The organism is Tepidiforma thermophila (assembly GCF_002563855.1).
Classification (GTDB): domain Bacteria; phylum Chloroflexota; class Dehalococcoidia; order Tepidiformales; family Tepidiformaceae; genus Tepidiforma; species Tepidiforma thermophila.
Genome location: NZ_PDJQ01000001.1, coordinates 2692518 through 2743337, shown reverse-complemented (window position 1 = coordinate 2743337; position 50820 = coordinate 2692518). Strand labels below are relative to the sequence as shown.

At 70.5% G+C, this 50820-nt stretch carries 59 protein-coding genes and 3 pseudogenes (1 of these 62 cut by a window edge); 42 read left to right on the top strand and 20 right to left on the bottom strand.

Annotated features, from left to right (window positions below; genetic code table 11):
- A pseudogene (locus A9A59_RS14500) lies at positions 1-468 on the bottom strand (hypothetical protein); the annotation flags it as partial.
- On the opposite strand from A9A59_RS14500, the pseudogene A9A59_RS14495 reads away from it, so the two are divergent.
- The 3 genes and pseudogenes from A9A59_RS14495 to A9A59_RS14490 form a co-directional block, all read left to right on the top strand.
- Positions 433-774, top strand: a pseudogene (locus tag A9A59_RS14495) (tetratricopeptide repeat protein); the annotation flags it as partial. The pseudogenes A9A59_RS14500 and A9A59_RS14495 overlap by 36 nt on opposite strands.
- A 313-nt stretch (positions 775-1087) precedes the next feature.
- Positions 1088-1300, top strand: a complete 213-nt coding sequence (locus A9A59_RS13825) for a hypothetical protein (protein WP_133117635.1) — start codon at positions 1088-1090, stop codon at positions 1298-1300.
- Between the two features lie 353 nt (positions 1301-1653).
- Positions 1654-2521, top strand: a pseudogene (locus tag A9A59_RS14490) (cytochrome c oxidase assembly protein).
- 10 nt (positions 2522-2531) lie between these two features.
- On the opposite strand, the gene A9A59_RS13395 reads toward A9A59_RS14490, so the two are convergent.
- On the bottom strand, positions 2532-3032 hold the full coding sequence (locus A9A59_RS13395; protein WP_098502319.1) for a YajQ family cyclic di-GMP-binding protein: 501 nt from the start codon (positions 3030-3032) through the stop codon (positions 2532-2534).
- 130 nt (positions 3033-3162) lie between these two features.
- Between A9A59_RS13395 and A9A59_RS13390 the strand changes: the two genes are divergently transcribed.
- Positions 3163-4827: an acyl-CoA mutase large subunit family protein gene (locus tag A9A59_RS13390; RefSeq protein ID WP_098504748.1), complete on the top strand. Its 1665-nt coding sequence runs from the start codon at positions 3163-3165 to the stop codon at positions 4825-4827.
- Between the two features lie 12 nt (positions 4828-4839).
- Entirely contained in the window at positions 4840-6003 is a 1164-nt protein-coding gene (locus tag A9A59_RS13385; RefSeq protein WP_098504747.1) for a pyridoxal phosphate-dependent aminotransferase, read from the top strand.
- Positions 6004-6005: 2 nt separating this feature from the next.
- Here A9A59_RS13385 and A9A59_RS13380 read toward each other — a convergent pair whose 3' ends face one another.
- The 4 genes from A9A59_RS13380 to A9A59_RS13365 all read right to left on the bottom strand — a co-directional run bounded on the left by A9A59_RS13380 (position 6006) and on the right by A9A59_RS13365 (position 9225).
- A complete protein-coding gene (locus tag A9A59_RS13380) occupies positions 6006-6545 on the bottom strand; it encodes a Gmad2 immunoglobulin-like domain-containing protein (RefSeq protein WP_106427082.1) in 540 nt (179 codons plus the stop codon).
- A gap of 119 nt (positions 6546-6664) precedes the next feature.
- Complete coding sequence (locus A9A59_RS13375) at positions 6665-7186, bottom strand: DinB family protein (protein ID WP_098504745.1); 522 nt, start codon at positions 7184-7186, stop codon at positions 6665-6667.
- Positions 7187-7251: 65 nt separating this feature from the next.
- Entirely contained in the window at positions 7252-8241 is a 990-nt protein-coding gene (locus A9A59_RS13370) for a 2-dehydropantoate 2-reductase (protein ID WP_165772743.1), read from the bottom strand.
- A gap of 51 nt (positions 8242-8292) precedes the next feature.
- Positions 8293-9225 (bottom strand): LLM class flavin-dependent oxidoreductase, encoded by a 933-nt coding sequence (locus A9A59_RS13365; RefSeq protein ID WP_098504743.1) that lies wholly within the window; start codon positions 9223-9225, stop codon positions 8293-8295.
- A 90-nt stretch (positions 9226-9315) separates the two neighbouring features.
- Here A9A59_RS13365 and A9A59_RS13360 point away from each other — a divergent pair, with 90 nt between their 5' ends.
- The 5 genes from A9A59_RS13360 (at position 9316) to A9A59_RS13340 (ending at position 13955) form a co-directional block, all read left to right on the top strand.
- Positions 9316-10026 carry a histidine phosphatase family protein gene (locus tag A9A59_RS13360; protein ID WP_098504742.1) on the top strand — a complete coding sequence of 237 codons (711 nt, stop codon included), beginning with the start codon at positions 9316-9318 and terminating at the stop codon, positions 10024-10026.
- A gap of 64 nt (positions 10027-10090) precedes the next feature.
- A complete protein-coding gene (locus A9A59_RS13355; RefSeq protein WP_098504741.1) occupies positions 10091-10858 on the top strand; it encodes an SDR family NAD(P)-dependent oxidoreductase in 768 nt (255 codons plus the stop codon).
- A gap of 6 nt (positions 10859-10864) precedes the next feature.
- Positions 10865-11344 carry a GNAT family N-acetyltransferase gene (locus A9A59_RS13350; RefSeq protein ID WP_098504740.1) on the top strand — a complete coding sequence of 160 codons (480 nt, stop codon included), beginning with the start codon at positions 10865-10867 and terminating at the stop codon, positions 11342-11344.
- Positions 11345-11469: 125 nt separating this feature from the next.
- Positions 11470-13248 carry a bifunctional diguanylate cyclase/phosphodiesterase gene (locus tag A9A59_RS13345; RefSeq protein ID WP_098504739.1) on the top strand — a complete coding sequence of 593 codons (1779 nt, stop codon included), beginning with the start codon at positions 11470-11472 and terminating at the stop codon, positions 13246-13248.
- A gap of 107 nt (positions 13249-13355) precedes the next feature.
- Positions 13356-13955, top strand: coding sequence for a TetR/AcrR family transcriptional regulator (locus tag A9A59_RS13340; protein ID WP_098504738.1), 600 nt, complete (start codon positions 13356-13358; stop codon positions 13953-13955).
- A gap of 140 nt (positions 13956-14095) precedes the next feature.
- Here the strand turns inward: A9A59_RS13340 and A9A59_RS13335 are convergent, their stop codons facing one another.
- Positions 14096-14491, bottom strand: a complete 396-nt coding sequence (locus A9A59_RS13335) for a YkvA family protein (RefSeq protein ID WP_278286919.1) — start codon at positions 14489-14491, stop codon at positions 14096-14098.
- 125 nt (positions 14492-14616) lie between these two features.
- Between A9A59_RS13335 and folE the strand changes: the two genes are divergently transcribed.
- Together folE and A9A59_RS13325 are read left to right on the top strand one after the other, a co-directional pair.
- The gene (gene folE, locus A9A59_RS13330) at positions 14617-15162 is read left to right on the top strand and encodes a GTP cyclohydrolase I FolE (RefSeq protein WP_423242402.1); all 546 of its coding nucleotides are present in this window, start codon (positions 14617-14619) and stop codon (positions 15160-15162) included.
- A 40-nt stretch (positions 15163-15202) separates the two neighbouring features.
- The gene (locus tag A9A59_RS13325; RefSeq protein WP_098504736.1) at positions 15203-16291 is read left to right on the top strand and encodes an EAL domain-containing protein; all 1089 of its coding nucleotides are present in this window, start codon (positions 15203-15205) and stop codon (positions 16289-16291) included.
- On the opposite strand, the gene A9A59_RS13320 is transcribed toward A9A59_RS13325, so the two are convergent.
- The gene (locus tag A9A59_RS13320) at positions 16288-17055 is read right to left on the bottom strand and encodes a fumarylacetoacetate hydrolase family protein (protein ID WP_098504735.1); all 768 of its coding nucleotides are present in this window, start codon (positions 17053-17055) and stop codon (positions 16288-16290) included. The genes A9A59_RS13325 and A9A59_RS13320 overlap by 4 nt on opposite strands.
- Positions 17056-17157: 102 nt before the next feature.
- Here A9A59_RS13320 and A9A59_RS13315 point away from each other — a divergent pair, with 102 nt between their 5' ends.
- Together A9A59_RS13315 and A9A59_RS13310 are read left to right on the top strand one after the other, a co-directional pair.
- Positions 17158-17586 carry a pyridoxamine 5'-phosphate oxidase family protein gene (locus A9A59_RS13315; protein WP_098504734.1) on the top strand — a complete coding sequence of 143 codons (429 nt, stop codon included), beginning with the start codon at positions 17158-17160 and terminating at the stop codon, positions 17584-17586.
- An 80-nt stretch (positions 17587-17666) separates the two neighbouring features.
- The gene (locus A9A59_RS13310) at positions 17667-18047 is read left to right on the top strand and encodes a DUF805 domain-containing protein (RefSeq protein WP_278286916.1); all 381 of its coding nucleotides are present in this window, start codon (positions 17667-17669) and stop codon (positions 18045-18047) included.
- Positions 18048-18090: 43 nt separating this feature from the next.
- Here the strand turns inward: A9A59_RS13310 and A9A59_RS13305 are convergent, their stop codons facing one another.
- Complete coding sequence (locus tag A9A59_RS13305) at positions 18091-19830, bottom strand: acyl-CoA dehydrogenase family protein (RefSeq protein ID WP_098504733.1); 1740 nt, start codon at positions 19828-19830, stop codon at positions 18091-18093.
- A gap of 17 nt (positions 19831-19847) precedes the next feature.
- Between A9A59_RS13305 and A9A59_RS13815 the strand changes: the two genes are divergently transcribed.
- From A9A59_RS13815 to A9A59_RS13285, 3 genes are read left to right on the top strand one after another with little or no spacing between them, the layout of a single operon-like run.
- On the top strand, positions 19848-21095 hold the full coding sequence (locus tag A9A59_RS13815) for a galactokinase (RefSeq protein ID WP_165772742.1): 1248 nt from the start codon (positions 19848-19850) through the stop codon (positions 21093-21095).
- Entirely contained in the window at positions 21092-21838 is a 747-nt protein-coding gene (locus A9A59_RS13290; RefSeq protein WP_165772741.1) for a nucleotidyltransferase family protein, read from the top strand. Before A9A59_RS13815 ends, A9A59_RS13290 begins: the two co-directional genes overlap by 4 nt.
- On the top strand, positions 21835-23775 hold the full coding sequence (locus A9A59_RS13285; protein WP_098504732.1) for a glycoside hydrolase family 36 protein: 1941 nt from the start codon (positions 21835-21837) through the stop codon (positions 23773-23775). Before A9A59_RS13290 ends, A9A59_RS13285 begins: the two co-directional genes overlap by 4 nt.
- Here the strand turns inward: A9A59_RS13285 and A9A59_RS13280 are convergent.
- Positions 23772-24257, bottom strand: a complete 486-nt coding sequence (locus A9A59_RS13280; RefSeq protein ID WP_098504731.1) for a flavin reductase family protein — start codon at positions 24255-24257, stop codon at positions 23772-23774. The two genes, A9A59_RS13285 and A9A59_RS13280, sit on opposite strands and share 4 nt — an antisense overlap.
- Positions 24258-24331: 74 nt before the next feature.
- Between A9A59_RS13280 and A9A59_RS13275 the strand changes: the two genes are divergently transcribed.
- Positions 24332-24871: a pyridoxamine 5'-phosphate oxidase family protein gene (locus A9A59_RS13275; protein WP_098504730.1), complete on the top strand. Its 540-nt coding sequence runs from the start codon at positions 24332-24334 to the stop codon at positions 24869-24871.
- Here A9A59_RS13275 and A9A59_RS13270 read toward each other — a convergent pair.
- The gene (locus A9A59_RS13270) at positions 24841-25182 is read right to left on the bottom strand and encodes an MGMT family protein (protein ID WP_098504729.1); all 342 of its coding nucleotides are present in this window, start codon (positions 25180-25182) and stop codon (positions 24841-24843) included. The two genes, A9A59_RS13275 and A9A59_RS13270, sit on opposite strands and share 31 nt — an antisense overlap.
- Positions 25183-25210: 28 nt before the next feature.
- Here A9A59_RS13270 and A9A59_RS13265 point away from each other — a divergent pair, with 28 nt between their 5' ends.
- On the top strand, positions 25211-26386 hold the full coding sequence (locus A9A59_RS13265) for a CaiB/BaiF CoA transferase family protein (protein WP_098504728.1): 1176 nt from the start codon (positions 25211-25213) through the stop codon (positions 26384-26386).
- 112 nt (positions 26387-26498) lie between these two features.
- Here the strand turns inward: A9A59_RS13265 and A9A59_RS13260 are convergent, their stop codons facing one another.
- A complete protein-coding gene (locus A9A59_RS13260) occupies positions 26499-26696 on the bottom strand; it encodes a hypothetical protein (RefSeq protein ID WP_098504727.1) in 198 nt (65 codons plus the stop codon).
- A 202-nt stretch (positions 26697-26898) separates the two neighbouring features.
- Here A9A59_RS13260 and A9A59_RS13255 point away from each other — a divergent pair, with 202 nt between their 5' ends.
- Positions 26899-27576 (top strand): winged helix-turn-helix transcriptional regulator, encoded by a 678-nt coding sequence (locus tag A9A59_RS13255; protein ID WP_098504726.1) that lies wholly within the window; start codon positions 26899-26901, stop codon positions 27574-27576.
- 30 nt (positions 27577-27606) lie between these two features.
- Positions 27607-28095, top strand: coding sequence for a peroxiredoxin (locus A9A59_RS13250; protein ID WP_098504725.1), 489 nt, complete (start codon positions 27607-27609; stop codon positions 28093-28095).
- Here the strand turns inward: A9A59_RS13250 and A9A59_RS13245 are convergent.
- Both A9A59_RS13245 and A9A59_RS13240 read right to left on the bottom strand, forming a co-directional pair.
- Entirely contained in the window at positions 28079-29032 is a 954-nt protein-coding gene (locus tag A9A59_RS13245; protein ID WP_098504724.1) for a transketolase family protein, read from the bottom strand. The two genes, A9A59_RS13250 and A9A59_RS13245, sit on opposite strands and share 17 nt — an antisense overlap.
- A complete protein-coding gene (locus tag A9A59_RS13240; RefSeq protein WP_098504723.1) occupies positions 29029-29871 on the bottom strand; it encodes a transketolase in 843 nt (280 codons plus the stop codon). Before A9A59_RS13240 ends, A9A59_RS13245 begins: the two co-directional genes overlap by 4 nt.
- Positions 29872-29928: 57 nt before the next feature.
- Here A9A59_RS13240 and A9A59_RS13235 point away from each other — a divergent pair, with 57 nt between their 5' ends.
- Both A9A59_RS13235 and A9A59_RS13230 read left to right on the top strand, forming a co-directional pair.
- Entirely contained in the window at positions 29929-30336 is a 408-nt protein-coding gene (locus A9A59_RS13235; RefSeq protein WP_098504722.1) for a VOC family protein, read from the top strand.
- 44 nt (positions 30337-30380) lie between these two features.
- Positions 30381-32282, top strand: a complete 1902-nt coding sequence (locus A9A59_RS13230; protein WP_098504721.1) for a S9 family peptidase — start codon at positions 30381-30383, stop codon at positions 32280-32282.
- Positions 32283-32294: 12 nt separating this feature from the next.
- Here the strand turns inward: A9A59_RS13230 and A9A59_RS13225 are convergent, their stop codons facing one another.
- Entirely contained in the window at positions 32295-32855 is a 561-nt protein-coding gene (locus A9A59_RS13225) for a flavin reductase family protein (RefSeq protein WP_165772740.1), read from the bottom strand.
- An 85-nt stretch (positions 32856-32940) separates the two neighbouring features.
- On the opposite strand from A9A59_RS13225, the gene A9A59_RS13220 reads away from it, so the two are divergent.
- The 17 genes from A9A59_RS13220 to A9A59_RS13140 all read left to right on the top strand — a co-directional run bounded on the left by A9A59_RS13220 (position 32941) and on the right by A9A59_RS13140 (position 46272).
- The gene (locus A9A59_RS13220) at positions 32941-33282 is read left to right on the top strand and encodes an HIT domain-containing protein (RefSeq protein WP_165772739.1); all 342 of its coding nucleotides are present in this window, start codon (positions 32941-32943) and stop codon (positions 33280-33282) included.
- Between the two features lie 23 nt (positions 33283-33305).
- The gene (gene yqeK / locus A9A59_RS13215) at positions 33306-33953 is read left to right on the top strand and encodes a bis(5'-nucleosyl)-tetraphosphatase (symmetrical) YqeK (RefSeq protein WP_098504719.1); all 648 of its coding nucleotides are present in this window, start codon (positions 33306-33308) and stop codon (positions 33951-33953) included.
- Positions 33954-34086: 133 nt separating this feature from the next.
- On the top strand, positions 34087-35664 hold the full coding sequence (fliF, locus tag A9A59_RS13210; protein WP_098504718.1) for a flagellar basal-body MS-ring/collar protein FliF: 1578 nt from the start codon (positions 34087-34089) through the stop codon (positions 35662-35664).
- Between the two features lie 6 nt (positions 35665-35670).
- Positions 35671-36690 carry a flagellar motor switch protein FliG gene (fliG, locus tag A9A59_RS13205; RefSeq protein ID WP_098504717.1) on the top strand — a complete coding sequence of 340 codons (1020 nt, stop codon included), beginning with the start codon at positions 35671-35673 and terminating at the stop codon, positions 36688-36690.
- Positions 36674-37372 carry a FliH/SctL family protein gene (locus tag A9A59_RS13200; RefSeq protein ID WP_098504716.1) on the top strand — a complete coding sequence of 233 codons (699 nt, stop codon included), beginning with the start codon at positions 36674-36676 and terminating at the stop codon, positions 37370-37372. Before fliG ends, A9A59_RS13200 begins: the two co-directional genes overlap by 17 nt.
- On the top strand, positions 37369-38772 hold the full coding sequence (locus A9A59_RS13195; RefSeq protein ID WP_098504715.1) for a FliI/YscN family ATPase: 1404 nt from the start codon (positions 37369-37371) through the stop codon (positions 38770-38772). The genes A9A59_RS13200 and A9A59_RS13195 overlap by 4 nt, the downstream gene beginning before the upstream one ends.
- Positions 38747-39205, top strand: a complete 459-nt coding sequence (gene fliJ / locus A9A59_RS13190) for a flagellar export protein FliJ (RefSeq protein ID WP_098504714.1) — start codon at positions 38747-38749, stop codon at positions 39203-39205. Before A9A59_RS13195 ends, fliJ begins: the two co-directional genes overlap by 26 nt.
- Positions 39202-39600, top strand: coding sequence for a flagellar basal body rod protein FlgB (flgB, locus tag A9A59_RS13185; protein WP_098504713.1), 399 nt, complete (start codon positions 39202-39204; stop codon positions 39598-39600). Before fliJ ends, flgB begins: the two co-directional genes overlap by 4 nt.
- 11 nt (positions 39601-39611) lie before the next feature.
- Positions 39612-40058, top strand: coding sequence for a flagellar basal body rod protein FlgC (gene flgC / locus A9A59_RS13180; RefSeq protein WP_098504712.1), 447 nt, complete (start codon positions 39612-39614; stop codon positions 40056-40058).
- 49 nt (positions 40059-40107) lie between these two features.
- Complete coding sequence (gene fliE / locus A9A59_RS13175; protein WP_278286915.1) at positions 40108-40395, top strand: flagellar hook-basal body complex protein FliE; 288 nt, start codon at positions 40108-40110, stop codon at positions 40393-40395.
- Positions 40395-41642 (top strand): flagellar hook-length control protein FliK, encoded by a 1248-nt coding sequence (locus tag A9A59_RS13170; protein WP_098504710.1) that lies wholly within the window; start codon positions 40395-40397, stop codon positions 41640-41642. Before fliE ends, A9A59_RS13170 begins: the two co-directional genes overlap by 1 nt.
- A gap of 14 nt (positions 41643-41656) precedes the next feature.
- Complete coding sequence (locus A9A59_RS13165) at positions 41657-42214, top strand: flagellar hook capping FlgD N-terminal domain-containing protein (RefSeq protein WP_098504709.1); 558 nt, start codon at positions 41657-41659, stop codon at positions 42212-42214.
- Positions 42215-42472: 258 nt separating this feature from the next.
- Positions 42473-42592, top strand: a complete 120-nt coding sequence (locus A9A59_RS13160; RefSeq protein WP_098504708.1) for a hypothetical protein — start codon at positions 42473-42475, stop codon at positions 42590-42592.
- 85 nt (positions 42593-42677) lie between these two features.
- Positions 42678-43961, top strand: coding sequence for a flagellar hook protein FlgE (locus A9A59_RS13155; protein ID WP_098504707.1), 1284 nt, complete (start codon positions 42678-42680; stop codon positions 43959-43961).
- 54 nt (positions 43962-44015) lie between these two features.
- On the top strand, positions 44016-44993 hold the full coding sequence (locus A9A59_RS13150) for a YncE family protein (RefSeq protein WP_133117631.1): 978 nt from the start codon (positions 44016-44018) through the stop codon (positions 44991-44993).
- A complete protein-coding gene (locus tag A9A59_RS13145) occupies positions 44968-45459 on the top strand; it encodes a hypothetical protein (RefSeq protein WP_133117630.1) in 492 nt (163 codons plus the stop codon). Before A9A59_RS13150 ends, A9A59_RS13145 begins: the two co-directional genes overlap by 26 nt.
- Before the next feature lie 39 nt (positions 45460-45498).
- Entirely contained in the window at positions 45499-46272 is a 774-nt protein-coding gene (locus A9A59_RS13140; RefSeq protein WP_098504704.1) for a hypothetical protein, read from the top strand.
- 6 nt (positions 46273-46278) lie between these two features.
- Here the strand turns inward: A9A59_RS13140 and A9A59_RS13135 are convergent, their stop codons facing one another.
- From A9A59_RS13135 to A9A59_RS13125, 3 genes are all read right to left on the bottom strand, one after another.
- The gene (locus A9A59_RS13135; RefSeq protein ID WP_278286914.1) at positions 46279-47070 is read right to left on the bottom strand and encodes an enoyl-CoA hydratase-related protein; all 792 of its coding nucleotides are present in this window, start codon (positions 47068-47070) and stop codon (positions 46279-46281) included.
- Between the two features lie 68 nt (positions 47071-47138).
- Positions 47139-48047 carry a hypothetical protein gene (locus A9A59_RS13130; protein WP_098504702.1) on the bottom strand — a complete coding sequence of 303 codons (909 nt, stop codon included), beginning with the start codon at positions 48045-48047 and terminating at the stop codon, positions 47139-47141.
- Complete coding sequence (locus A9A59_RS13125) at positions 48044-48628, bottom strand: RDD family protein (protein WP_165772738.1); 585 nt, start codon at positions 48626-48628, stop codon at positions 48044-48046. Before A9A59_RS13125 ends, A9A59_RS13130 begins: the two co-directional genes overlap by 4 nt.
- 86 nt (positions 48629-48714) lie before the next feature.
- On the opposite strand from A9A59_RS13125, the gene A9A59_RS13120 reads away from it, so the two are divergent.
- Both A9A59_RS13120 and A9A59_RS13115 read left to right on the top strand, forming a co-directional pair.
- Positions 48715-49959: a hypothetical protein gene (locus A9A59_RS13120; RefSeq protein ID WP_133117629.1), complete on the top strand. Its 1245-nt coding sequence runs from the start codon at positions 48715-48717 to the stop codon at positions 49957-49959.
- A complete protein-coding gene (locus A9A59_RS13115) occupies positions 49956-50384 on the top strand; it encodes a VanZ family protein (RefSeq protein WP_098504699.1) in 429 nt (142 codons plus the stop codon). Before A9A59_RS13120 ends, A9A59_RS13115 begins: the two co-directional genes overlap by 4 nt.
- Here A9A59_RS13115 and A9A59_RS13110 read toward each other — a convergent pair.
- Together A9A59_RS13110 and A9A59_RS13105 are read right to left on the bottom strand one after the other, a co-directional pair.
- Entirely contained in the window at positions 50332-50553 is a 222-nt protein-coding gene (locus tag A9A59_RS13110) for a hypothetical protein (protein ID WP_098504698.1), read from the bottom strand. The two genes, A9A59_RS13115 and A9A59_RS13110, sit on opposite strands and share 53 nt — an antisense overlap.
- 30 nt (positions 50554-50583) lie before the next feature.
- Positions 50584-50820 carry the final stretch of an MFS transporter gene (locus tag A9A59_RS13105; protein WP_098504697.1) on the bottom strand. The gene runs 1023 nt beyond the window's last position, so only the last 237 of its 1260 coding nucleotides appear in the window; the start codon falls outside the window, past its right edge — the gene reads right to left on this strand; its stop codon occupies positions 50584-50586.

The window sequence follows — 50820 nt, the reverse complement described above, 5'->3', positions numbered from 1 at the left end:
CCTCCTCGCCGACGACTCCTCCGCAGGCCGGCTCATCCTCCTCCTGACCGATGGCGACAACCTCGGCGGCGACGTCGCCGCAGTCGCCGAGAGCATCCGCGCCTCCGGCGTCGAGCTCCTCGTTGCCGGCGTCGGCACCCCGGATGGCGGCATCGTCCCCGCCGTTGACCCGCTGACCGGCCGCGTCAGCCCCCGCCTCGATGCCGCCGGCAGCCGATCGTCTCCCGCCTCGATGAGCCGTTCCTCCGCGCCCTCGCTGCCGCCGCGGGCGGCCGCTACCTGGGCACCAACCTCGTCGTCGTTCCCGGCGTCGTCGAAGGCCGCATCCGCGCACTCGAGCGCACCCGCCTCGACGAGCGCACCACTACCCTCCCCGTCGAGCGGTTCCAGCTCTTCGCCGGCGCTGCCCTCGCCGCCGTCCTCCTGGGCACCTTGGTCGAACGCTTCCGCCCCCGCCGTCCCGCCCATCTCCTCCCTGCCGCTGCCGCGCTGGCCCTGCTCCTCGCAGGCTGCGCTTCCCCGGCCTACCAGGCGAACGAACGCGGCCGCGCGGCCCTCGAGGCCGGCGACCCCGAAACCGCCATCGAGGCCTTCCTTGAAGCACAGGTCGAGCGCCCGAGTGACCCCGATATCGCCCTCAACCTCGCCGCCGCCTACCACGCCGCCGGCCGCTACGAAGACGCCATCCGCAACGCCCGGCGCGCCCTCGAATCCAACGACCCGGAAATCCGCCGGCGCGCCTTCGCCAGTATCGGCCACCACCAGTTCGAAGCCGGCCGTCTGCCCGAGGCCCTCTCCGCTTTCCGCGACGCCCTCATCATCGACCCCTCCGACGACGCCTCCCGCCATGACTTCGAGGTCGTACTCGCCTCCTCTACCCGCCCGAGCCGGCGCCGACGCCGACACCCCGGCGACCCCTCACCCGCCCCCGGGCAGTCACCCACACCCAATGGGCCGCCGGGACACCCTCCCCGGGTGCCGGGGGCACACCCGGTCCCGGCCAGGGCACCCCCCTGCCCGGCCAGGGCGGCCAAACCCCGCAGCCGGCGCCACGCCCCAGCCCACCCCGGGCCAGGACGGGACTCCAGTGCCCGGCTCCGGCGGCACGCCCGGCCCGACCATCGCCCAGCTCAACCGCCAGATCGAGGCCATCGACCGCGAAGTGCAGCGGCTCCTGCTCCAGGCCGGCGAGCAGCCAACCCCCGCCCAGGCGCTCCGCATCCTCGAACTCCTCGCCGAGCGCAGCCGCCTTGCCCAGCTCCGCGATGCCCTCGCCGGCCGGCCCGGCACCGACTATTGACGTTCGGTCCCAGGCTCTCCCGCCCTTCGACCCCTCCCCGCAACGCCGCCCGCGGTGACCATGGCCACCGCAGGGCCCTGGCGGCCATGCCGTACACTCCATCCATGCGCGCAGTCTTCGTGATGATCAAGACCGACCCGGGCACACCACGGCCGTCGCCAACCGTGTCGCCGAAGTGCCCTCCTTCTCCGAGTGCTACAGCATCACCGGCCAGTACGACCTCCTGGCCAAAGCTCTACGTCGACGACATCGACAGCATCGGCCGCGTCATCGAACGCGACATCCACGCCATCCCCCACGTCCGCGAAACCTACACCATCCTCACCTTCGAAGCCTTCGGAGTGCGCTGACCTGTGACCTTCGCCGGCTGGACGCTCGACCCCCTCTGGCTCCCGGCCGCCATCCTCGTCCTCGCGGCCTACGCCCGCGCATGGCGGGCCGCCGCCGGCGCCCACTCCCCATGGCGCGCTGCCGCCTTTGCCGCCGGTGTCGCGGTCGTCCTGGCCGTCGCCGTGACCCCCATCGAGCACCTCGGCAACCGGGTCCTCTGGATCAACTTCCTCGGGTTCCTCCTGCTCACCATGGTCGCGCCGCCCTCCTGCTCCTCGGCGCGCCCCTCACCCTCGCCTTCCGCGTCGCCTCCCCCGCCGGCCGTCGCCGCCTCCGCGCCCTCTACCGGAGCCGCCTCGCCGCCGTCCTCACCTTCCCCGTCTTCACCTGGCTCCTCTTCGCCGTCCTCACCTACCTCTGGCAGTTCACGCGCCTCACCGACCTCGCTGCCGAGCACGGGCTCCTCCGCGATTTCCAGCTCGCCTCGCTCCTCCTCACCGGCCTCCTCTTTTGGATGCCCGCACTCGCCATCGACCCGCTCGCTGGCGCCTCCCCTACCCCCTCCGCGCCCTCTACGTCTTCGTCGAAATGACCCATAAGGCCCTCTTCGGCGGCATGTTCCTCAGCATGAACACCGCCATGCACAGCGGCTTCGCCGCCCGCGCCCCCGGTTGGGCCCCCGACCCGATCACCGACCAGCGCATCGCCATCATGATCCTCTGGCTCGCCGGCAACATCATCTTCGTGGCTGCCCTGGCCGCCATCGTCGTCGGCTGGATCCGCTACGAAGCGCGCAACCAGCGCCGCATCGACCGCCGCCTCGCGCTCCAGCGTGAAGTCGAACGCCGCCGCCGCGCCGCCCTCGAACAGGTTTTCCACCGCCCCATCTGACCGGGCCGCGCTACCGGAAGTTCCCGAACTTCAGCTCAATCCCCCAGTCCTGCGCCTTCACGTCCCGGATCACCTGCTGCAGTTCGTCCCGGCTCGGCGAACTCACCCGCACCGCATCCCCCTGGATCTGCGCCTGCGCCTTCTTGTACTTCTGCTCCTTGATGAACTTCACAATCTTCCGCGCAATCTCCTGCTCAATCCCCTGCACGATCGTCACCTCCTGCCGCAGCGTCCCGCCCGAGGCCTTCTGCGGCGTCCCCCGCACCAGGTTCTTCAGCGGTACGTTCCGCGCCACCATCCGCTGCGCCACCACCTGCCACATCGCCTCCAGCTTGTAGTCGTCCTGCGCGTGCAGCACGAACCGGTTCGTCCCGTGCTCGTAGTCGATCTCGGCGACCACCCCCTTGAAGTCGAACCGCGTCCCAATCTCCTTCCGCGCCTGGTTGATCGCGTTCGCTACTTCCTGGAGGTCCGCGCCCGTCGTGATGTCGAAACTCTCGTCCTTCGCCATGCCCACGAGCGTACCCCCGCCCCCCGCCAACGCGCACCCCACCCCCTCCCTCCCTCCCGCCGGATTCGTGTAGAGTACGTCCAATACCGTTTGGCCAGCCGGCCAAAACTCGCCCTTACCGGAGCCCGCCATGCACGTCGACCCCGACCGCGCCCGCCAGCTTCGCGCCGAGTACGACGAGGCCGTCCTGCGCGAAGGCAAAGAGCTCGCCGGCCCCTTCATGACCGTCTCCGGCCGCCCTATCAACCGCGTCTACGACCCGACCGACACCGCGGATCTCGACTACGAACGCGACATCAACCTCCCCGGCAACTACCCCTTCACCCGCGGCATCCACCGCACCGGCTACCGCGGCAAGCCCTGGACCATCCGCATGTTCAGCGGCTTCGGCTCCGTCGAAGAGACCAACCAGCGGTACAAGGACCTCCTCGCTGCCGGCAACAACGGCCTCTCCATCGCCTTCGATATGCCCACCCTCATGGGCTACGACCACGATGACCCCTGGGCCGAAGGCGAATTCGGCGCCTGCGGCGTCGCCGTCGACCACCTCGGCGACATGGAGATCCTCCTCGAGGGCATCCCCCTCGACAAAATCACCACCTCCATGACCATCAACAGCCCGGCGCCCGTCGTCTGGGCCCTCTTCATCGCTGCCGCCGAAAAGCGCGGCATCCCCCGCGCGAAGCTCGCCGGCACCCTCCAGAACGACATCCTCAAGGAGTACATCGCCCAGAACGAGTTCATCTACCCGCCGGCCGAATCGATGCGTCTCGTTACCGACACCATCGAGTTCGCATCGAAGGAGATGCCCCTCTGGAACCCCATCTCCGTCTCCGGCTACCACATCCGCGAAGCCGGCGCCACGGCAGCCCAGGAGCTCGCCTTCACCCTCGCCGACGGTATCGAGTACGTGAAGTGGGCCCTCGCCCGCGGCCTCGATATCGATAGCTTCGCACCCCGGATCTCCTTCTTCTTCAACGCCCACAACGACTTCTTCGAAGAAATCGCCAAGTACCGCGCCGCACGCCGCATCTGGGCCCGCCAGATGCGCGAACGCTTCGGCGCGAAGAACCCGCGCTCCTGGGTCCTCCGCTTCCATACCCAGACCGCCGGAGTCTCCCTCACTGAACAGCAGCCCGAGGTCAACCTCATCCGCGTCGCCATCCAGGCGCTCGCAGCCGTCCTCGGCGGCACCCAGTCGCTCCACACCGACGCCATGGACGAAGCGATCGCCCTCCCCTCCGACAAAGCCGCCCGCCTCGCCGTCCGCACCCAGCAGGTCATCCTCCACGAGACCGGCGTCATCAACACCGTCGACCCGCTCGGCGGCTCCTGGTTCGTCGAACGGCTCACCGCCGATATCGAACGCGACGCCCTCGACTACATCGAAAAGATCGAAGCGCTCGGCGGCGTCATCCCTGCCATCGAATCCGGCTACCTCCAGAAGGAAATCGCTGACGCCTCCGCCCGCTTCCAGCGCGAAGTCGACACCCGCGACCGCATCATCGTCGGGGTCAACGAGTACGTCCTCGACGAACCGAAAGAGATCCCCATCCTCCGCATGGACCCCGAGGGCGAGAAGCGCCACCTCGCCCGCCTCAAGAAGCACCGCGCCGAGCGAGACCCCGACCGCTGGGCCGCCGCCATGCAGGCCCTCGAAAACGCCAGCCGCGACCCCAGGGCGAACACCATGCCCTACATCCTCGATGCCGTGAACGCCGGGGCAACCGTCGGCGAGGTCTGCAACATGTGGCGCCGCGTCTTCGGCGAATACCGGGAGCACGTGGTGGTGTAATCTTTCCGGTCGATGCCCCGCGCCCACATCGCGCGCCGCACGAGCGTCTTCAGCGAATCGGTCATCCGCGAGATGACCCGCCTCGCCATGCTCCACGGCGCCATGAACCTCGCCCAGGGCTACCCCGATTTCCCGGCACCCGCGTTCATCAAACAGGCCGCCGTCGACGCCATCAACGCCGACATCAACCAGTACGCCATCACCTGGGGCTCACCCCGCCTCCGCCGCGCCATCGCCGAAAAAACCCGCCGATTCTACGGCCTCGACATCGACCCCGACCGCGAGGTCACCGTCACCTGCGGCGCCACCGAGGCGATGATGTGCGCCATGCTCGCCGTCGTCGAGGACGGCGACGAGGTCATCGTCTTCGAGCCCTTCTACGAGAACTACGTGCCCGATGCCGCCATGTCCGGCGCGCGCCTCGTCTTCGTCACCCTCCGCGGCGAAAACTTCTCCTTCGACCCCGGCGAGCTCCGCCGGGCCTTCTCGCCGCGCACCCGCGCCATCATCGTCAACACGCCGAACAACCCCAGCGGCAAGGTCTTCTCCCGCGCCGAACTCGAGCAGATCGCCGCCCTCTGCCAGGAATTCGACACCCTCTGCATCACCGACGAAATCTACGAGCACATCCTCTACGACGGCCGCGAGCACATCCCCATCGCCACGCTGCCGGGCATGTACCAGCGGACCATCACCATTAGCGGCCTCTCCAAGACCTTCTCTGTCACCGGCTGGCGGCTCGGCTACCTCATAGCCCCGCCGCACCTCACCGACGCGCTCCGCAAGGTGCACGACTTCCTCACTGTCGGCGCCCCCGCTCCGCTCCAGGAAGCTGCCGCCGTCGCCATCGAACAGGCCGATGCGTACTACCCCGAACTCCGCGAGATGTACGCCGCCAAGCGCGCCATCCTCCTCGACGCGCTCCGCGCAGCCGGCTTCGCCTGCCACCAGCCCGAGGGCGCCTACTACATCATGGCCGACTTCTCTGCCCTCGGGTTCGACGGCGACGACACCGCCTTCGCCCACCACCTCATCCGCGATATCGGCGTCGCCCCCGTCCCCGGCTCCAGCTTCTACCGCCCCGGCAGCGACGCCGGCAGCCGGATGGTCCGCTTCACCTTCTCCAAGTCCGACGAGACGCTCCGCGAGGCAGCCCGCCGGCTCGCCAGCCGCTAGCCCTACGGCATCAGCACCACCGGCACGTGCACAATCTTCGTGTCAGAACCGTCTTTCGCGCTCTGCTGGTAGATGCGCAGGCACCCCGGCGTCGGCGCCGACACCGTGAACGTCAGCTGCACACTGAACGGCGAGAGCACCTGCCCCTGCTGGGCCATCCCCACCACGTGCGCCAGCTGGTTCTGCTGCGCGTCCAGCAGCTGCGCCTGGAAGGTCGCCTCGAACGCCTCGACCATACCCGTCACCGTGAGCGGGCTCGTCACGCTCGCGTTCGGGGCCGGCTGCGTCACGACGGCGACGGTCGCCGGGGCCGGGTCCGGGTTCGGCGGGCACATCCCGGTTAGCGCGGGCGTCGGGCTGGGTGCCGGCGCCGTCGGCGTAGGCTGGGCCGGGCCGGTCGGCGCGGCCGTCGCCGGTGCGGCGGTGGCCGTTCCCGCCGCCGGCGGAGCCGGCTCGTCCTTGTCGCTGCAGGCACCCAGCAGCGCGACGCCGCCGAGCGCCAGCGCCACAAGCGAAACCCGTGCAACCCGGTACCAGGGCATCGTTCCTCCTCCATAGAGGCGCACTGGAGCGCCGTTTCTGCAGGTACGACCGGCAGACCGCCACGAATCTTACGCCCGCTGATCCGGCGTGCGCTGCGTCGCCGACGCTGCTTCAGGGGTTAGATGCCGAACGCCATCCCCTGCGCGCCCTTGATGGCGTTCACCTCTCCGAGGTGCATGAAGCTGTGCGTCATCACCACCTGCCGCAGCACCTTCCACTTCGGCATCTCGCCCAGCGGGCGAATCGGCTGGATCGCCTCAAGGTCCTCCAGCGGCACGTTCTTGATGAACTCCAGCGTCACCTCTTTCACGCGCTGGTTGTACTCCCGGAGCGGCGCCACCTGCACCTGCAGCTTCCGCGCTTCCTCCAGCGACATCCCCGTCCCCTGCCCAACAGGCGGCAGCCCAAGCCGCTCGGCAAACCCTTCCGACATCCACACCGTCGGCTTCCGCCCCTGCAGCACGAAGTTGACGATATCGTCCTGCGTGCGGAGCGCGTGCCACGCATTGAACCCAATGCTTACCGTGTTGCCCGGCAGCAGCCAGTTCGCCTGCTCGTCGGTCAGGTTCTTCAGCGCGTCCTCCCACCAGCTGTTCACCTGCTCGATGCCATCGATCAGCAGTTCACGAATCCCGGTCATGCAATCCTCCCTTGGCCACAGTCGTTGCGCGTGCCCCGGGAGTCTATACCCGTCGGTAAGTTTCTTCAAACAACGGATTCGGGCAGCCGCAGGTCCTCCGGCGTCAGCAGCCGTCGCTCGCCCCGCCGCGCCAGGTCCGCGTGCCGCACCAGTGCGTATAGCGCCTCCATCCGCGGCACCTGAACGGCCAGCTCCCGCGCCCGGCGCACCGGGTTCCCCAGGATCGCCTCCGCCTCCAGCGGCCGCCCGAGCACCAAGTCGATCACCATGCTCGTCCGGTAGTCCGCCATCGCTTCCGTCTGGGCGAACATCCGCCGCACCACATCCTCCTCGTCCAGCCGCGCCTCGCTCCCGGCTGCCGCGAGGTCGGCATTCCCGGCCCGGACCACCTCCCGCATCGCACCCTCGGCGAACGCGCGCAGCTCCCGGTCCTCGAGAATCGTCCGCGTGCCGATCCCGCCGCCCGCCACGCTCAGCCCGTTGAACGGCACATTCCAGCAGAGCTTTTCCCACCGTGCGTATCGCAGGTTCGGCGCGATGACCGTCTCGATGCCCGCGCCCCGGAATAGCTCGGCCAGCAGCGCGGTCTCCGCCGGGTCATCTTCGAGGTGCCCCACCGACACGCGCCCGTATTCGAGGTGATGGATGACGCCCGGCTCGCCCCGGTTGATGCAGACAAACGCCATCGCCCCGAAGATCCGCCGCGCCGGGAACCGCTCCGCCAGCCGCTGCTCGTTCCCCAGCCCGTTCATCAGCGCCGCAATCCGCGTCTCCGGCCCGGCGCAGGGCGCAATCAGGTCTGCCGCCTCGTCGATCGCCGTTGCCTTCAGCGCACAGATCACCCAGTCCGCCGTCCCGAGTTCGGCCGGGTCGCGGAACGCCTGCACGTCCGGCAGGGTGAAATCCCCGTCCTTGCTGAAGACGCGCAGCCCCCGCGCCTTCCACGCCGCGTAGTCGCTCCGCACGAGGAACCGCACGTCGTGCCCCGCCAGCGCCAGCCGTCCGCCGTAGTAGCCGCCGACCGCGCCCGCACCGATAACAGCAATCCGCGCCACGCCCGAAGGATACCCGAGCCCGCGCCCGCGCGGCAGCTCTGGCTCCCCGACTCAGTCCGCCAGCTCGTGGAGCGCTGCCCGCACCTCCGCCGCCCGCTCGATCGCCTCCTCTGGCGTCGCCTGTGTCGTAATCAGGTTCACGTGCCGTGCGCCCCGCTCCACGAACGCCCAGATAAACTCCGCGACCTCACGCGCTGTCCCGAACGGCGTGTACCGCTCGAACCGCTCGAACGGCAGCCGGTAGGTCGCCTCCATTCCCCGCGCCACGAGCTCCCGCGCCGCAGCCCGGTCCGCCGCCACGCTCGTCCAGAACTGCATCCCGCCCTCCACCGCGCCCGGGTCCCGCCCGGCCTCCTCCGCGAAGGCCCCCACCCGCTCCATCGCCTCCCCGAACCGCTCCGGCGTCAGCCAGATGCCGGTGTACCCATCGCCCAGCCGGCCCGCCCGCCGCAGCGCCGCCTCGCTCCTCCCGCCCACGAAGATCGGCACCGGCCGGAATGGCTTCGGGTAGACCGTCACCTCCTCGAGCGTGAAGTGCCGCCCCCGGAACGTCACGCCGTCCTCCGTCCACAGCCGCCGCAGGATCGCGATCGCCTCGTTCGCCCGCGCGCCGCGCGTCCGCGGGTCTACCCCGCAGCTCCAGAACTCGTGCGGGTCCTCCCCGCCCACGCCGATTCCCAGCGTGAACCGCCCCATGCTCAGCTGGTCCAGCTGCGCCACCTGCAGCGCCACCGGCACCGGGTGCCGAAGCGGCAGCAGGTACACCGCCGTCTTCAGGTCGATCCGCTCCGTCACTGCCGCCGCCGCCGTCAGCGTCACCAGCCCGTCATTCCCAAAGCCGTAGAACGTCACATGGTCGCCCGCCACCAGTCCGTCGATGCCGAGCGCCTCCGCCCGCCGGGCCGCTTCGAGCACCATCTCGCCCGTCGTTCCCGTGCGGATATCCCATCCCCGCAGCATCACCGAAACGTGCGGCGCCTCCATGGCCCCACATCATAGGCCGCCCGGCGCTTTCCGCGTTCACCCGCATCTGGGATAGTCCCTCCAGAAATCCACAAACTGCCCGGAGCACCCATGTCCCACGGCCCCGCTCGCTCACCCATGATCTTCGACCGCGCCTTCCTCACCGATGTCGAAGGCGTCACCGAGCTCATCTTCGTCCGCCACGGCGAACAGTTCGTCCCCGACCCGCGCAACGGCCCCGTCGGCGATACCTTCGACCCGCCCCTCAGCGAGCGCGGCCGCCAGCAGGCCGACGCCGTCGCCGCCCGCCTCTCCGTCGACCGGGTCGACGCCGTCTACACCAGCCCCCTGCAGCGCGCCCTCGAAACCGGCCGCGCCATCGCCCGCCACCACCGCCTCGAGCCCATCGTCGTCCACGACCTCCGCGAAGTCGAAATCTTCCGCGATATCCCGCCCGAGAAGTCCGCCCTCGAATTCCTCGGGCGCGACCTCCTCCTCGGCATCCGCGAGCGGATGCTCCGCGAGCGCAAGTGGGACGTCTACCCCTACTCCGAGTCCTCGTTCGAATTCCGCAAGCGCACCGTCAACGCCGTCGAAGCCATCATCGCCGGCAACCAGGGTAAGCGCGTCGTCATCGCCTGCCACGGCGGCGTCATCAACGCCTACATCGGGCACATCATCGCCAGCCCCTACGACATGTTCTTCCGCCCCGCCCACGCCTCCATCTCCGTCGTCTTCGCCGGCGAAGGCGTCCGCGCACTCCAGTCGCTGAACGACGTCCACCATCTCCGCACGGGCGAGTGGAACCTCGTCAGCCACTGACCCCGGCGCACAGCGCTGGCCCGGGATAGAATCCGCCCACCCGCATCCTGTTCCGGAGGTTCCTGTGCCCATCGCCGATTTCTCCCTCGCCGGCAAGGTCGCCATCGTCACCGGCGGCAGCCGCGGCATCGGCCGCTCCATCGCTATCGCCCTCGCCGAGGCCGGTGCCGACGTCTGCGTCGCCGCCCGCAAGCCCGAATCGCTCGAGGAGACCGTCGCCGCCATCCGCGCCACCGGCCGCCGCGGCATCGCCGTCCCCACCAACGTCCGCGACATGGCCGCCCTCGAAAACCTCGTGGCCGAGACCAAGCGCCAGCTCGGCCGCATCGACATCCTCGTCAACAACGCCGCCACCAACCCCGTCTTCGGCCCCGTCGCGAACCTCGACGAGCGCGCCTGGGACACCGTCATGAACACCAACGTCAAATCCGTGTTCTTCCTCAGCAAGCTCGTCCGCCAGGCGATTCTCGAGCACGGCCAGGGCGGCTCCATCATCAACGTCAGCTCAACCGGCGGCTTCCGCGCCTCCACCGGCCTCGGCGCCTACTCCGTCTCCAAGGCCGCCATCATCATGCTCACCCAGGTCTGCGCCAAGGAGTGGGGCGCCGATGGCATCCGCGTGAACTGCATCGCCCCCGGCCTCATCCGCACCGAGTTCTCCCGCGCCCTCTGGGAGAACGAAGCCATCCTCAAGAATTCCGTCCAAACCTCCGCCCTGAAGCGCATCGGCGAGCCCGATGAGATGGCCGGCGCCGTCGTCTACTTCGCCAGCCCCGCCAGCTCCTTCACCACCGGGCAAACGCTCATCCTCGATGGCGGCGCCCTCGCCTGACGCCCCATGACCGACATGCTCGTGCGGCTGTACGACCTCCCGCCCGCCGGGCCGGTCCTCGAACGGCTCGCACCGGCCGGCATTGTCTGCCGCCGCCCCGAGGCCTACGAACGCTCTGCCGTCCTCGCCTTCGTCCGCGCCCACTTCCCAGGATGGGTCGATGAAACCGAGGTCGCGCTCGCACGCAGCCCCGCGACCTGTTTCGTCGCCCAGCGCGGGGCCGAACTCCTCGGCTTCGCCTGCTTCCACGCCACCCGGCCGAACTTTTTCGGCCCAACCGGCGTCGCCGAAGTCGAGCGTGGCCGCGGCATCGGCACCGCCCTCCTGCTCCTCGCCCTGCACGCCATGGCCGCCGAGGGGTACGCCTACGCCGTCATCGGCAGCGTTGGGCCGGCCGCCTTCTACGAACGTACTGTCGGCGCATTCGCTATCCCCGGCAGCGACCCCGGCATCTATCGCAACCGCCTCGACAGGCCTGCACCCTAGCCCGCCCGGCGCACCCGGGAGACAGCCGGTTACAGCTCGTTTAACGAACGTCGCAGACCGTACGGCGCCCGCCGCGGCCTTCCGACACTCCCGGTGAGGTTTTCGCAAAGGAGCGCCGACGACCGATGCCGCCACTCGGCCCCCTCGCCGCAACGCTCTCCGCCGCCGCCGCCCGGCGCGCCGTGCGCCACGTCCTCGAAACCGGCGCTGTCCGCACCCTCTGCCAGCCGATCGGCTCCCTCTCCACCGGCGACATCCTCGGCTACGAGGCCCTCTCCCGCCCCGAAGCCCCGGCCCCGCTCGATGCCCCCCAGGAGTTCCTCGCCGCTGCCAGCGCCTGCAACCTCCTCGAGCAGGTCGACCACGCCTGGCGGCTCGCCGCCGTCGCCCGCCTCGGCAGGCTCCTCGCCCACGAACAGCTCCTCTTCCTCAACTGCACGCCGACGGCCCTCACCTCCGGCCTCCTCGGGCCCGCCTCGTTCCAGTCCATCGTCCGCCGCCACGGCCTCCAGCCTGAGCGCGTCGTCCTCGAAATCACCGAAGAACGCGCCATCAGCGACTTCGACCAGATGCGCCGCATCGTCAGCGCCTTCCGCACCGCCGGCTTCCTCTTCGCCATCGATGACGCCGGCGCCGGCCCCTCCAGCCTCCAGTCCATCGTCGAACTCCGCCCCGACTTCATCAAGCTCGACCGCTGGCTCGCCCGCGACATCGAGTTCGACCGCGGCCGCCGCTCCATGGTCGAGGCCATCTGCACCTTCGCCCGCCAGGTCGGCGCCCGCGTCGTCGCCGAAGGCATCGAAACCCGCGAGCAGCTCGCCGCATTCGTCGAGCTCGGCGCCGACTTCGGCCAGGGATACTTCCTCGGCCGGCCGGAAGCGCTCCCGTGCCCCGTCGGCCCCGACGCCCGCCTTGCCATTCACCGCGCCAATCGCCAGCGCCGCGAAGCACCCGTCGTCACCCGCGTCGGCGACCTCGTCACCATCACCCCAACCGTCAACGCCGAAACCCCCGGCGCGCGCCTCATGGACCACTTCGCCCGCAATCGCCACCTCGAAGCGGTTATTGTCCTCGATGGCAGCCAGGTCGAAGGTATCGTCACCCGTGGCCGCATCTTCGAACGGATGTCCGGCCAGTTCGGCCTCCCCCTCAACGGGCGCCGCCCCGCCGCCGAGCTCTGCGTTCCCGCCACCTGCGTCGATGCGTCCGTCTCCCCTCGCGTCGCCGCACGCGCCGCCCTCGAGCGTGCCGCACCCTTCCAGCAGGACCCGCTCGTCATCCTCGACGGCACTGCCCTCGCCGGTATCGTCCGCGTCCACGAATTGCTCCAGGCCGTCCTCGCCGAAGAGGTCGCCGAAGCCCGCCACCTCAACCCCCTCACCGGCCTCCCGGGCAACCGCCGCATCCGCGAGCACCTCGAGCGCCTCCGCACCGACCCCGCCGGCTGGTACGTCTTCTACGCCGACCTCGACCGCTTCAAGCTCTTCAACGACGCCTGCGGGTTCGCCCACGGCGATGCCGCTATCTATGAACTCTCCCGCATCCTCGTCGATGCCGCCAACGCCGGCCGCCACGACGCCTTCGTTGGCCACGTCGGCGGCGACGATTTCATCCTCGTCCTCCACCAGGACGATCTCGAACCGTTCCGCGCCGCCTGCTACCGGGTCCTCAGCCGGCCGCGCTGGTTCGACCCCGACGGCAAACTCCCGGCCGACATCTCCCTCACCGTCTCCATCGCCGGCTGCCCCCTCGACCGCCTCGCCCACCTCGAATACGCCGAGCTGGCCGCCATCCTCGCCAATGCCAAGCGGCTCGTAAAGCACGCCGGCGGCAATACCTTCCACATCTTCGAAGATCTCGCCCCTTCCCCCGCCGGTGCACAATCCGATGCCGAAGCTGCCTGACGCCGCGCTGGCCCCTCGATCGAACCGGGAGTAGACTGGATTCGAGTCCGAACACCGAACGGCCCCGCGCCGCCGGCCGGGCTCCAGCCCCTCGCACCGGAGACAGCATGACCGCAGCCCCTACTGCGCCGGGCCGCCTCGAGCGCCGCAAAGCCCGGACGCGCGCCGCCATCCTCCAGGCCGCCAGCGAACTCTTCCACGCCAACGGCTTCGAAGAGACCTCCATCCAGCAAATCGCCGAGCGCGCCGATACCGGCGTCGGCACCCTCTACGGCTATTTCACCTCCAAAGAAGACCTCCTCCGCGAGGTCCTGCGCGCCTCGCGCGATGAATCCGTCGCCCGGTACCGCGCCGCCGTTGCCGCCGATACCCCCGCCATCGAGCGCGTCTGTACCGCCCTCGCCGCCATCGCCGACTACCTCGACGAAAATCGCCGCCTGCTCGTCTCGGTCTTCCGTCTCGCCGCGCGCAACCAGTCCTTCGACGACGAATACGCCGAGTGGCTCCAGCGGAGCTTCACCGACCTCATCCAGGCCGGCATCAGGTCCGGGGAGTTCCGCCCTGTCCCCGCCGATGCCGCCGCCCGCATGCTCATTACCACCGTCATGACGGCCTGCCTCGGCATCGGCGCCTGGGCCGGCCGCTCCGGCGACCCCCTCGTCATCCCCGAAATCCAGCAGCTCGCCCGCGCGCTCCTGGCGCGCTAGGCCCCAAACAGAGCAGGCGGCGCGAAGGCGGATCCCGGAATGGGGGACCGGGGCGTCTCACCCGCCTTCGCGCCGCGCCGCCGGGGCACCACAGAAACCGCGGCGGTCCCGCGTAGCCTGCACCCGGCCACCGCCTCGCTCTACGGCCCTTCGTCCCCTTCCCCGTCGGCCGAACGGTCCCCTGCCTCCGCCTCCCGGAACGCCGCCTCCAGCGACGCCGAAGACACCGCCAGGATCAGCAGCCACGCGAACAGCACCACCACCGCGACGTCATCCGCCTGCCCCAGCACCGGGATGAAGTCGGGCACCAGGTCGAACGGCAGCAGCAAATACCCCAGCAGGCCGAGAACGGCCAGCTTCCCGGCCCAGCCCAGCCGCCCCCTGCGGAGCAGCGCGCGCAGGAACCGCACCTTCGCCCCGCGGCGCAGCGCAAGGAACCGCCGCCCCGCCGCACTCCGTCGAAGCCCTGCATACCCCGCCGCGAACATTGCGGCCAGGAGCAGCATCACCGCCGCCGCTGCCGCGAGCCACTGCACCTGCAATCCCCTGCGAAACTGTCAGGCGCCTCGCCATCCTCCTCCCGCGCGCCTGCTACCATCGAAGAGATCATCTCCCGGGAGCCACCCCTGTGACTACCACCGCCGGCCCCGACCAGGCCCGCATCCGCGCTGCCGTCGTCGAACTCCTCAAAGCTATCGGCGATGACCCGACCCGCGACGGCCTCGCCGATACCCCCCGCCGCATCGCTGAGATGTACGCCGAGATCTTCGAGGGCCTGTTCTACGACCCCCGCGAGCACCTCCGCGTCGGCTTCGAAGTCGCCCACGACGAGATGGTGATCCTCCGCAATATCCCCTTCTACAGCATGTGCGAGCACCACTTCCTCCCCTTCCACGGCGAGGCCCACGTCGGCTACATCCCCGATGGCCGCGTCGTCGGCATCTCCAAGCTCGCCCGCGTCGTCGAAGGCTACGCCCGCCGCCCGCAAATCCAGGAGCAGCTCACCAGCCAGATCGCCGAGGCCATCCAGGACGTCCTCCAGCCCGATGGTGTCGCCGTCGTCATCGAAGCCGAGCACCTCTGCATGACCATGCGCGGCATTAAAAAACCCGGGTCCCGCATGGTCACCAGCGCCATGCGCGGCGACTTCAAGAACTCCCACGTCACCCGCGCCGAGTTCCTCTCCCTCGTCCACGGCCACCATTAAGCCCCTTCAGCCGCCCCAGGCACCTGCCGAAAATCCCGGCGTGAGCGATACCTCGTCCGCGTCCGGTCCCTGCGTCGATTGCCAGCTCCTTCCCGTCGCTCCCCCGGAGAGCGGCATTCTCGTCGTCGCTCCGCCCCTGGCCTCCTCCCTGGCCAGCGTTGGCCAGCAGCTCGAGAGCGCAGGCTTCAGCCCGCGCTCTGAGGTCCCCTCGACCCTCTCCGTTCCCTACGGCCCCGGTCAGCTGGGCGCGCTCGCCGAGTGCCTCGAGGCCGCCTTCTCCTCCATCGAACAGCACGACGCCCGCGTCCTGGTGCTCCCCGCTGGCGCCCCGGTCGACCTGCCCGCACTCCTCCGCATGGAAACCCTCGCAGGCTTCCTCGCCCGCGCACGCGCCCGCTGGCTCGTCGACCTCCTCGCCGAACACCGCGCCACGACCTGGTTCCAGCCCGTCTTCACCGCCGACGGGCGCCTCTACGCCCACGAGTGCCTCCTCCGCGGTCTCGAACGCGACGGCCGCACCATCATCCCGCCCGGCGTGCTCTACTCGGCAGCAGCCGCCGGCGACCTGATGTTCCACCTCGACCGCTTCGCCCGCCTCCTCGCCATCCGCAACGGCGCCGGTGTCGGCCGTCTCTTCATCAACTTCACCCCGACAGCCATCTACAACCCGGCCTTTTGCCTCCGCTCTACGGTCGAAGCTGTTCGCGAAGCTGGAATTCCGTCGGAACTCGTCGTCTTCGAAGTCGTTGAATCCCAGCGCATCGAGGATGTCCGTCACCTCGTGCGAATCCTCGATACCTACCGGGCCGCCGGCTTCGGCGTCGCCCTCGACGATTTCGGCGAAGGTTTCGCCTCCCTCAACCTCCTCGACCAGGTCCGCCCGGACGTCGTCAAGCTCGACATACAGCTGGTCCGCGGCATCGACGCCAACCCCTACCGGGCGACCATCGTCCAGCGCATCGTGGCAATGGCCCGCGACCTCGGCATCACCACCCTCGCCGAGGGCATCGAAACCCCCGATGAGCTGCGCGTGGTCCGCGAGGCCGGCGTCGACCTGGTGCAGGGGTACCTCCTCGGCCGGCCCGCCGCCCGGCCGCTGCCGCAGGGAGCCTTCGCCCGCGCGGCCTAGCCCTGCCTCGCGGCCTCGACCGGGTTCCGCAGCACCCCTGCGCCCGTCACCTCCACCTCCACAACATCCCCCGGCCGGATCTCGGGCGGGCTGCCGGGCGTCCCCGTGTAGATAATGTCCCCGGGGACCAGCGTCATCACCGTGCTCACGTACCGCACAATCTCCGGGATGTCACGGATCAGCTCCGCCGAGCGGCCCCGCTGCACCTCTCGGCCGTTCACCCGGGTCACCACCTCCAGCTCGTCGTGCCGCAGCCCGGTCACGATCGCCGGCCCGAAGACGCCGAACGTATCGCTCCCCTTCGCCCGCCACCACTGCCCGTCCTGCTGCTGCCAGGCGCGCGCAGAGACATCGTTCCCCGCCGTGTAGCCGAAAATCGCCGCCTCCGCCTGCTCCCGGGTGGCACCCTTCACCTGCCGCCCGATGACGATGACAATCTCTCCCTCGGGGTCGACCCGCCCGCAGTCTGCCGGCAGCACAATCGCCTCGCCCGGCCCCGCGATGCTCGAAAGCGGCTTGAAGAACAGCGTGGGCGGGTCCGGGGCCGGCCGCCCCTGCAGGTGGCTCGCGTAGTTCAGCCCCACGCACACAATGCTCCGCGGCGCGCACGGCGGCAGCAGCCGCACGTCCGCCAGCGCGACCGCCTCCCCGGTCGGCCGCGTCTCCTCCCAGAACGGCTCAGCAATCACCCGGATCGTCTCCCCCTCGAGGAGCCCGGCTCCGCGTCGCCCATCCGGGCCTTCGAACCGCACGTACAGCGCCATGCGCAAACCTCCCGCAACTGCCGGCTCATCCTCACTCGACAGCGCCGCTGCGGCAACCGCACACTACCCCTCGCCCTGGCAATCCACCCGCGGAGGCGCCGCATGCCCGCCAAAATGACCCTCGACGAAATCCACGCCTTCCTCGATTCCCGCCCCGGCTGGATCGCCCTCTCCACCATCAGCCCCAGCGGCCACCCGCACACCGTCCCCATCGGCTACTTCCGCCTCGGCGAAAAGATCTACATGGGCTGCCGCAAGGGCACCCAGAAGACCAAAAACATCGAGCGCAATCCCGCGGTCTCCGTCATGCTCGAATCTGGCACCACCTCGCAGGACATCAAAGGTGTCTGCATCCAGGGCACCGGCCGCGTCATTACCGACCCCGCTGAGGCGCTCCAGCTCCGCCGCGAAGCCATGCGCCGCCGCGGCGTCCCCGAAGACCAGCTCCCTGCCGAGGTCGGCCCCGACACCGCCTACATCGAGGTCACCCCAACGCGCTACATCTCCTGGGACTACAGCAAACAGCCCTGACCCCGCTCGCCGCCAACGCCTTGCATCGGACAGTCGCCCCCGGATAGAGTTCTCGGCATTCCAATTCTGGGGAAGGGGCGATGCAGGCCGTACAGCAGCCAACTGCGATCCAGTGGTGGCTCTCACCGTGGAAGCGGTACGCCCTCTTCGAAGGCCGCGCCAGCCGCTCCGAGTTCTGGTGGTTTACCCTCGGCCAGTTCTTGGTCGGATTGGCCTTCTTCCTCCTGTCGGGAATTGCAGGGGCATTGATCGCGCTCTACTACCTGTTTATCCTCGCGGGATTGGTGCCCTCAATTGCCGTCACCGCCCGTCGCCTCCACGACATCGGCCAGTCCGGCTGGCTCCAGCTCATTGGCCTGATCCCCATCCTCGGCACCGTCCCGCTCATCGTGCTCTGCGCCCAGCCGTCTCAGCCCTACGCGAACAAGTACGGCGACGCACCCCTCCCGGCGGCCCCATAACCCGCGAGGGGCCCCTCCCGGGAGCGCGCTGACCCCGCCCCGCCTACCCCAGCGCTGTGGCCGGCACCGGCGCCCCGTCAACAAGCGCCCCAAGCCACCGCAGCGCCCCCGTGTCCGCCTCCAGCGGGTCCTGGCGCTCCAGGTACCGCCGCCGGTACTCCCGCGCCGCCAGCAGCTTGCCATAACCCTGCCCCGCTCCTGCCTCCCGGTCCCCCTCCGCGGTCAGCAGCGTCGCGCACACCGCCGCCGCCAGCCGGTCGCACATCGCCGCCATCTTCGCCTCCCGCTCGTCTTCGCTCGCCTGCAGCAGCCGCTCGAACTGCCGCCGCACGCGCAGCATCTCCTCCCGCACCGCTGCCGCCTCCCGCCGGGCCAGGTCGTCGGTCGCCCCGTCCAGCCGCGTCTCCAGCTCGCGGAACAGCGCCTCGTGCGCCCCGTTCCGCAGCGCGGCCCGCGCCACATCCAGCGCCACTACGTTCTCCGCCCCCTCCCAGATGCTCCCCAGGTGCGCATCCCGCAGCAGCCGCGCGTTCACCCACTCCTCGATGTACCCGTTGCCCCCGCGGATGTTCATCGCCATCCCCGCCGTCCAGCGCGCCCGCCGGCAGTTCGCATACTTGATGAGCGGCGTCGTGATCCGCACCACCAGCTCGTCGTGCTCCGAACCCGCATCCGCCCGGTCCAGCGCCTGCGCCGCGAACAGCACAATCGCCAGCGCAGCCTCGCTGTCCAGCACCATCTCGAACAGCTGCTCCCGCACCAGCGGCAGGTCGAACAGCGCACGCCCGAACGCCGCCCGGCCCCGCGCGTGGACCGCCGCCTCCAGCAGCGACCGCCGCATCAGCGCCGCTGCCCGCATCCCGTTGCTGAGCCGCGAGACGTTGATCATCTCCGCCATCTGCGCGAAGCCGCGGTCGATCTTCCCCACTACGTACCCCGTCGCTCCCTCGAACTCGTATTCCCCTGTCGGCATCGACCGCGACCCCAGCTTCTCCTTCAGCCGCCGGATGACGTACCGGTTCCGGCTCCCGTCAGGCAGCAGCCTCGGCACGAGGAACATCCCCAGCCCCTTCGTGCCCGCCGGCGCCCCTTCCGGGCGGGCCAGCGCAAGGTGCACATCGGCCCCCGCGTTCGAGCAGAACCACTTCTCGCCCCAGATCCGCCACTCACCGTCGACCAGCCGCGCGACGCACTCGCTCGCCCCCACATCGCTCCCGCCCGTCCGCTCCGTCAGCAGCTGCGCCGACTGCATCAGCTCGCCGAAATCGGTACTCGTCAGCCGCGGAACGTATCGCGCCTGCAGCTCGGGCGAACCGAACATCCGCAGCACCCGCGCCGCCGAGTCGGTCATCGAAATCGGGCAGAACAGCCCGAACTCCGCCTGCACGAACACGTAGCTCAGCGCGAACTTCACCACGTGCGGCACCCGGCCCGGCCACCCCAGCATCCCCTCCCGGTGCGACATCGCCGCAAACCCGAACCGCGAAAAGCCGAGCCGCTGCATCTCGACGAATGCCGGGTGGTACAGGATCTCGTCCACCCGCCGCCCGAACCGGTCGTGCGTCCGCAGCACCGGCGGATTCGCATCCGCCAGCGCCGCCAGCTCGTCCAGCTCGTCGCCCGCGCACCGTCCCACCTCCCGCAGGTGCGGCAGCGCCCGCTCGGCATCCTCCGGCCCGGCATAAACCCGGAGCGCCCGCTCGAGGTTCGGGTCGGCCTCGAAGAAGTTCATCCCCCGGGTGGTCGGCATCGCGCGGTTCGAAGGTGTGGTCACGGTCGTCATGGCCGGATAATACCCCCGTGGAACCCGCCTCCGCCGCTCGCGCGGCCTTTCGCGAGCACTTCGGCGCCGAACCCGCCCTCCTCGTCCGCGCCCCCGGCCGCGTCAACCTCATCGGCGAGCACACCGACTACAACGGTCTCCCCGTCCTCCCCTTCGCCATCGGCCGCGCCACGCTCCTCGCGGTCGGCCCCGCCGATGCCCCGCGGCTCGAAGCCGTCTCCGAAGGCTTTCCCGTGCCCGCGTCGCTCCCCCTCGACGCCGACCCCGCCACAGTCGCCGAGCCGTGGCACCGCTACCTCGCCGCCGCCCTCGCCGTCCTCGGCGACCGCCTTGCGGGGCGCGGCGCGCGGGTCGCCATCGCCTCCGACCTCCCACCCGCCAGCGGCCTCAGCTCCTCCAGCGCCCTCGTCGTCGGCCTCCTCCTTGGCCTCGATGGCCTCTTCGGACTTGGCCTCGGACCGCCTGCACTCGCCGACCTCGCAGCCCGCGCCGAGCGGATCGCCGGCGCCGAAACCGGCGGCATGGACCAGCAGGTCATCGCCCTCGCCCGGGCCGGCCACCTCCTCCGCATCGACTTCCTGCCCCCCTCGACGCGCCACCTGCCCGTCCCGCCCGGCTGGGCCTTCGTCGTCGCCTCCTCCGGTCAGCCCGCCCCCAAGGGCGGCGCCGCCCGGGCCGCCTACAACGAGCGGGTCGTCGCGACCCGCGTCGCCGCCGCGCTCATCGCCGACATGCTCGGCGCCGAGCTCGAAGGCACCCCCGTGCTCGGCAACGTCGCCGATATCGATGCAGCCCCCATCCTCGTCGACGAACTCCCCGCACGCGTCTCCCCCCGCAAAGCCGCGGCCTCGCTCGGTGTCCCTGTCGAGCGGTTCGTCGGCCTCGCCGCCGACACGTTCGACCCCGATGTCCTCCTGCCCGTCCGCGCATACGCCCGCCACGTCCTCGCCGAAGCCGAACGCGTCGACCTCGCCTGCGCCGCCGTCGAAGCCGCCGACCTCCGCACCCTCGGCGAGCTCATGCTCGCCTCCCACGCCTCGCTCCGCGACGACTACCGCTGCTCGACGCCCGCCCTCGATGCCCTCGTCGCCGCCATGACGAAGGCCGGCGCCGCCGGCGCCCGCCTCACCGGGGCAGGGTTCGGCGGATTCGCCATCGCCGCCTGCGAACGCGGCCGCGAGCCGGCGGTCATCGAAGCCGCCCTCGCCGCGGCCGGCGGCCCGGCCTTCGCCGTCGAACCCTCCGACGGGGCTGCCCTCCTGTGACCGCCCGGCAGGCCGTCGTCCTCGCCGCCGGCCGCGGCACCCGTCTCGGTACGCTTGCCGCCGACACCCCTAAACCGCTGCTCGAAATTGGCGGCCGGCCCCTCCTCCTCCGCACGCTCGAATCCCTCGCTACGGCCGGCATCGAACGGGCGGTCATCGTCGTCGGCCACCTCCGCGAGCGCATCCTCGAAACCCTCGCCGCGAGCCCCGTCCCGGGCCTCACCGTGCAGTTCGTCACCCAGGAGCGGCTCGAAGGCACCGCCCGCGCCGTCGCCCTGGCCCGCCCGCACCTCGCCCCCGGCCCGTTCCTGGCCACCTGGGGCGACATCTTCGTCGAACCGCAGAACTACCCCCGCCTCCTCGCCGCGGTCCCGCCCGGCGGCGGCGCCATCCTCGTCAACCCCGTCGACGACCCGTGGGCCGGCGCCGCCGTCTACGTCGATGAGGCCCTCCGCGTCACCCGCATCGTCGAGAAGCCGCCAGCCGGCACTTCGGCCACGAACTGGAACAACGCTGGGCCCGCCGTCCTCGACGAATGGGTCTGGCCCCGGGTCGATCGGCTTGAACCGTCCCCCCGCGGCGAGTACGAACTCCCCCGCGCCCTCGCAGCCGCCGTCGACGAGGGCATCGAACTCCGCGCCGTCCCGGTAGAAGGCCCCTGGTTCGATATCGGCACGCCCGAATCCCTCGCCGCCGCCCGCCGCTACGCCGAATCCGCCCGGCGCGGTAACGTTGCCCCATGAGCACCCTCCCCTGGGACCTCTGGCTCGTTCCCGAGAACCTCCCCGCAGGCCTCGACTCCGCCTTCCGCTACGACCCGGCCGCCGGCACTCTCTCCATCACCCTCGCCAACTCAGCATCCGTTCCCATCGCGCCCCGCGACGTCCGTCTCGTCGCCGACTGCGATACCCCCGCCGCCGACGGCTGGCTCTGGGTCCACGGCCGCTACAGGCGGATGGATGCCCTCGTCCGCAACTTCGGCGCACCGGCCCCCGAAGGCTACGATGGCCGCTTCGCCCGCCCCTCCGACGACGGAATCACGTACATCAGCCGCGACCAGGCCGTCCTCTGGCTCCCCTGCCACCCGGCCCCCGCCCTCCTCGTCGCCTGCCTCCAGCCCGACCGCTTCTTCTTCGACGTCGAGGTCACCCTCGACCCCGGCGAAACGACCGTCACCCGCATCGCCCTCGTTTACGACGTCGATGGCCTCGAACTCGCCCCCGGCGAATCCGTCACCCTGCCGCCCATCGCCCTCCGCGGAGGGCGCGACCCCCTCGCCCTCATCGAGCAGTACGCCGACGAGGTCGCGGCCCGCATGGGCGCACGCGTCCCGGGGTCCGTGCCGACCGGCTGGTGCAGCTGGTACTACTTCTACAACCGCGTCTCCGAAGCCGACGTCCTCGCCAACCTCGAGCAGATGGTCCGCGACGGGTACCCGGCCGACTTCGTCCAGGTCGACGACGGCTACCAGTCCTGCACCGGCGACTGGCTGGTCCCGAACGAGAAGTTCCCGTCCGGCATGGCTGCCCTCGCCGCCCGCATCCGCGAAGCCGGCTACCGCCCCGGCCTCTGGCTGGCCCCCTTCGTCCTCCACGAAGACTCCGTCGCCCTGCGCGAACACCCGGGCATGGTCCTCCGCACGCCCGCGGGTGAAACCGCCTTCGTCCAGACCGGGCTCGGCCGCTGCGCCATCCTCGACTGCACCAACCCCGAGGCCGAAGCCTGGCTCCGCAACGTCATTCGCACCGTTGTCCAGGAGTGGGGCTACACCTACCTCAAGCTCGATGCCTGCTCCTACGCCGCCCGCCCGGCCTCAACCGTCCGCTACCACCGGCCCGGCACCACCGCCCTCGCCAATCTCCGCCGCGGCCTCGAAATCATCCGCGACGAAGCCGGCGACGGTGTCTTCCTCCTCGGCTGCACCTGCCACTTCGGGCCCGCCATCGGCCTCGTCGATGCCATGCGCGTCGGCCCCGACGTCAAGGAAACGTGGGCCGCCGGCCCCAACCCCTCCGTCCGCCACGCCATGCGGCTCACCCTCCAGCGCAACTGGATGCACGGCCGCTGGTGGGTCAACGACCCCGACTGCCTCATCGTCCGCGATACCGATACCGAACTCGGCGAGGCCGAGACCCGCTTCCTCGCGACCGCCATCGCCCTCAGCGGAGGCATGGTTGTCGCCAGCGACGACCTCCCGAAGCTGCCCCCGGCCCGCCGCGAGCTCGCCCTCGCACTCTTCCCGCCTTCCGGCGTTGCCGCCCGCCCCGTCGAGCCGGGCGATGGCCCTGCGCCCCGCGCCTGGCGCGCCGAACTCGGCGATGGCCGCGCCCTCGTCGGCGTCCTCAACTGGTCCGATGCCCCGCTCTGGGTCCCTTGGACCGAACTCCTCAAGCCCGGCGAGGTCGGCTTCGACATCTGGAACCGGCGGCCGCTCCCCATGGGCGACGTCTACCTTCGCCCCCACGAGGGCACCCTCTGGCAGGTCTACGCCCCCGCCCGGACGCCCCGGCTCGTGGGCGACTCCGGCCACATCACCTCCGCCGGGCTCTACCAGCGCCCGGTCAGCGGCCGGCTCCAGCTCCGCAACGACCGGCCCTATCCCCGCACGGTTGCTGTCCTCCACCGCGGCTACACCCGCGTGGTCGAACTCGCCCCCGGCGAGGCCCGCTGGTTCGATTAGCCGCCGTACTTCACCCCGAGCTCGTCCAGCGTCAGCGGCTTCGCCTCCCGCTTCAGCACGGCGTGGGTCACCTCGCCCACCACGCAGCTGTGGTCGCCGAGGTCCACCTCGCCCACCACGCGCCCCTCGATGTACCCCGGCGCCGCAGCGATGACCGGCGCCCCATTGCTCGCCGTCTCGGTCTCCTGCCCGTTGATCTTCGAACCATCAACCGTCGTCGGCTTGAAGAACGCATAGGCGATGTCGCCCTGCCCGCTCTCGAGGAACGAGAGCGCGAACGTCCCCGTCCGCTTCAGCAGCGCGTACGCCCCGCTGTCCTTCTTCACGCCCATCGCCACCAGCGGCGGCGTGAACGACGTCTGCGTCACCCAGTTGATCGCTGCCGCCGAAACCTCATCGCCGTCCCGCACGCCGAGCACGTACAGCCCGTACGGGATCATCCGCAGCAGCGTCTTCTTCGCCGCCTGCGCCTGCTCGTCCATCGGTTCATCCCTCCCGGTTCGGTTCGTTGCCCGTATCCTACCCAAACCGCGCACCCGCGCGCCCGGAGGTCCCCATGCCCGCCCTCGACCGCCGCGAACGCGACGAATTCCTCCAGCAGCCCGGCATCCTCTGCCGCATCGCAACCGTCGACAGCAGCGGCGCTCCCCACGTCACCCCCGTCTGGTTCATCTGCGAGGACGACGCCATCTACATCACCCCGCGCGCCGCTTCCGAATGGCTCGACCACATCCGCCACGACCCGCGCGTCGCGCTCACCATCGACGACCAAAATCCGCCCTACCGCAAAGTGGTCATCGAAGGTGTGGCCGAGGTCGTCCGCCAGCCCGGCGACGATGCCGCCTGGCGCGACCTCTACCGCCGCATCGCCATGCGCTACGTCCCGCCCGAGGCCGCCGAGCACTACATCCAGGAAACCATCGACCAGCCACGCGCCCTCATCCGGGTGCCGCTCCAGGGCGCCCGCATCCGCACCTGGCGCATGCCCGTCCGCGGCGAACCCTACCGCGGCATCTGGCACGACCGCTACTACCTGCCCGGCACGAAGCTCGCCCGCGAATCCGGTCAGCCGCCATCCGAAGGGAACCAGCGGTAGCGCCGCAGGTCGAGCCGCCCCTCCCGGTCGAACACGACGCCCTCGTCCTCCAGCAGCCTGCGCTGCAGCTCCGCCTCCTCGCCCCGCCCCCGCAGGCTGATGCCGCCGCGCGCGTTCACCACCCGCCACCAGGGCACCTCCGTGCCCGGCGGCAGCCACGCCAGCGCGTAGCCGACCGCCCGGGCCGCCGCCGGCGCCCCCAGCTCCAGCGCCACCTGCCCGTACGTCATCACCCGCCCCGGCGGGATGGCGCACACCAGCGCGTACACCCGCTCGTAGAACGTCGGCGGCCCCTTGCGTGCATCGCCCATCCCGCGAACCGTATCATCCGCAGTCACCATGCCGCCCGTCCTCCCCGCTCTCGCCGGTATCCGCGTCATCTCCGCAGGCCAGATCCTCGCGGCGCCCTTCTGCGCCACTCTCCTCGCCGAGTTCGGCGCCGAGGTCATCAAAGTCGAGCCGCCCCGCACCGGCGAAGCCAATCGCGGCAACCTCTCCTTCGAACAGGACAACCGCGGCCAGAAATCCGTCACCCTCAACCTCGCCTGCGACGAAGGCCGCGCGCTCTTCCGCCGCCTGGTCGATACCGCCGACGTCCTCGTCGAGAACTTCCGGCCCGGTGCCCTCGAAGCCTGGGGCCTCGGCCCCGGGACGCTCCGCGAAACCAACCCCGGCCTCGTCGTCGTCCGCATCTCCGGCTTCGGGCAGACCGGCCCCTACCGCGATCGCGCCGCCTTCGACCGTGTCGCCCTCGCCTTCTCCGGCATCACCGCCGTCACCGGCTACCCCGACCGGCCGCCCGTCCGCCCCGGCTATTTCATCGCCGACTACGGCGCCGGCATCTTCGCCGCCTTCGGCGCGCTCGCCGCCCTCCGCGCCCGCGACCACACCGGCCGCGGCCAGGACGTCGACGTCGCCCTCTACGAAGCCGTCTGGCGGATGAGCGGCACCCACGCCGCCGGCTACGGCCTCACCGGCCGCGACCGACCCCGGAGCGGCAACTACTTCCCCGGCGTCGTCCCCGCCGAGCAGTTCACCACCGCCGATGGCTGCGAGCTCGTCATCAACGCGACGACCCAGCGCAGCTTCGAAAAGCTCTGTGCTGCCATCGGCCAGCCTGAGCTCGTCCGCGACCCGCGCTTCACGCCCCGGCGGAACCTTCTCGCCAACCACGAAGCCATCCACGCCATCATCCGCGACTGGGTCGCCCGCCATACCCTCGCCGAGGCCCAGGCAGTCCTCGACCGCTTCGGGGTGCCGGCCTGCAGGGTCTATCAGGTCAGCGACATCGTCGCCGACGACCACTACCTCGCCCGCGACCAGGTCATCACCCTCGACTCGCCCGTGTACGGACCCCTCCTCCAGCCCGGCATCGTCCCCCGCCTCTCCGAAACGCCGGGCACCGTCTCCGGCCCCGCACCCGCCCTCGGCGCCCACAACCGCGAGGTCTACTGCGGCCTGCTCGGCCTCACCCCTCAGGAGCTGGAAGCCCTCTCCCGCCGCGGCGTCGTCTGACCGCCCGGATCTCCCGCCGGCAAACGAAAGCCGCCGCCCCGGGCAGGGCGGCGGCTGGTGTCGCGGTGCAGCGGGCGGGAGAGGACGCCCGCTGCCCTGGAGGACGGAGGGCTCAGGCCGCGGAGGCCATCGCCCGGTGCTCTTCGTTCGTAATGAAGTCGCCCTCGGCGAGCCAGTTCTTGAACTGCTTCTCCGCGCCGCAGACCTTGCAGACACCGCGGCTCGTCGGGCCGTTCGGCTCTTCGATCCGCCAGCGGTGGAAGTGACCAGCCTCGGGAGCCTTCGTCGTCTCGATGGTGGCATCAGCCATGGTGGTGGACCCCCTTTCCAAAATTCCGTACTCGTTGACCCGGCAACTGCCCTTGGGCTAGGCTAGTTCCAGTGGAGTGCTGGTACTAGCCTTTCTGTAGCAGCGCTCGTAGGCGAATCATAGCATTCGGCGCTATCATGTCAATAGTCCCGGTGCTAGCGCCGCGCACAACCTTGACACTACCCATACCGGAGCACCGCCCATGGCCCAGCGCGCCGATTCCGACACAGGCCGTACCTACAACCTCCCCTGTGTCATCGCCCAGGTGCTCGATATCCTCGGCGACCGCTGGACCCTCCTCATCATCCGCGACCTCATGTCCGGCCTGCACCGCTACAACGACATCCTCGAAAGCTGCTCCGGCATGTCCCCCAACGTCCTCTCCGACCGCCTCCGCCGCCTCGAGGCCATGGGCATCGTCGAACGCCACTACTTCAAAGCCCTGCCGCCGCGCGTCGAATACACCCTCACCGAAAAAGGCTGGCACATCCGCCCCATCCTCCTCGCCCTCCTCGATTGGGGCCGCAAGTACGTCGAACCCATCCGCGAAGAGCACGTCGGCACCCGCGTCAGCCACGACTTCGCCGTCCGCGTCATCCCCACCTTCTCCTTCCACCCCGAGCGCGCCGAAGACCTCCATGCCCGCATGACCATCGAAATCACCGACGCCGGCGACCAGAACGCCTGGACCTTCGATATCCACGATGGCCACCTCCATCCGCGCCGCAACGGCGCACCGGATGCCGACGTCATCCTCAAAACCGACACCAGCGGCTTCTTCCGCTTCATCCGCGGCGAAGCCCGCGCCGAAGAGGTCGGCGAACTCATCGGCTCCCCGGAAACCGCCGCCGCCATCCAGGCCTGCTTCCGCACCCAGTAGCTACCCCGCCCGCACGGAGGTCCCCCGCCCATGCTCAAGCCCGGCACGCCCGCGCCCGACTTCACCGCCACCCTCGACGACGGCTCCACCTTCCGCCTCGCCGACTGCCGGGGCCAAAAAAACGTCGTCCTCTACTTCTACCCGAAGGACTTCACCCCCGGCTGCACCGCCGAGGCCTGCTCCTTCCGCGACAACTACAGCGCCATCGCCGCCCACGACGCCATCATCATCGGCGTCTCCGGCGATTCCGCCGACCGCCACGCATCCTTCCGCGAAAAGCACGCCCTCCCCTTCCCGCTCATCCCCGACCCCGATGGAAAGCTCCGTGAGCTGTACGACGCGAAGGGCTGGATCCCCTGGATGCCCCCGCGCGTCACCTACGTCATCGACAAAGAGGGCGTAATCCGCGCTGCCCTCCGCCACGACTTCCGCGTCACCGCTCACGTCCCCGAAGTCCTCGAGGCGCTCGAGAAGTTCGCGCCCCGCACCGGCTCCTCCGCCCCTACCGCTTTCGGCTGATCGCCTCCCGCGCTGCAGCCGCAACCCGCGCCGGCGTCAGGTCGAAGTAGGTCAGCAGCTCGTCCCACTTCCCGCTCGTCCCGTACCGGTCCACGCCGACGAACGCCATCGGCACCGGCACCGTCTCCGCCAGCACGCGCGCGACGGCCGTCCCCAGCCCGCCCGTCGTCTGGTGCTCCTCCGCGGTCACGATGGCTCCCGTCTCCCGCGCCGCCGCCAGCACCGCCTCCCGGTCGATCGGCTTGATCGTCGCCATATCCAGCACCCGCGCCGAGACCCCCTCATTCGCGAGCAGGTTCGCAGCCTCCAGCGCGATGCCCACCAGCACACCGCACGCAATCAGCGTCACGTCGCTCCCGTCACGCAGCTTCGTCGCGCGTCCCAGCTCGAACCGGTAGTCGCTCCCGTAGATCGCCGGCACCTTCGGCCGCCCCGTCCGCACATACGCCGGCCGCGTCGTCTTCCCGACCGCGACGATCGCCTGCTTCGCCGCTTCGAAATCCGCCGGGACCACCACATCGAACGGGATGAGCGAGGTCGCCAGCGCAAGGTCCTCAATCGCCTGCGCGCTCATCCCGTCCTCGCCGACCGTAATCCCGCCGTGGCTCGCCACGCACTTCACGTTCAGCCCGCCCCGCGGCTGCGCTACCGACGTCCGCAGCTGGTCATAGCAGCGCCCCGGCAGGAAGACCGCAAAGCTCGCGATGAACGCCGTCTTCCCGCAGGCAGCCAGCCCTGCCGCGATGCCCACCATGTTCTGCTCGGCCACCCCGACCGTGTACCACCGGTCCGGGTACCGCTCCCCGAACTGGTACCCCATCGTCGAAACCGAAAGGTCGGCGTCGATCGCCACCACGTCCACGCCCTGCTCCACCAGCTCGATGAGCGCGTACGGGTACGCCTCCCGCGTTGCCGCTGCCGGTGCCGCCTGCGTCATGCCAGCCCCTCCGCAATCTGCGCCAGCGCCTGCTCCAGCTGCTCCCGCGTCGGCGCCTTCCCGTGAAAGCCCGGGTTGTTCTCCATGAACGAGACACCCTTCCCTTTGACCGTGTGCGCGACCACCACACGCGGCCGCTCGTCCGGCTGTTCCGCCTCCGAGAGCGCCGCATCCACCGCCGCCATGTCGTGCCCGTCGCACTCGATGACCTTCCACCCGAACCCCGCAAACATCGCCGGCGGGTTCGTCCGCATGATCCGGTCCGCGAATCCGTCGTTCTGGATCCCGTTCCGGTCCACCAGCGCGATGATCCGGTCCCCCAGCCCGAAGTGCGGCACGGCCATCGCGGCCTCCCACACCTGCCCCTCGTTCAGCTCGCCGTCCCCAAGCATCACCCAGCACCGGAACTCCCGCCCCTCCATCCGCCCCGCAAGCGCATGCCCAATCGCGAACGACAGCCCCTGCCCGAGCGATCCGCCCGACATCTCGATGCCCGGCAGCGCCTTCATCGACGGGTGTCCCTGCAGCGGGCTGCCCAGCTTCCGGAACCCCGTCAGCAGCTCCGTAGAGAAGAAGCCGCGTTCGGCCAGCACCGCGTAGTAGAACGGCGTCGCATGGCCCTTCGAGAGGATGAACCGGTCGCGATTCGGGTCCTCCGGATTCGCCGGGTCGCAGCGGAGATGGTTCCAGTAGAGCGCAACGCCGAGCTCGACCGCCGAAAGCGACCCGCCCGGGTGTCCGCTCTGCGCCTCATAGACCATCCGCACAATGTGCGCCCGGATGCGCTTCGCGATGGCTTTCAGTTCGTCGATGGAAACGGGGGCAAGGCTGGTGGGCATCGCCGCCAAGGATACGGCCTCGCCCACGAACACGGAACGCGCGCTACACTCCCTGCCATGTTCACGCAGGTTGCCATCTCACAGATCTACGTCCTCGACCAGGACGCCGCCCTCGACTTCTACGTCAACACCCTCGGCCTCGAAGTCCGCACCGACGTCGACCTCGGGGTCATGCGCTGGCTCACCGTCGGCGTCCCCGGCGACAGCCGCGAAATCCTCCTCCAGGAGCCCGGCGGCCCCATGATGGACCCCGAAACCGCCGCACAGGTGCGCGACCTCGTCGCCAAAGGCGCCGCCGGCGGTTTCCTCATCTTCCACACCGACGACTGCCGCGCCGCGTACGAAACCCTCGTTGCCCGCGGCGTCGAAATCACCCAGGAGCCCATGGAGCGCGACTACGGCATCGACTGCGGCGCCCGCGACCCCTTCGGCAATCACTTCCGCATCACCCAGCCCCGCGCCTGACCCCCGCCCGGCGCCAGGCCGGAGGCCGCCGTACAATCGCGCCCATGGCACCTGAGCAGCGCATGTTCGGCCTCTGGCCGAGCCCCATCACCCCCTCCGCCCTCGCTGTTGCCCTCCGCCTCAATGAGCCGGCCTGGGATACCGACGGCCAAACCCTCGCCTGGGTCGAGGGCCGCTCCGACCGCGGCGTCATCGTCACCCGCCGCCTCGACGACGCCGCCACCCGCGACCTCACTCCCGAAATCTCCGTCCGCGCCTTCATCGGCTACGGCGGCGGAGACGTCACCCTCGCCCGCGGCGCCGCCTTCTTCGTCGGACAGGCCGACCAGCGCATCTACCGCCAGGACCTCGCCGGCGGCCCGGCCCGCCCCATCACCCCGCCCGTCGGCGCCGCCTCCAGCCCGGCCGTCTCCCCGGATGGACGCTGGGTCGCCTACGTCCACTCCTTCGAAGATGTCGACTGCATCGCCGTCGTCGACGCCGAAGGCCGCCAGTGGCCCCGCCGCCTCGCCGAAGGCCGCGACTTCTACATGCAGCCGGCCTGGCACCCCGCCGGCAACCGCCTCGCCTGGGTCGAATGGGACCACCCGAACATGCCCTGGGATGCCACCGAACTCCGTGTGGCCGACCTCGATACCTCCGGCACCCTCCCTGCGTTGTCCGCCTCCCAGACCGTCGCCGGCGGACCCGAAGTCAGCATCTTTCAGCCCCTCTTCACCAGCGACGGCGCCGGCCTCTGCTACATCAGCGACGAAACCGGCTGGGGCCACCTCTACCGGCGCGACCTCCCGACCGGCCAGGTCCGCCAGCTCACCTCCGGCGAAACCGAGCACGGCACCCCCGCCTGGATGCACGGCATGCGCACCTTCGCCGAGCTCCCCTCCGGCGCCCTCGTCCTCATCCGCTCGACCGCAGGCTTCCATCGCCTCGTCCTGCTCGACCCGCGCACCGGCAGTGAGCGCGACCTCTCCCCGGCCCTGCCCGGCTACACCGCATTCTCCGCCCCGGCCGCCTCGCCCTCCGCCGAACGGCTCGCCGTCGTCGCCAGCGGCGGCAAACAGCCCCCGCGCGTCATCGCCCTCGACCTCCACGACCCGGCGGCGCCCCGCGTCGACGTCTTCCGCCGCAGCGACAGCGAACTCGTCCCCGCCTCCGCGCTCTCCGCCCCCGAACCGGTCAGCTGGACGTCCTTCGACGGCGAGCAGGCCCACGGCCTCTACTACCCGCCCGCCAGCGACCGCTTCGAAGGGACGGGCGCGCCCCCGCTCGTCGTCCTCGTTCACGGCGGCCCGACCAGCCAGGTCACCGCCACCTGGAACCCCCAGGCCCAGTTCTTCGCGACTCGCGGCTACGCCGTCCTCCTCCCCAACTACCGCGGCTCCACCGGCTACGGCCGCGCGTACATGCTTAAGCTCCGCCGCAGCTGGGGCATCTACGATGTCGAAGACGCCCGCACCGGCGCCCTCGCCCTCGCCGACCGCGGCCTCGCCGACCGCTCCCGGCTCGTCATCATGGGTGGCAGCGCCGGCGGCTTCACCGTCCTCCAGTCGCTCGTCCAGTACCCCGGCGTCTATAAAGCTGCCATCTGCATGTTCGGCGTCGCCAACCAGTTCACCCTCGCCGCCGATACTCACAAGTTCGAAGCCCGCTACCTCGACTCCCTCCTCGGCCCCCTCCCCGAAGCCGCCGCCGTCTACCGCGAGCGCTCACCCATCTTCCACGCCGACCGCATCCGCGACCCCATCGCCGTCTTCCAGGGCGAAATCGACCGCGTCGTCCCTCGTGAACAGAGCGACAGCATCGTCGCCTCCCTCCGTGCCCGCGGCGTCCCCCACGAGTACCACGTCTACCCCGGCGAAGGCCACGGCTGGCGCAAGTCCGAGACCATCGACCACTTCTACCGGACCGTCGAGGCCTTCCTCCGCACCCACGTCCTCTACGCCTGACGGCCCGCCGGGTCAGCCCTCCATCGGCAGCCAGCGCATCGCCTCCGCCGCCGCGGCCCGGTCACGCGCACTCTTCTCGGCCCAACGCTCGAGGAACTCCGCGCCAACAGCAGCCTGCGCATCCTGCCACCGCAGCGGCCGGCCGCTGCCTGTGCCCGTCTCAGCCACCGCGACGATGAACGCCGTCGCATCCCCGAGGTCGAACCGCTCGAGCACCCGCCCCCGGAGCCATCCGGCCCCGCCCGCGAAGACCGGGTCCCCCTCCGGCGTCAGCCGGTACTCCAGCCCGTCGAGCTTCGGCCCTTCGCGCCCGCTCCGCAGCCCCAGAGGCGCGAGCAGCCCCTCTTGCCCCTCCGCCAGCACCGTGATCGCCAGCGTCCCGGTTTCCGTCACCAAATCGTGGGTGTAGTTCGTCTTCCAGAGGACCGCCAGCAGCCGCGGCCGCTCCGGCACAATCGACGCCCCGAACACCGAAAGACAGATCTGCGCGTTCGGCCCCGCCGGGCCGTGGCTGCCCAACGCGCACAGCGGCGACCAGAACTCCGAGAGCACGCTCCGTGCCGGCTGCGTCATCGCCCCGCGAACGTACCCCGCCAGCGCCCCGGCGGCAAAACCTGCCCCATCGACACAACGGTCACGCCTCCGCACAATGGCGCCCATGCAGGATTGCCTCTTCTGCCGCATGCACCGCGGTGAAGTGCCAGTCACCAAAGTCGCCGAAAACAGCCACGCCTTCGCCATCCGCGACATCAACCCCCGCGCGCCCATCCACTGCCTCATCATCCCGAAGGCCCACATCGATAATGCCCGCGACATTGAATGGAGCCACGCTGAGGTGCTCGCCGGCATGTTCGTCCTCGCCAAAGATGTCGCCCGCGTCGAGGGCGTCTGGGAGCCCGGCTACCGCCTCGCCTTCAACGTCGGCGATGCCGCCGGCATGACCATCCACCACCTCCACATGCACCTCCTCGGCGGCCGCCGCCTCGGCCCCGAAGGCTGACTGCGCCGGCGCCGCCCGCGCACATGAGCACCATCCGCCAGCAGATCGAGGCCGTCCGCGCCGAGTACGCCCGCCTCCCCGCCGGCCTCCTCGCCCACGTCGAACGCGTCGTCGCCGAAGCCCGCGACCTCGCCGCTCGCTGGGACCTCGACCTCGACCGCGTCGAACTCGCCGCCTGGGGCCACGACCTCTTCCGCGCCCACCCCCCGGCCGACCAGCTCCGTCTCGCCGCCGAAGCCGGCCTCCCCATCACCGAGACCGACCGCCTCGAGCCGGTCCTGCTCCACGGCCCCATCGCTGCCGTCGTCCTCCGCGAACGGCTCGGCATCACCGACGATGAAGCCCTCGCCGCCGTCCGCGACCACACCCTCGGCGCCGCCGAAATGCCCCTGATCGCCAAGGTCATCCTCCTCGCCGACAAGTTCGAACCCCGCAAGCGCCAGCGCACCCCCGTCATGCGCGAAATCCGCCGCCTCGCCCGCCGCGACCTCGATGCCGCCCTCCTCTGCTGGGCCGACTGGAAGTGGGTCGAAGAGCGCACCCACGGCTGGGTCAGCCACCCCGCCCACTGGACCGCCCGCGTCCGCTGGGTCGCCGAGCACCACGCCGACCGCGCCCTGCCGCCCATCCTCCCCCTTGACGACGACGCCGACCCGGCGTTCGGCGCATAACCCCCCACCGCACACGAGAATCAGGGTTTTCTCCCCAATCTTCACGGGACTGTTCCCGCCCAATCGGTGACTCCCCGATGCGGAGCCGTCCCGCCCATCGCTACCTTCGGCGCATCACCACCCGGAGTGTCGCATGGGCAATCTGCAAACCACGCCGCTCGGACCATGGCTCGAACGCTGGAACTCCCTCCCCCGCTCCCGCCAGGTCATGCTCGCGGCCGTCGGCATCGGCGGATTCCTGCTCGTCTGGGTGCTCTTCCTCGCCTCCTCCAGCCCGAAGATGGTCACCGCCTACTCCGGCCTCGCCCCCGAAGACAGCGCCGCCATGGCCGATGAGCTCGAGTCGCTCGGCATCCCCTATGAGCTCCGCGGCGGCGGCTCCGCCATCGCGGTGCCCGCCAACAAGGTCGCCGAAGTCCGCATCAAGCTCGCCCAGGCCGGGCTCCCCACCGGCGGCGCCGTCGGCCTCGAAATCTTCGATAAAACCAATTTCGGCGCGACCGACTTCGTCCAGCAGGTCAACTTCCGTCGTGGCCTCGAAGGCGAACTCGCCCGCTCCATCAACACCCTCGACGCGGTCAAAGCCTCCCGCGTCCACATCTCCATCCCCAAAGAAGCCCTCTTCAAAGAAGACCAGCACGAAGCCACCGCCAGCGTCCTCCTCCAGCTGCGCCCCGGCACCCGGCTCTCCGATGAGCAGGTCAAGGGCATCGTCAACCTCGTCGCCAACTCCGTCGAAGGCCTCTCCGAAAAAGGCATCACCATCATCGACGACGCCGGCCGCGTCCTCTTCGATGGCGCCACCTTCGGCGGAAGCTTCTCCGCAGGCGCAACCGCCTCCCAGCTCGAGCTCCAGCGCCAGTACGAACTCGCCCTCCAGCGCGATGTCAGCGATGTCCTCGCCCGCATCGTCGGCCCCGGCCGCAGCGCCGTCACCATCCGCGCCAGCCTCAACTTCGACCACGTCACCCAGACGAAGGACGAATTCGGCACCCCCCAGCAGGCCGTGCCCCGCTCCCAGTCCACCGTCGAAGAGACCTTTACCGGCACCAACCTCAACGTCGGCAACGTCCCCGGCACGGGAGCCAACGGCGGCACCGGCGGCGGCGCCAACACCACCGCCAACGGCAACTCCCAGTACACCCGCACCGAAACCACCACCAACAACGAAATCCCCAGGACCACCTCCACCACCATCCAGGCCCCCGGCAAGCTCGAGCGCCTCAGCGTCTCCGTCGTCCTCGACGAATCCGTTACCGCCGCCCAGGAGGCCGCCATCACCAGCGCCGTCGCCGCTGCCGTCGGCCTCGACCAGGTCCGCGGCGACGTCATCAGCGTCACCCGCCTCCCCTTCGACGAAAGCGCCCGCACTGACCTCGTCGGCGAAACCCCCGGCGGCCTCGCCGCCTACTTCGAATACCTCAAGCTCGTCATTCCGATCCTCGCCGTCATCCTCGCCTTCATCCTCGTCATGCTCCTCCTCCGCTCGCTGTCGAAGCGGCAGCTCCGGCTCCCCGCACCGGTTGCACCCCACGCGCTTCCCACGGGCGCCGCGGCGGCCCTCGCCGCCCTCCCGAGCGCGGCGCCGCAGCAGGAGCTGCCCGTCCTCGAAACCCCCGCCGACCCCCACGAAGAGCGTGTCCTCCGCCTCGCCGAGGCCAACCCCCGCGCCGTCGCCGACGTCGTCCAAACCTGGATGAGGGAAGACTAGCCGCCCATGGTCGCCAAGGACGAGAAGCTCAAAGGCCGCCGCAAAGCCGCTGCGCTGCTCATCACCCTCGGCAAGGAGCGCTCGGCCGAGGTTCTGCGCCACCTTTCCGACGAGGACATCGAGCGCCTCACCTGGGAGATCTCCGCAATGGGCGAGCTGCTCCCCGAGCAGCGCAAAGAAGTCATCGAAGAGTTCGAAGAGGCAGCCGTCGCCCGGAACGTCATCTCCCTCGGCGGCCTCGAATACGCCGAAGACCTCCTCCGCCTCGCCCTCGGCGAAGAAAAAGCCGCAGAACTCATCGACCGCCTCTCGGCGACCTCGCCCACCGTCCCCTTCGGCTTCCTCCGCCACCTGAACGTCCAGCAGCTCGTCAACTTCCTTGCCAACGAGCACCCCCAGACCATCGCCCTGCTCACCTCCTTCCTCCAGCCCGACAAGGCCGCCCAGGTCCTCGCCGGCCTCGAACCCGAGCTCGCCGCCGACGTCGCCCGCCGCATCGCCCTCATGGACCGGGCCAACCCCGAGATCGTCAACGAGGTCGAAGCCGTCCTCCGCCGCAAACTCAGCGCCGTCCTCCAGCCTTCCCGCGTCACCCAGTCCGTCGGCGGCATCGAAGTCCTCGTCCAGGTCCTCAAGCAGTCCTCCCGCATGACGGAGAAGACCATCATCGAAGCCCTCGAAGAGAGCGAGCCCGAACTCGCCGAGCAGATCAAAAAGCGGATGTTCGTCTTCGAGAACATCGCGACCCTCGATGACCGCTCCATCCAGCGCATCCTCCGCGAGGTCGAAGTCCGCGACCTCGCCCTCGCCCTCAAGGCCACGTCCGAGGCCGTCAAGGAGTGCATCCTCCGCAACATGTCCCAGCGCGCCGCCCAGATGCTGCGCGAAGACATGGAGGCCTCCGGCCCCGTCCGGCTCCGCCAGGTTGAAGAGGCCCAGCAGCGCATCGTCGAGGTCATCCGTCGGCTCGACGAGGCCGAAGAGATTGTGATCTCCCGCGGAGGCGATGATGAGCTGGTCGGCTAGGCCCCCGCGCGTCATCCGCTCCTCCCGCGCCCGCGCCGAGAACGAGGTCTTCGTCGTCGGCGCCTCCTCGCCAGCAGTCCCGGTCGAGGCCCCGGTCGCCACCGCCGCCGAGATCATTGCCGCCGCCGAAGCCCGCGCCGCTGAGATCATCGCTGCCGCCGAAGCCGAGGCCGCCCGCATCCGCGGCGCTGCCGCCGAACAAGTCGCCGCCGCCGCCCGCGAGGCCGCCGAACGCGCCCGCGCCGAGGGCCTTGCCAGCGCCGAGGCCGAAGCGCGCGGCCTGCTCGAACTGATCCGCGCCGCCGCGCGCGAGGGCGTCGCCATCCGCGACCAGGTCGCTGCCTCCGCCGGCGAACTCCTCGCCAGCGCCGTCATCCTCGCCGTCCGCCGCATCGTCGGCCACGCCTACGCCGCCGAGCCGGCGCTGACTGCCGCCGCCTGCGATGACGCCGTCCGTGCCGCCGCCGGCCAGGAGATCGTCAGCATTCGCGTCAATCCCGGCGTCGAAGCCGCCGTCACCGCCGCCCTCGGCGACCTCGGCGCCTACGTCCGCCCCGACGGTGCCGTCGAAGTCGGCGGCTGCATCATCGACCTGCGCAACGGCACCATCGACGCCACCCTCGATGCCCGGCTCAGCCTCGCCGAGCTCGCCATCCGCCGTGCCGCGGGGGCGGAACAATGACCGCCGTCCTCGAAGCCATCACCCGCGCCCTCGCCGGGGCCAGCCTCTACCGCCGCACCGGCACCCTCCTCCACGCCACCGGCGAGATGGCCGTCGCTGCCGGCATCAACCTCCAGCCCGGCGAGCTCGTCCTCATCGAGGACCCGTCCGGCAACCCCATCCCCGCTGAAGCAGCCGGGGCGGCGCCCGGCATCGCCCACCTCGCCCTGCTCGAACGCGCGGCCCTGCCAGCCGGCGCCCGTGTCGTCGCTACCGGCTTCCCGCCGCTCGCCCCCGTCGGCGCCTCGCTCCTCGGCCGCATCCTCGATGGCCTCGGCCGGCCCATCGATGGCGGCCCGGTCCCCCAAGGCGTGCGCTGGGTGCCCGCCGCCGCCGAGCCGCCCCACCCCCTCGACCGCGAACCCATCACCCGCCCGCTCCCCAGCGGCGTCCGCGCCGTCGATGGCTTCCTCACCCTCGGCCGCGGTCAACGCGTCGGCATCTTCGCCGGCTCCGGTGTCGGCAAGAGCACCCTCCTCGGCATGCTCGCCCGCGGCACCCGCGCCGATATCACCGTCATCGCCCTCATCGGTGAACGCGGCCGCGAAGTCCGCGACTTCATCGAGCACGACCTCGGCCGCGACGCGCTCCAGAACTGCGTCGTCGTCGCCTCCACCGGCGATAACCCCGCCGCAATGCGCATCTGCGCGGCCCGCACCGCCACCGCCATTGCCGAAGGCTTCCGCGAACAGGGCGCCGACGTCCTCCTCCTCTTCGACAGCCTCACCCGCGTCGCCATGGCCCGCCGCGAAATCGGCCTCGCCGCCGGCGAACCCCCAACCGCCCGTGGCTATCCGCCCTCCGTCTTCTCCATGCTCCCGCACCTCATGGAACGCGCCGGGCCCGGCCCAACCGGCTCCATCACCGCCGTCTACACCGTCCTCGTCGATGGCGAAGACATGGATGAGCCGATAGCCGACCTCGCCCGCGCCACCCTCGATGGCCACATTGTCCTTCGCCGCGCGCTCGCCTCCGCCGGCCACTACCCGCCCATCGACGTTCTCCAGAGCGTCTCCCGCCTCATGGACCGCGTCGCCAGCCCGGCCCACCGCGAAGCCGCCCGCCGCCTCCGCCAGCTCCTCGCCGCCTACGAGGACGCCCGCGACCTCGTCGCCATCGGCGCCTACAGCCGCGGCGCCGACCCGCTCGTCGACCGCGCCCTCGAACTGCTCCCGGCCATCAACGCCTTCCTCCGCCAGCGCGCCGACGACGTTACGCCCTTCGACGACGCCGTCGCCGCCCTCTGCGCCATCGACCCGGAATTCGAGGACGCGTCCGCCAATCCCGGCCCTGGCGTCTCCGCCGGGTCCGCATCCGAACCAGGGGAGGTGACCGATGCCGTTGTCGTCGAAGCGGCTTGAGCGGCTCGTCCGCCAGCGCGGCCTCCTCGAACGCCTCCAGCGCCGCGAGCTCGCCGAGGCCATCGCACTCCGCGACCGCCGCGCCCGCGCCCTCGCCGAAGCCCAATCCAGCCGCGACCTCCTCCTCGATACGCCGCTGCCCGCCGGCCCCGTCGACGTCGCCGACCTCCTCGCCGCCGGCGCCTGCCTCCAGCGCCTCGACCGCGATATCGCCGCCCGCGAAGCGGCGCTCGCCCACTCCGAAGAAGACGTCGCCGAGGAGCGTGCCGCCCTCATGGAGCGCCGCCGCGACCGCCGCTCCCTCGAACTCCTGCTCGAACGCCGCCGCGCCGAGGAGCGCCTCCAGCGCTCCCGTGCCGAATCCCGCCAGCTCGACGACCTCCTCGCCGCCCGCTGGAAGCCCCGCACACCCCTTCCGGAGGACACCCCATGAACCCCATCGCCGACCGCGGTATCGCCCAGGTGACCGCCTGGCTCTCCGGCCTCGGCCGCCGCCAGGGCGCCATCGCCAACAACATCGCCAACATCGATACCCCCGGCTACGTTCGCCAGGAGGTCAACTTCGAAACCGAGCTCCAGCGCGCCTTCGGCCGCCAGTCCGCCCGGCTCGCGACTACCGACCCCCGCCACATCGCCGCTCCGTCACTCCGCCGCGACCAGCTCGGCCTCGACCCCCAGCAGCTCCTCACCTCCAGCCGCCGCGACGGCAACACCGTCGACGTCGACCAGGAGATGGTCCTCCTCGCCGAGACCCAGATGCGTTACCAGGCCGCGGCCCAGGTCCTCTCCCGCAAGCTCAACAACATTCGCACCGCCATCACCGGCTAAGGAGCCACGCCATGAGCCTTATCCGCGCCCTCGCCTCCTCCGCCTCCGGCCTCGCCGCCCAGCGCGTCCGCATGGACGTCGTCGCCAACAACGTCGCCAACATCGACACCACCGCCACCCCCGAGGGCGGCCCCTACCGCCGCCAGGTCGTCCGCTTCGCCTCCGGCGACCCCGCCCTCCCCTTCTCCGGCGTCATCCGCAAATTCCTCGGCGGCGGCTCCACCGGCGTCGTCCTCACCCAGGTCGCCGTGGATAACGAGACCCCCGGCCGCACCGTTTACGACCCCTCCCACCCCGACGCCGACCCCGAAACCGGCTACCTCGAAATGCCCAATGTCGACCTCGTCCAGGAGATGACCGACCTCACCTCCGCCAACCGCTCCTACCAGGCCAACGTCACCGTCCTCAACGCCGCCAAGCAGATGGCGCTCCGCGCCCTCGATATCACCAGCAGATAGTCCTCTCGGGGTTTTACCCCGCACGGTTACACGCATCCCGGAGGGTCCCGTGGACATCGCACCGATTCAGAGCCAGCGCCCCCTCGCACAGACTGGAGCCACGGCGGCTGCACCCGCAGCCGGGTTCGCTGACCTCCTCGGGCGCGCCCTCGGCCAGCTCCAGGCCATCAGCGACAACGCCGACGCGAAGGTCAACGCCCTCGCAGCGGGCCAGGACGTCGAACTCCACGACGTCATGCTCGCCGTCGAAACCGAAAGCCTGGCGATCTCCCTCGCCACCCAGCTCCGCAACAAGGCCGTCGAGGCCTACCAGGAAGTCTTCCGGATGCAAATCTGATGGGACTCGTCGTCGAACTCCAGCCCGCACCGCTCGAACTCGCCGGTTCCGCCCAGGCCGGCGGTACCGGCACCGCAGCCGCCGGCGACCTCTTCGGCGCCCTCCTCGCGGCCATCGCCGGGGACGCCGGTGCCGCCGCCGGCGAGAGCCGGTCCGAATCCGCCCTCCCGCCGCCGCCGCCGCGCCGCGAGAGCGGGGCCGATCTCCTGCCGGCGCTCGCACTTGTTCCGGTTCCTGTCCTCCCCGCCCAGGCGCTGCCCGCGGGCGGACCTTCCGCCGCCCCGGACGGAACGGACGCCTCGCCTGTCCCGGCGCCGTCGCCCGCGCTCCCGGCCGATGCCGCTCCCGCTGCCGTGGCGCCCGCCATGCTCGCCCCCGAAGCGCCGGGCGGTGCCGACGCTCCAGCAGAAGCCGAGTCGCCCCTCGCCTCGGCCGATGCCGTGCCAGCCGAAGCCCCCGCCGACCCGGCTGCGGCCCCGGAAGCTGACCCTGTCGCCGGCTCCCGGGCCGACGCCCCGTCCGCTGAGCCGGCAGCGCCCCGGGCGGTCGCCGAACCCCCGGCCGGCCTCCCCGCCGAATCCCCCAAAGGCGTGGTCCGCACCGTCGGGAACGCCGCACCGGGATCCGAACCGGCCCTCCCGCCCGGCATCGCCGTCCGCGATGCCCGCCGCCCCGCCGACCGCCCGCTGCCGCGCGCCGCCGAACCGGCCATCGCCCACGCTGCCGCCGGGTCCGCGGTCGGCCAGCTCAGCGAAACGTCCTCCCCCCAGGGCGCCGCGCTGCCCCCAGCCGATCCCCCGCCTCCTGCGCCGCCCGCCATCACTAACCTCGACGCCGTCGCGACCGCCGTCATCGAACGGGTCGAAGACGGTGGCGGCGAGGCCCGCATCCGCCTCGAACCCGCCGGGCTTGGCGAAATCACCATCCGCCTCACCGCCCGCCACGAAGCCGTCCACCTCGATATCCACGCCGAGACCCCCGAGGCCGTCGCCCTCCTTCGCGATGCCGCCGCCGACCTCTCCGCCCTCCTCGGCCAGCGCGGCATGAGCCTCGAAGGGCTGAGCGTCGGCCTTGGCGCCCGCCAGGGCGATAGCGGCGGCTGGGAGGAGGTCCGCCCTCGCCAGCAGCCGCCCGCGAAGGGCGAGTTCGCTGCTCTGCTCGGTATCGAAGACCCGGCTGCCGCAGCCCGCCACCACCGCCTGCGCGCCGCCTACAACCCCGACGGCTCGCTCATCTACCGCGTCTAGGAGGCACCCGACCGATGCCCGGCCTGCAGATCGACCCCGTCACCGGCCTCAAGAACGCGACCTACACGCCCTCCACGGGCGCGCCCTCCAATGAGCTCGGCCAGGTCGACTTCATGAAGCTCATCATCGCCCAGATGCGCAACCAAAACCCCCTCGAGCCCCAGAAGGACTCCGACTGGATGGCCCAGATGGCCCAGTTCGAAGCCCTCAACCAGATGCGCGCCGTCGCTTCGGGTATGAAGGCGCTCCAGGGCCTCGCCGAGCTCACCAGCGCCGCCGGCCTCATCGGCAAAACCGTCACCGGCCGCCAGGTCGATGCCATCGCCATCACCCGCGACCTCGTCGCTCGCGAAAAGTTCGGGCGCCCCTTCGCAAAGCTCACCTCGCCCGAGCGCGTCGCTGTCAATGAAGACGAGCGCGTCGTCGCTGCCGCTGCCGACCTCCCCAACGCCGGGAATGAGGTCACCGGCGTCGTCGAAAAGGTCGTCATGGATAGCTCCGGCATCCCCTTCCTCTACGTCGGCGGCAAAGTCCTCGACCTCTTCACCGTCAGCCAGGTGCAGCAGCCATGATCGACCGCACCGCCCCCATCGGCCCCGCCGCCCTGCCCCGCCCTGCCCCGCCCCGCCGCGCCGGCCCCCGCCGCGGCACCGCAAGGCGGCCCCGCCTTCGCCGACCTCCTCCAGCGCGCCAGCACCCGCGTCGCGCTCTCCGGCCACGCCGCAAAGCGCATCGAACGGCGCGAACTCGCCCTCGATGCCCCGAAGCTCCAGCGTCTCGAATCCGCCATCGACCGCGCCGCCGGCAAGGGCGCCCGCAGCACCGTCGTCATGCTCGACAACCTCGCCGTCATCGTCGATGTCCCCGGTCGAACCGTGGTCACCGCCCTCGACACCACCCGTGGAAAGGAGCACGTCTTCACGAACATCGATTCCGTCGTCATCGCCTAGCAGCTCCGGGCCGGTCCGCTCGTCGGAGGCCCGATCCGCACCGCCACCTCACCAGCAACGGCACAGAAAGGATCGAGTACCCACCATGATGCGAGCACTCTTCTCCGCCATCTCCGGCATGAAGAACCACATGGCCTTCATGGACGTCGTCGGCAACAACATCGCCAATGTCAACACCATCGCCTTCAAGTCCTCCCGCGTCACCTTCCAGGACATCCTCGGCCAGACCATCCGCGGCGCCAGCAGCCCCCAGGGCGGCCGCGGCGGCATGAACCCCGCACAGATCGGCCTGGGCATGCAGCTCGGCGGCATCGACAACATCATGACCCAGGGCTCCCTCCAGAGCACCGGCAAGCTCACCGACTTCGCCATCCAGGGCGACGGCTTCTTCGTCGTCTCCGATGGCTCCCGCAACTACTACACCCGCGACGGCGCCTTCGATATCGATGTCGCCGGTAACCTCGTCAACCCGGTCACCGGCCTCAAGGTCATGGGCTGGCGCGCCGATGCCTCCGGCGTCATCGACGTCGACGGCCCTCTCGTTCCCCTCTCCATCCCCTTCGGCACCCGCATCAGCGCCCGCGTCACCAGCGAAGTCGTCATGGCCGGCAACCTCGATGCCGGCACCCCCACCTACAACGCCGGCCCGCCGGCCACCGGCCTCGTCCAGTCCACCCTCACCGTCTACGACTCCCTCGGCAACGCCATCACCCTCAACCTCGAATTCCGCAAGAACTCCGCGGCCAACACCTGGGACGTCTTCGCCTTCTACGACCACGATGGGAACCCGCTCACGGCCGAGCAACAGGTCACGCCCACGCCCGGCCAGATCGTCTTCAACAACACCACCGGCGCCGTCCAGGCCCCGGCCAACGGCATCCTGAACTTCTCCCTGCCCACCCTTCCCAGCGGTGCCGCGACGCCGCTCGCCTTCGATATCGACTTCTCCGCCCTTACCCAGTTCGCCGGCGCCAGCCAGCTCAACGTCTCCAGCCAGGACGGCGCCCCCGCCGGCGCGCTCGTCTCCTTCGCCGTCGGCTCCACCGGCGAAATCACGGGCATCTACTCCAACGGCGCCAACCAGATCATCGGCCAGCTCGCCCTGGCTGCCTTCACCAACCCCGGGGGCCTGCAGCGCCTCGGCCAGAACCTCTGGGCCCCCAGCGCCAACTCCGGCGAGCCGATCATCGGCCAGCCCAACACCAACGGCCGCGGCTCCGTCTCCACCGGCACCCTCGAATCCTCCAACGTCGACCTCGCCCAGCAGTTCACATCCGTCATCCTCGCCCAGCGCGGCTTCCAGTCCTCTTCCCGCGTCATCACCGCCGGCGACCAGATGCTCCAGGACCTCGTCAACATCATCCGCTAACCCTCGCTCCGGCCGGGGGCGGCCCTGCTCCCCGCCCCCGGCCGCCTCCAGCCCATGACCCGCACCTCTATCGTCCGTTTGAACCGCTTCGCCAGCCTCGCCGTCCTCCCGGTGATGCTCCTGGCGATCCTGGCGTTCTCCCGGCAGGCACAGCGCCAGCCCGCTGTCCCTCCCCCATCGGAGGGCACTCTCGTTGTCGCCAGCCTTCGCGCCGACCTGCTCGAACTTCGCAGCCTCTCCGCCGGCACGTCCCGGACCCTCGCCCTGCCCGGCGCCCCCCACGAGCTGGTCGAGGCCAACGGCCGCCTCTACGCCACGCTCCCCCGTGCCGGCCTCCTCGCCGAGGTCGACCCCCGCGCGCCGGGCCTCCTCCGCCTCGTCCAGCTGCCTGGCCAGCCCCACGGGCTCGCCTTCGACCCTGCCCAGCGCGTCCTCTACGTGGGCCTCGATGCCGCCGACGAGCTTGTCGCGCTCGACGTGGCAACCCTGGCCGAAATCGACCGCTGGCCCACCGGCGCCACGCCTCACATCGTGGTGCTCGCCGGGGGCGTCCCCCACGTTGCCGCCGCCCGCGCCGACCGCGTCGAAACCGTCCGCCCCGCAGGGGGCACCGTGGCATCCGTCGGCCGCCTGCCCGAGGCGCTCGCCGCGCTCCCCGGCATCGTCGCGGCAGCCGCCTACCTCGACGGCACCCTCCACCTCCTCCGTCCGCTCTCCCTCGAGCCGGTCGCCGACATTCCCCTCGGCGGCGGGCCGGTGCGCCTCCTCCCCCTCGATGAGCGCACCATCGCCGTCGCCCTCCAGGAGGCCGACCAGGTCGCCATCGTCGATGCCGAGCGCCGCGCCATCCTCCGCCGCCTCGACGTACCGGCCCGCCCCGATGGGCTCTGCCGCTCCCCCTCCGGCGCCTACCTCGCCGTCGTCTCCAACGCCGAGGGCCGCATTACCATCTTCGAGACCGCATCCTGGCGGGTCGCCGCCCGCTACACCGCCGCCGAAGGTCCCGGTGCCTGCCTCTGGCTCCCCGATTGACCGGCCGCCCGGGCCCGCCGCACCATGGTTCCACCTCCCCTGTGCGGTGATCGGCATGCTCGTCGGCCAGCGCTGCCGCCTCGGTGGCCGCTTCTCCCGCTGCAACAGCCCCGCCGAAGAAACCTGCGTCTACTGCGGGAAACCCTTCTGCGCTCGCCACACCTACTACCGGGAAGGCCACGAGGCCGTTTGCACCTCCGCCCGCTGCCGCGCCAAGCGCGACGACCTCGTCGCTTACCAGTCCTACCGCCGCGCCGTGCTCACCCGCAACCAGGCCGGCCTCTGCGGCATCGAAGGCTGCACCCCGCATCCCGCCCACGAGTGCTCCCTTTGCCGCGGCCACTTCTGTTCACTCCACGTCCGTGAACGGATGTACCCCTTCCGGCAGGGGTGGGTCACCGTCGAACGCCCCGCCTCCGTCTGCGCCCGCTGCTGGGACCGCCGCAAAATCTGGCGCGGCGCCTGACCTCGGGCCTGCCGCCGCCCCGTGCTACCATCTCCGCATATGTCCACTTCCGGCGGCCCCATCCCCGTCCTCGAAGGTGACATCGACGAGGCGCGCCTCCCCGCACCGGACGAGATCGTCCTGCGCATGCGCCAGGCCATCCTCGACGGCAAGCACTGGTTCGAAGCCCTCCTCGACGCCGTCGCCCGCTGGCGCCTCCCGGAGGAAGTCGTCCGCGGCCGCTGCTACCGCTACCTGATCGCCGGCGAAGCATTCGACTGGCTCCTCCTCGCTGAGCGCCTCCTTGACGACGCCGCCGACCTCGTTCCTGCCGCCGAACGCGATGCCCTCCTCTGGCACAACCAGTGGCCCGCCGACGTCGACATCGACGACGAAGAGTTCGCCCGCCGCATCGGCCCCGCCAAGTACTCCGCCCACCTCAACTACCTCTACGGCGTCCTCGTCGAAGAGGCCCTCCAGCTCTCCGTCGAAGAGGAAATCCACAAAGAGATCCGCAGCCGCGTCTGGGGCTTCGACCAGCGCGTCGACGAGACCATGTACCAGCGCATCTACGGCAAATCCCGCGACGAACTCCTCGCGCTCCACTACGAAGAGACCGGCGTCCTCATCAGCGGCGATGTCTCCCTCGGCGACTGGAAGGCGTTCACGTACTGGCTCTTCAAACGCCGCCTCAAGTCGCAGGACCGCGCCCGCGTCGCCAGCGATACGCGCAAGGGCCTCGCCCAGCTCACCCGCATGGAGCTCGCGGTCAGCGAGCGGCGGTTCGGCGCCCGCCTCGGCGAGGCCGACTTCGCCGCTCGCTACCCCGGCTGAGCCCGGCTACCGCCCCTTCCACTGCGGCGCCCGCTTCTCCGCGAACGCCCGCGGCCCTTCCAGCGCATCCTCGCTCGTCCGGCGCCGCATCTCCCACTCATACCGCTGCGCCGCCGCCACTTCGAGACTCAGGTGCAGCCCCCGCATCGCCGCCTCCTTGGTCGCCCGCACCGAAAGCGGAGCGCACCGCAGGATATCCTCCACCCATCGTTCAACCGCACCGTCCAGTTCGTGCAGCGGCACCACCTCGTTCACCAGCCCCAGCTCAGCGGCCCGCCGGGCAGGGATATGCCGTCCCGTCAGCATGTAGCCCATCGCCATCTTTAGCGGGATCTGCCGCGGCAGCCGGTGCACACCGAGCGCCCCTGCGATCAACCCCCGTCGCGGCTCCGGCAGCCCGAGTTCCGCGTGTTCCGCCGCCACAATGATGTCGCACGCCAGCGCCATCTCCAGCCCGCCGCCCAGCGCGAAGCCGTTCACCCGCGCAATGATCGGTTTGAACAGGTCGAACCGGTTCGTAATCCCGCCGAACCCGCCCTTCGGCCACGAAAGGTCCGGCCGCTGCTCCTTCGGCAGCCGCGACATCTCCGCCGTGTACTTCAGGTCGTTCCCCGCCGAAAACGCGCGGTCGCCCTCACCCGTCAGCACGGCCACCCAGGCGTCATCATCCGCGGCGAACTGGTCCCACGCCGCATCCAGCTCCCGGCTCGCTGGCGGGTGCAGCGCATTCATGACTTCCGGCCTGGTGATCGTGATCGTCACGACATGGCCCTTCTTCTCGTAGCGGCAAAATTCCACAGGGTCTCCTCCACGACAGGTGCCCCCGCATTCTGGCCGCTCCCGCCCTCGCCCGCAAAACCCGGGCGCTACCCCGCGTCCCGCTCCTCGTCGGCATACCCCGCTCGGAACCCATCCGCACCCCCCGTCTCCTCCCCGGCGAAGGTCCGCCGCTCGGCGTACTCCAGCACCCATGAGGCAACCACCGCCGCCAGCCCCGCCCCCGCCACGAACGCGCCGTTCCGCGTCCCCGCCGCAAACCCGGCCTGCGCGATGGTCCTCAGGTCCGCCACGAACGGGTCGCTGCCGCCCACCTGCCCGGCGGCCGCCCAGAAGGCGAAGCTCACCGCAGCCGCACCCACGCCCCCGAGCGCCATCGCTGCCGCCGGCGCCCGCATCCGGCTCCATCCCTCGCTTAGGCTCGCCAGCAGCGCCCCCAAGAGCGCCGTCGCGACCGCCAGCGTTGCCGCAGCCACCCCCGCCCGCGTGTGCAGCGGCCCCGAGAGTTGCCCAGCACCCAGCTCCAGGAGCCCCACCAGCGAAAGCCGGTCAATCCGCTGGTCCCCGGTCCGGTCGAACGCGCCTAGCCCTTCCGCGTACACCAGCGCCGCCGAGCGGTCGAGCAGCATCGCCCGCAGATCGCCATCGGTGGCTGTCCGAACCTCCTGCGCCTCCAGCACCACGGGCAGCGCATATCCCGCCGGCTCGAGGGATCCCTCGGTCCGCGCTGCCTCCTCGCGCAGCTCCGCACCATGCTCCGCAATGAACGCGTCGATATCCGTCAGGCTCGCAATGGCCGCCCGCAGCATCGGCACCGCCGTCGACTCCGCCGTCACCTGCCAGGCGCTCGTGCTCAGCACCATCCCGAACGCCGCCAGCGCCAGCAGCACCGCCACCAGCGACCGTCGGCCTTCGCCCGTCCCCCCGACCTGTGCAAAGACCCGCTCCCGGGCCGAAAGCCCGGCCGCACCCTCCTCGAACGTGTCGCCGGTGCTCACACCAGCCGCACCACAATCGTCCCGGCCAGCCGGTCGTGCAGCGTCCGCCGGTGCCGGTCAAATGCCGCCCACAGGATCCCCAGCGCTGCCAGCACCAGCGCGCCGCCGAGCACCGCCCCGGCCGCCACCGTCGACTCCCGGAGCGCGTATGCCCCGACAATTCCGATGCCGGCAAGAAGGACGTACGCCAGCAGCCCGATCACCCGCGCCATCGCCCCCAGCACGCCCAGGGGCCGCCCGTCCGACCGCACCACCATCAGCTGCATGACCGCCGCCCCGACTGTCTGCCCCTTCCATGCCAGCCCGATGAAAAAGTAGAGCAGGAAGGCCACCGGGATGAGCGCCACACACACCCAGAACGCCGACAGCGCCGTCGACGATGGCTCCACCCGTTCGAAATCCGACGAAATGAGCACGATGAGCGAACCCGCCGTCACCAGCAGCGACGCGATGATGAACAGCACGAGCACATCGAGCGCGCCCGCCGCCACCCGCGATTCGAATGACGCATAGTGCAGCCGGAACGCCGGCCGGTTACCTCCGCCGGCCCCGCGCGAGCCCATCGCAGCATCTGCGCTCATCCCTGCCAGTCTACGACGGCCCGGGTAAAGCGGTAGCGCCCGCTCCTTGCCCCTCCCCCGCCCCCCGGCCGCGGTACAGTGTGCCCATGGCCGCAAGAGCACCCGCCGCTGGTCCGCCCGTCGACCTCGAACCATGGCGCCCCCGCGCCTGGCTCTTGCTGTTCATCCTCGCCGGCGTGCTCGGCATCCTCCTCGGGGGTGCATCCGCCCTCGTTGTCCCGCGCGGCGAATTCGCCGAGCACCGCTACCACCTCTGGCGCTGGCAGGCCGAAACCGTCGTCCCCGCCCTTGCCCGCATCGCCGGCATCCGCCCCGAACCCGCCGCAGCGGCCAACGAAGACGCCATCCGCCAGTACTTCGCCCTCACCTCCCGCCTCCGCGCCGAGCTCGCCAAAGAACAGCCAGACACCCGCCTCGTCGAAGCCCTCGAAAACGAACGCGCCACGTACGAGAACGACGTCGAGCGGTTCATCACACAGGCCCTTACCGAGGTCATCGGCTCCGCAGGGCTCCAGCGGCCGCTCCCCCTGTTCCGGGACATCGAACTCACCTGGCCGCCCGTCGCCTTCGAACTCACCAGCCCCCCGCGCCTCCTCGTCCGCTCCCCCCGCGACCGCATCGAGCGCCTCAGCGATACTCTCCTCCAGCCTGGCCTCACCCTCGCCGATATCGAACGCATCGAAGCCCGCGCCGGCACCCCCGATACCGTCTCCATCGTCCTGTCACTCGGCGGGCTCGCGGCCTATCCCGCAATCGTCCGCGATGACCGCTCCTACGCCGCCGTCCTCGAAACCGCCGCCCACGAGTGGGTCCACCACTACCTGGCCTTTTACCCTCTCGGCCAGCAGTGGGGCAAAGGCGGCGACGCCGAAGTCCTGAACGAAACCGTCGCCTCCATTGCCGGCCGCGAACTCGCCCGCCTCGTCATGCTCCGCTACCCCATCGACCTCCCGCCCGGCGAAGACGGCTCCGGCCCTCCGTCGAACCGCAACCCCGAAATCGACTTCAACGCCGAGATGCGCGCCCTCCGCCTCGCCGTCGACGACCTCCTCGCGCAGGGCCGCATCGCCGAGGCCGAGCAGCTCATGGAGCAGAAGCGCCGCTACCTCGCCGACAACGGCATCCCAATCCGCAAAATCAACCAGGCGTACTTCGCCTTCTACGGCACCTACGCCGATAGCCCCCAGTCCTCCAACCCCATTGGACCGCTCTTCGAAACCCTCTGGCAGCGCACCAACGACATCGGAGAGTTCCTCCGCATCGCCCGCGGCATCACCAGCCGCGCCCAGCTCGAAGCCGTCGTCGCCGCGCTCGAGCCGACCGCGCCATGACCGCTGCCCGTGTCCGCCCGTGGCTGCTGGCCCTCCTCGCCTGGGCGGCCCTCATCTTCGTCCTCTCGAGCTTCCCCAATCCGCCCGGGCCGCGCGCCAACGACCTCCGCTCGACCCTCGCCCACATCGTCGAGTACGCCGTCTTCGGCTTCCTCGCCCTGAATCTCCTCGTGCGCTTGCGCCGGCAGCTCACCGGCCGTCTCCTCGCCGCCGCTTGGCTCCTCTCCGTCGCCTACGGCATCTCCGACGAACTCCACCAGGCGTTCGTGCCGCGCCGCGATGCCTCGCTCCTCGACGTCCTTGCCGATGCCGCCGGGGCCGCCCTCGGCGTCGCGGCGGCGGCCCTCCAGCACCGCATCCGCACCGCCCGCTTCAGCCGAACAGCGGACCGCCCGGGTCCAGCACCTCGCCGTTCAGCGCGATGACGGCCGGCCGCTCCTCGCAGTACCCCTCGTTCTCACACTTGTCGAACACGAACGCCCCGCGCTTCTTATCGAACTGGATCTTCCACGTCCCGATGACCGGGCTCCCCGGCCCTTCCTCGCGCGCCCGCTCAAGGATGGCGATCAGCGCGGCAATCTCTTCCCGTCCCATGGCGGCTCCTTTCCGTCGTTCGGCACAAGCTTAGTCGCCGCCCAGCGGCCGCGGTAGCGCACCCTCCGCTGCGGCTCCACGCAGCGGCAGCGATGCGAACCACGCACCCGCGACGATCACCAGCACCCCCGCCGCCATCACCCCGAGCGTCTCCCGCTCGCCAATCCAGTCCGCCAGCGCCCCGAAGGGGTACGCCACCAGCCCGTTCACGCCCCAGGCCAGCATCGTCAGCGACATCACCCGCCCGTGGTACGCCGGCTCCGCCTC

Bases quoted from the DNA above. Each gene is read 5' to 3' on its own strand.
- A9A59_RS13265 (WP_098504728.1), top strand. From the start codon at position 25,211: ATGCCGCCCGTCCTCCCCGCTCTCGCCGGTATCCGCGTCATCTCCGCA.
- A9A59_RS13125 (WP_165772738.1), bottom strand. From the start codon at position 48,628: ATGAGCGCAGATGCTGCGATGGGCTCGCGCGGGGCCGGCGGAGGTAAC.
- A9A59_RS13165 (WP_098504709.1), top strand. From the start codon at position 41,657: ATGCCCGGCCTGCAGATCGACCCCGTCACCGGCCTCAAGAACGCGACC.
- A9A59_RS13140 (WP_098504704.1), top strand. From the start codon at position 45,499: ATGTCCACTTCCGGCGGCCCCATCCCCGTCCTCGAAGGTGACATCGAC.
- A9A59_RS13195 (WP_098504715.1), top strand. From the start codon at position 37,369: ATGACCGCCGTCCTCGAAGCCATCACCCGCGCCCTCGCCGGGGCCAGC.
- flgB (WP_098504713.1), top strand. From the start codon at position 39,202: ATGAACCCCATCGCCGACCGCGGTATCGCCCAGGTGACCGCCTGGCTC.
- A9A59_RS13200 (WP_098504716.1), top strand. From the start codon at position 36,674: ATGAGCTGGTCGGCTAGGCCCCCGCGCGTCATCCGCTCCTCCCGCGCC.
- A9A59_RS13285 (WP_098504732.1), top strand. From the start codon at position 21,835: ATGAGCACCCTCCCCTGGGACCTCTGGCTCGTTCCCGAGAACCTCCCC.
- A9A59_RS13275 (WP_098504730.1), top strand. From the start codon at position 24,332: ATGCCCGCCCTCGACCGCCGCGAACGCGACGAATTCCTCCAGCAGCCC.
- A9A59_RS13255 (WP_098504726.1), top strand. From the start codon at position 26,899: ATGGCCCAGCGCGCCGATTCCGACACAGGCCGTACCTACAACCTCCCC.
- A9A59_RS13320 (WP_098504735.1), bottom strand. From the start codon at position 17,055: ATGGCGCTGTACGTGCGGTTCGAAGGCCCGGATGGGCGACGCGGAGCC.
- A9A59_RS13245 (WP_098504724.1), bottom strand. From the start codon at position 29,032: ATGACGCAGGCGGCACCGGCAGCGGCAACGCGGGAGGCGTACCCGTAC.
- A9A59_RS13340 (WP_098504738.1), top strand. From the start codon at position 13,356: ATGACCGCAGCCCCTACTGCGCCGGGCCGCCTCGAGCGCCGCAAAGCC.
- A9A59_RS13380 (WP_106427082.1), bottom strand. From the start codon at position 6,545: ATGCCCTGGTACCGGGTTGCACGGGTTTCGCTTGTGGCGCTGGCGCTC.
- A9A59_RS13115 (WP_098504699.1), top strand. From the start codon at position 49,956: ATGACCGCTGCCCGTGTCCGCCCGTGGCTGCTGGCCCTCCTCGCCTGG.
- A9A59_RS13155 (WP_098504707.1), top strand. From the start codon at position 42,678: ATGATGCGAGCACTCTTCTCCGCCATCTCCGGCATGAAGAACCACATG.
- A9A59_RS13230 (WP_098504721.1), top strand. From the start codon at position 30,381: ATGGCACCTGAGCAGCGCATGTTCGGCCTCTGGCCGAGCCCCATCACC.
- A9A59_RS13310 (WP_278286916.1), top strand. From the start codon at position 17,667: ATGCAGGCCGTACAGCAGCCAACTGCGATCCAGTGGTGGCTCTCACCG.
- A9A59_RS13150 (WP_133117631.1), top strand. From the start codon at position 44,016: ATGACCCGCACCTCTATCGTCCGTTTGAACCGCTTCGCCAGCCTCGCC.
- A9A59_RS13395 (WP_098502319.1), bottom strand. From the start codon at position 3,032: ATGGCGAAGGACGAGAGTTTCGACATCACGACGGGCGCGGACCTCCAG.
- A9A59_RS13235 (WP_098504722.1), top strand. From the start codon at position 29,929: ATGTTCACGCAGGTTGCCATCTCACAGATCTACGTCCTCGACCAGGAC.
- A9A59_RS13160 (WP_098504708.1), top strand. From the start codon at position 42,473: ATGCTCGACAACCTCGCCGTCATCGTCGATGTCCCCGGTCGAACCGTG.
- fliF (WP_098504718.1), top strand. From the start codon at position 34,087: ATGGGCAATCTGCAAACCACGCCGCTCGGACCATGGCTCGAACGCTGG.
- A9A59_RS13385 (WP_098504747.1), top strand. From the start codon at position 4,840: ATGCCCCGCGCCCACATCGCGCGCCGCACGAGCGTCTTCAGCGAATCG.
- A9A59_RS13120 (WP_133117629.1), top strand. From the start codon at position 48,715: ATGGCCGCAAGAGCACCCGCCGCTGGTCCGCCCGTCGACCTCGAACCA.
- A9A59_RS13305 (WP_098504733.1), bottom strand. From the start codon at position 19,830: ATGACGACCGTGACCACACCTTCGAACCGCGCGATGCCGACCACCCGG.
- A9A59_RS13365 (WP_098504743.1), bottom strand. From the start codon at position 9,225: ATGGAGGCGCCGCACGTTTCGGTGATGCTGCGGGGATGGGATATCCGC.
- fliG (WP_098504717.1), top strand. From the start codon at position 35,671: ATGGTCGCCAAGGACGAGAAGCTCAAAGGCCGCCGCAAAGCCGCTGCG.
- A9A59_RS13220 (WP_165772739.1), top strand. From the start codon at position 32,941: ATGCAGGATTGCCTCTTCTGCCGCATGCACCGCGGTGAAGTGCCAGTC.
- A9A59_RS13170 (WP_098504710.1), top strand. From the start codon at position 40,395: ATGGGACTCGTCGTCGAACTCCAGCCCGCACCGCTCGAACTCGCCGGT.
- yqeK (WP_098504719.1), top strand. From the start codon at position 33,306: ATGAGCACCATCCGCCAGCAGATCGAGGCCGTCCGCGCCGAGTACGCC.
- flgC (WP_098504712.1), top strand. From the start codon at position 39,612: ATGAGCCTTATCCGCGCCCTCGCCTCCTCCGCCTCCGGCCTCGCCGCC.
- A9A59_RS13260 (WP_098504727.1), bottom strand. From the start codon at position 26,696: ATGGCTGATGCCACCATCGAGACGACGAAGGCTCCCGAGGCTGGTCAC.
- A9A59_RS13315 (WP_098504734.1), top strand. From the start codon at position 17,158: ATGCCCGCCAAAATGACCCTCGACGAAATCCACGCCTTCCTCGATTCC.
- A9A59_RS13250 (WP_098504725.1), top strand. From the start codon at position 27,607: ATGCTCAAGCCCGGCACGCCCGCGCCCGACTTCACCGCCACCCTCGAC.
- A9A59_RS13110 (WP_098504698.1), bottom strand. From the start codon at position 50,553: ATGGGACGGGAAGAGATTGCCGCGCTGATCGCCATCCTTGAGCGGGCG.
- A9A59_RS13280 (WP_098504731.1), bottom strand. From the start codon at position 24,257: ATGGACGAGCAGGCGCAGGCGGCGAAGAAGACGCTGCTGCGGATGATC.
- fliJ (WP_098504714.1), top strand. From the start codon at position 38,747: ATGCCGTTGTCGTCGAAGCGGCTTGAGCGGCTCGTCCGCCAGCGCGGC.
- A9A59_RS13360 (WP_098504742.1), top strand. From the start codon at position 9,316: ATGTCCCACGGCCCCGCTCGCTCACCCATGATCTTCGACCGCGCCTTC.
- A9A59_RS13350 (WP_098504740.1), top strand. From the start codon at position 10,865: ATGACCGACATGCTCGTGCGGCTGTACGACCTCCCGCCCGCCGGGCCG.
- A9A59_RS13345 (WP_098504739.1), top strand. From the start codon at position 11,470: ATGCCGCCACTCGGCCCCCTCGCCGCAACGCTCTCCGCCGCCGCCGCC.
- A9A59_RS13240 (WP_098504723.1), bottom strand. From the start codon at position 29,871: ATGCCCACCAGCCTTGCCCCCGTTTCCATCGACGAACTGAAAGCCATC.
- A9A59_RS13390 (WP_098504748.1), top strand. From the start codon at position 3,163: ATGCACGTCGACCCCGACCGCGCCCGCCAGCTTCGCGCCGAGTACGAC.
- A9A59_RS13225 (WP_165772740.1), bottom strand. From the start codon at position 32,855: ATGACGCAGCCGGCACGGAGCGTGCTCTCGGAGTTCTGGTCGCCGCTG.
- A9A59_RS13375 (WP_098504745.1), bottom strand. From the start codon at position 7,186: ATGACCGGGATTCGTGAACTGCTGATCGATGGCATCGAGCAGGTGAAC.
- A9A59_RS13270 (WP_098504729.1), bottom strand. From the start codon at position 25,182: ATGGGCGATGCACGCAAGGGGCCGCCGACGTTCTACGAGCGGGTGTAC.